This is a genomic window from Pseudomonas sp. RL_5y_Pfl2_73, assembly GCF_963970515.1.
In the GTDB taxonomy this organism is placed as follows: Bacteria; Pseudomonadota; Gammaproteobacteria; order Pseudomonadales; family Pseudomonadaceae; genus Aquipseudomonas.
In genome coordinates, this window is sequence record NZ_CAXAPD010000010.1 from 56,031 (window position 1) to 111,760 (window position 55,730).

Annotated in this window: 56 protein-coding genes and 2 pseudogenes (2 of these 58 cut by a window edge); 25 read left to right on the forward strand and 33 right to left on the reverse strand. The window is 61.1% G+C overall.

Features of this window, described 5'->3' with window-relative positions; genetic code table 11:
- On the forward strand, positions 1–1,282 hold the 3' portion of the coding sequence (glpT, locus tag AACY42_RS11995) for a glycerol-3-phosphate transporter (protein ID WP_339479528.1). Its footprint begins 68 nt before the window's first position; only the last 1,282 of its 1,350 coding nucleotides appear in the window; its start codon lies beyond the left edge, outside the window; the stop codon is at positions 1,280–1,282.
- Here the strand turns inward: glpT and AACY42_RS12000 are convergent.
- The 7 genes from AACY42_RS12000 to AACY42_RS12030 all read right to left on the reverse strand — a co-directional run bounded on the left by AACY42_RS12000 (position 1,258) and on the right by AACY42_RS12030 (position 9,512).
- Positions 1,258–1,926 carry a gamma-glutamylcyclotransferase gene (locus tag AACY42_RS12000; RefSeq protein WP_339479529.1) on the reverse strand — a complete coding sequence of 223 codons (669 nt, stop codon included), beginning with the start codon at positions 1,924–1,926 and terminating at the stop codon, positions 1,258–1,260. The two genes, glpT and AACY42_RS12000, sit on opposite strands and share 25 nt — an antisense overlap.
- 319 nt (positions 1,927–2,245) lie before the next feature.
- A complete protein-coding gene (locus AACY42_RS12005; RefSeq protein WP_339479530.1) occupies positions 2,246–3,214 on the reverse strand; it encodes a CDP-6-deoxy-delta-3,4-glucoseen reductase in 969 nt (322 codons plus the stop codon).
- On the reverse strand, positions 3,214–4,680 hold the full coding sequence (ubiD, locus tag AACY42_RS12010; RefSeq protein WP_339479531.1) for a 4-hydroxy-3-polyprenylbenzoate decarboxylase: 1,467 nt from the start codon (positions 4,678–4,680) through the stop codon (positions 3,214–3,216). Before ubiD ends, AACY42_RS12005 begins: the two co-directional genes overlap by 1 nt.
- Before the next feature lie 78 nt (positions 4,681–4,758).
- Complete coding sequence (locus tag AACY42_RS12015; protein WP_339479533.1) at positions 4,759–6,714, reverse strand: acyltransferase family protein; 1,956 nt, start codon at positions 6,712–6,714, stop codon at positions 4,759–4,761.
- 138 nt (positions 6,715–6,852) lie between these two features.
- Complete coding sequence (gene rho, locus AACY42_RS12020) at positions 6,853–8,112, reverse strand: transcription termination factor Rho (RefSeq protein ID WP_003206716.1); 1,260 nt, start codon at positions 8,110–8,112, stop codon at positions 6,853–6,855.
- 241 nt (positions 8,113–8,353) lie between these two features.
- The gene (trxA, locus tag AACY42_RS12025) at positions 8,354–8,683 is read right to left on the reverse strand and encodes a thioredoxin TrxA (RefSeq protein WP_339479534.1); all 330 of its coding nucleotides are present in this window, start codon (positions 8,681–8,683) and stop codon (positions 8,354–8,356) included.
- A 121-nt stretch (positions 8,684–8,804) separates the two neighbouring features.
- Positions 8,805–9,512 (reverse strand): FadR/GntR family transcriptional regulator, encoded by a 708-nt coding sequence (locus tag AACY42_RS12030; protein ID WP_339479535.1) that lies wholly within the window; start codon positions 9,510–9,512, stop codon positions 8,805–8,807.
- Positions 9,513–9,766: 254 nt separating this feature from the next.
- Between AACY42_RS12030 and AACY42_RS12035 the strand changes: the two genes are divergently transcribed.
- From AACY42_RS12035 to ppx, 5 genes are all read left to right on the forward strand, one after another.
- Positions 9,767–10,552, forward strand: a complete 786-nt coding sequence (locus AACY42_RS12035) for a transporter substrate-binding domain-containing protein (RefSeq protein WP_339479536.1) — start codon at positions 9,767–9,769, stop codon at positions 10,550–10,552.
- Positions 10,553–10,573: 21 nt separating this feature from the next.
- Positions 10,574–11,254: an amino acid ABC transporter permease gene (locus tag AACY42_RS12040; protein WP_339479538.1), complete on the forward strand. Its 681-nt coding sequence runs from the start codon at positions 10,574–10,576 to the stop codon at positions 11,252–11,254.
- Positions 11,251–11,901 carry an amino acid ABC transporter permease gene (locus AACY42_RS12045; protein ID WP_339479540.1) on the forward strand — a complete coding sequence of 217 codons (651 nt, stop codon included), beginning with the start codon at positions 11,251–11,253 and terminating at the stop codon, positions 11,899–11,901. Before AACY42_RS12040 ends, AACY42_RS12045 begins: the two co-directional genes overlap by 4 nt.
- A complete protein-coding gene (locus AACY42_RS12050) occupies positions 11,888–12,622 on the forward strand; it encodes an amino acid ABC transporter ATP-binding protein (protein WP_339479542.1) in 735 nt (244 codons plus the stop codon). The genes AACY42_RS12045 and AACY42_RS12050 overlap by 14 nt, the downstream gene beginning before the upstream one ends.
- Positions 12,623–12,909: 287 nt before the next feature.
- Entirely contained in the window at positions 12,910–14,412 is a 1,503-nt protein-coding gene (gene ppx / locus AACY42_RS12055) for an exopolyphosphatase (protein WP_339479544.1), read from the forward strand.
- A gap of 179 nt (positions 14,413–14,591) precedes the next feature.
- Here the strand turns inward: ppx and ppk1 are convergent, their stop codons facing one another.
- Positions 14,592–16,808: a polyphosphate kinase 1 gene (gene ppk1 / locus AACY42_RS12060; RefSeq protein ID WP_339479546.1), complete on the reverse strand. Its 2,217-nt coding sequence runs from the start codon at positions 16,806–16,808 to the stop codon at positions 14,592–14,594.
- Between the two features lie 17 nt (positions 16,809–16,825).
- A complete protein-coding gene (gene hemB, locus AACY42_RS12065; protein ID WP_339479547.1) occupies positions 16,826–17,839 on the reverse strand; it encodes a porphobilinogen synthase in 1,014 nt (337 codons plus the stop codon).
- Between the two features lie 206 nt (positions 17,840–18,045).
- Between hemB and AACY42_RS12070 the strand changes: the two genes are divergently transcribed.
- The gene (locus AACY42_RS12070) at positions 18,046–18,669 is read left to right on the forward strand and encodes a DedA family protein (RefSeq protein WP_339479549.1); all 624 of its coding nucleotides are present in this window, start codon (positions 18,046–18,048) and stop codon (positions 18,667–18,669) included.
- Here the strand turns inward: AACY42_RS12070 and AACY42_RS12075 are convergent.
- Positions 18,650–19,897, reverse strand: a complete 1,248-nt coding sequence (locus AACY42_RS12075) for a sterol desaturase family protein (RefSeq protein WP_339479551.1) — start codon at positions 19,895–19,897, stop codon at positions 18,650–18,652. The two genes, AACY42_RS12070 and AACY42_RS12075, sit on opposite strands and share 20 nt — an antisense overlap.
- Positions 19,898–20,020: 123 nt before the next feature.
- Between AACY42_RS12075 and elbB the strand changes: the two genes are divergently transcribed.
- Positions 20,021–20,689, forward strand: coding sequence for an isoprenoid biosynthesis glyoxalase ElbB (elbB, locus tag AACY42_RS12080; RefSeq protein ID WP_339479553.1), 669 nt, complete (start codon positions 20,021–20,023; stop codon positions 20,687–20,689).
- A gap of 126 nt (positions 20,690–20,815) precedes the next feature.
- On the opposite strand, the gene AACY42_RS12085 is transcribed toward elbB, so the two are convergent.
- Complete coding sequence (locus AACY42_RS12085) at positions 20,816–21,271, reverse strand: YaiI/YqxD family protein (RefSeq protein ID WP_339479554.1); 456 nt, start codon at positions 21,269–21,271, stop codon at positions 20,816–20,818.
- 126 nt (positions 21,272–21,397) lie between these two features.
- Positions 21,398–23,296: a cytochrome c/FTR1 family iron permease gene (locus tag AACY42_RS12090; RefSeq protein WP_339479555.1), complete on the reverse strand. Its 1,899-nt coding sequence runs from the start codon at positions 23,294–23,296 to the stop codon at positions 21,398–21,400.
- A 314-nt stretch (positions 23,297–23,610) separates the two neighbouring features.
- Here AACY42_RS12090 and AACY42_RS12095 point away from each other — a divergent pair, with 314 nt between their 5' ends.
- From AACY42_RS12095 to AACY42_RS12110, 4 genes are all read left to right on the forward strand, one after another.
- The gene (locus AACY42_RS12095) at positions 23,611–25,005 is read left to right on the forward strand and encodes a COG3014 family protein (protein ID WP_339479556.1); all 1,395 of its coding nucleotides are present in this window, start codon (positions 23,611–23,613) and stop codon (positions 25,003–25,005) included.
- 18 nt (positions 25,006–25,023) lie between these two features.
- Complete coding sequence (locus tag AACY42_RS12100; protein WP_339479557.1) at positions 25,024–25,395, forward strand: YcfL family protein; 372 nt, start codon at positions 25,024–25,026, stop codon at positions 25,393–25,395.
- A gap of 199 nt (positions 25,396–25,594) precedes the next feature.
- Positions 25,595–26,182, forward strand: coding sequence for a penicillin-binding protein activator LpoB (lpoB, locus tag AACY42_RS12105; RefSeq protein ID WP_339479559.1), 588 nt, complete (start codon positions 25,595–25,597; stop codon positions 26,180–26,182).
- A gap of 3 nt (positions 26,183–26,185) precedes the next feature.
- Positions 26,186–26,929, forward strand: coding sequence for a penicillin-binding protein activator LpoB (locus AACY42_RS12110; RefSeq protein ID WP_339479560.1), 744 nt, complete (start codon positions 26,186–26,188; stop codon positions 26,927–26,929).
- A 141-nt stretch (positions 26,930–27,070) separates the two neighbouring features.
- Here AACY42_RS12110 and AACY42_RS12115 read toward each other — a convergent pair whose 3' ends face one another.
- The 3 genes from AACY42_RS12115 to AACY42_RS12125 form a co-directional block, all read right to left on the reverse strand.
- On the reverse strand, positions 27,071–27,703 hold the full coding sequence (locus AACY42_RS12115; RefSeq protein ID WP_339479562.1) for a LysE family transporter: 633 nt from the start codon (positions 27,701–27,703) through the stop codon (positions 27,071–27,073).
- Between the two features lie 150 nt (positions 27,704–27,853).
- Complete coding sequence (locus tag AACY42_RS12120) at positions 27,854–28,435, reverse strand: mechanosensitive ion channel family protein (RefSeq protein ID WP_339479564.1); 582 nt, start codon at positions 28,433–28,435, stop codon at positions 27,854–27,856.
- Positions 28,435–30,345, reverse strand: a complete 1,911-nt coding sequence (locus tag AACY42_RS12125; protein ID WP_339479566.1) for an ATP-binding cassette domain-containing protein — start codon at positions 30,343–30,345, stop codon at positions 28,435–28,437. The genes AACY42_RS12120 and AACY42_RS12125 overlap by 1 nt, the downstream gene beginning before the upstream one ends.
- 50 nt (positions 30,346–30,395) lie before the next feature.
- Between AACY42_RS12125 and AACY42_RS12130 the strand changes: the two genes are divergently transcribed.
- Positions 30,396–30,860, forward strand: coding sequence for a TIGR02444 family protein (locus AACY42_RS12130; RefSeq protein WP_339479568.1), 465 nt, complete (start codon positions 30,396–30,398; stop codon positions 30,858–30,860).
- Here the strand turns inward: AACY42_RS12130 and AACY42_RS12135 are convergent.
- Positions 30,857–31,900, reverse strand: coding sequence for an AlgP family protein (locus tag AACY42_RS12135; RefSeq protein ID WP_339479569.1), 1,044 nt, complete (start codon positions 31,898–31,900; stop codon positions 30,857–30,859). The genes AACY42_RS12130 and AACY42_RS12135 overlap by 4 nt on opposite strands.
- A 191-nt stretch (positions 31,901–32,091) precedes the next feature.
- On the opposite strand from AACY42_RS12135, the gene AACY42_RS12140 reads away from it, so the two are divergent.
- A complete protein-coding gene (locus AACY42_RS12140) occupies positions 32,092–32,757 on the forward strand; it encodes an FKBP-type peptidyl-prolyl cis-trans isomerase (RefSeq protein ID WP_339479570.1) in 666 nt (221 codons plus the stop codon).
- 59 nt (positions 32,758–32,816) lie between these two features.
- Here the strand turns inward: AACY42_RS12140 and rsd are convergent, their stop codons facing one another.
- The 8 genes and pseudogenes from rsd to AACY42_RS28625 form a co-directional block, all read right to left on the reverse strand.
- On the reverse strand, positions 32,817–33,275 hold the full coding sequence (gene rsd / locus AACY42_RS12145) for a sigma D regulator (RefSeq protein WP_339479571.1): 459 nt from the start codon (positions 33,273–33,275) through the stop codon (positions 32,817–32,819).
- A gap of 174 nt (positions 33,276–33,449) precedes the next feature.
- Positions 33,450–33,992 (reverse strand): disulfide bond formation protein B, encoded by a 543-nt coding sequence (locus AACY42_RS12150; RefSeq protein WP_339479573.1) that lies wholly within the window; start codon positions 33,990–33,992, stop codon positions 33,450–33,452.
- A gap of 441 nt (positions 33,993–34,433) precedes the next feature.
- A complete protein-coding gene (locus AACY42_RS12155; protein WP_339479575.1) occupies positions 34,434–35,681 on the reverse strand; it encodes a heme biosynthesis protein HemY in 1,248 nt (415 codons plus the stop codon).
- Positions 35,678–36,811 (reverse strand): uroporphyrinogen-III C-methyltransferase, encoded by a 1,134-nt coding sequence (locus AACY42_RS12160; protein WP_339479719.1) that lies wholly within the window; start codon positions 36,809–36,811, stop codon positions 35,678–35,680. Before AACY42_RS12160 ends, AACY42_RS12155 begins: the two co-directional genes overlap by 4 nt.
- Before the next feature lie 36 nt (positions 36,812–36,847).
- Positions 36,848–37,594, reverse strand: a pseudogene (locus AACY42_RS12165) (uroporphyrinogen-III synthase); the annotation flags it as partial.
- Positions 37,591–38,532 (reverse strand): hydroxymethylbilane synthase, encoded by a 942-nt coding sequence (hemC, locus tag AACY42_RS12170; RefSeq protein ID WP_339479577.1) that lies wholly within the window; start codon positions 38,530–38,532, stop codon positions 37,591–37,593. The gene hemC and the pseudogene AACY42_RS12165, both read right to left, overlap by 4 nt.
- 137 nt (positions 38,533–38,669) lie before the next feature.
- Positions 38,670–39,416, reverse strand: a complete 747-nt coding sequence (locus AACY42_RS12175) for a LytR/AlgR family response regulator transcription factor (RefSeq protein WP_339479579.1) — start codon at positions 39,414–39,416, stop codon at positions 38,670–38,672.
- Positions 39,413–39,562: pseudogene (locus AACY42_RS28625) on the reverse strand (sensor histidine kinase); the annotation flags it as partial. The gene AACY42_RS12175 and the pseudogene AACY42_RS28625, both read right to left, overlap by 4 nt.
- 314 nt (positions 39,563–39,876) lie before the next feature.
- On the opposite strand from AACY42_RS28625, the gene argH reads away from it, so the two are divergent.
- Positions 39,877–41,271: an argininosuccinate lyase gene (argH, locus tag AACY42_RS12180; protein ID WP_134926354.1), complete on the forward strand. Its 1,395-nt coding sequence runs from the start codon at positions 39,877–39,879 to the stop codon at positions 41,269–41,271.
- A gap of 121 nt (positions 41,272–41,392) precedes the next feature.
- Here the strand turns inward: argH and AACY42_RS12185 are convergent, their stop codons facing one another.
- Complete coding sequence (locus AACY42_RS12185) at positions 41,393–42,052, reverse strand: glutathione S-transferase family protein (RefSeq protein ID WP_339479581.1); 660 nt, start codon at positions 42,050–42,052, stop codon at positions 41,393–41,395.
- 124 nt (positions 42,053–42,176) lie between these two features.
- On the opposite strand from AACY42_RS12185, the gene AACY42_RS12190 reads away from it, so the two are divergent.
- From AACY42_RS12190 to AACY42_RS12200, 3 genes are all read left to right on the forward strand, one after another.
- On the forward strand, positions 42,177–42,461 hold the full coding sequence (locus AACY42_RS12190; RefSeq protein ID WP_323154101.1) for a hypothetical protein: 285 nt from the start codon (positions 42,177–42,179) through the stop codon (positions 42,459–42,461).
- A gap of 267 nt (positions 42,462–42,728) precedes the next feature.
- Positions 42,729–42,974, forward strand: a complete 246-nt coding sequence (locus tag AACY42_RS12195) for a TIGR02647 family protein (RefSeq protein ID WP_003206789.1) — start codon at positions 42,729–42,731, stop codon at positions 42,972–42,974.
- Positions 42,975–43,141: 167 nt separating this feature from the next.
- Complete coding sequence (locus AACY42_RS12200; protein WP_339479585.1) at positions 43,142–45,985, forward strand: class I adenylate cyclase; 2,844 nt, start codon at positions 43,142–43,144, stop codon at positions 45,983–45,985.
- 12 nt (positions 45,986–45,997) lie between these two features.
- Here AACY42_RS12200 and rnk read toward each other — a convergent pair whose 3' ends face one another.
- The 3 genes from rnk to cyaY all read right to left on the reverse strand — a co-directional run bounded on the left by rnk (position 45,998) and on the right by cyaY (position 47,216).
- Positions 45,998–46,408 carry a nucleoside diphosphate kinase regulator gene (rnk, locus tag AACY42_RS12205; RefSeq protein WP_339479586.1) on the reverse strand — a complete coding sequence of 137 codons (411 nt, stop codon included), beginning with the start codon at positions 46,406–46,408 and terminating at the stop codon, positions 45,998–46,000.
- Between the two features lie 255 nt (positions 46,409–46,663).
- A complete protein-coding gene (locus tag AACY42_RS12210; RefSeq protein WP_339479587.1) occupies positions 46,664–46,879 on the reverse strand; it encodes a DUF1289 domain-containing protein in 216 nt (71 codons plus the stop codon).
- 4 nt (positions 46,880–46,883) lie between these two features.
- Positions 46,884–47,216, reverse strand: a complete 333-nt coding sequence (gene cyaY / locus AACY42_RS12215; protein ID WP_339479588.1) for an iron donor protein CyaY — start codon at positions 47,214–47,216, stop codon at positions 46,884–46,886.
- 185 nt (positions 47,217–47,401) lie between these two features.
- Here cyaY and lptM point away from each other — a divergent pair, with 185 nt between their 5' ends.
- From lptM to AACY42_RS12245, 6 genes are read left to right on the forward strand one after another with little or no spacing between them, the layout of a single operon-like run.
- Complete coding sequence (gene lptM, locus AACY42_RS12220) at positions 47,402–47,575, forward strand: LPS translocon maturation chaperone LptM (RefSeq protein ID WP_339479589.1); 174 nt, start codon at positions 47,402–47,404, stop codon at positions 47,573–47,575.
- A 9-nt stretch (positions 47,576–47,584) separates the two neighbouring features.
- The gene (gene lysA / locus AACY42_RS12225) at positions 47,585–48,832 is read left to right on the forward strand and encodes a diaminopimelate decarboxylase (protein ID WP_339479590.1); all 1,248 of its coding nucleotides are present in this window, start codon (positions 47,585–47,587) and stop codon (positions 48,830–48,832) included.
- Between the two features lie 4 nt (positions 48,833–48,836).
- A complete protein-coding gene (gene dapF, locus AACY42_RS12230) occupies positions 48,837–49,667 on the forward strand; it encodes a diaminopimelate epimerase (protein ID WP_339479591.1) in 831 nt (276 codons plus the stop codon).
- Positions 49,668–49,680: 13 nt separating this feature from the next.
- Positions 49,681–50,403, forward strand: a complete 723-nt coding sequence (locus AACY42_RS12235) for a DUF484 family protein (RefSeq protein WP_339479593.1) — start codon at positions 49,681–49,683, stop codon at positions 50,401–50,403.
- Between the two features lie 2 nt (positions 50,404–50,405).
- Entirely contained in the window at positions 50,406–51,305 is a 900-nt protein-coding gene (xerC, locus tag AACY42_RS12240) for a tyrosine recombinase XerC (protein ID WP_339479595.1), read from the forward strand.
- Positions 51,302–52,006, forward strand: coding sequence for an HAD family hydrolase (locus AACY42_RS12245; RefSeq protein ID WP_339479597.1), 705 nt, complete (start codon positions 51,302–51,304; stop codon positions 52,004–52,006). The genes xerC and AACY42_RS12245 overlap by 4 nt, the downstream gene beginning before the upstream one ends.
- 162 nt (positions 52,007–52,168) lie before the next feature.
- On the opposite strand, the gene sutA is transcribed toward AACY42_RS12245, so the two are convergent.
- From sutA to glnK, 4 genes are all read right to left on the reverse strand, one after another.
- On the reverse strand, positions 52,169–52,492 hold the full coding sequence (sutA, locus tag AACY42_RS12250; RefSeq protein WP_339479599.1) for a transcriptional regulator SutA: 324 nt from the start codon (positions 52,490–52,492) through the stop codon (positions 52,169–52,171).
- Positions 52,493–52,594: 102 nt separating this feature from the next.
- Entirely contained in the window at positions 52,595–53,020 is a 426-nt protein-coding gene (locus tag AACY42_RS12255) for a secondary thiamine-phosphate synthase enzyme YjbQ (protein WP_339479600.1), read from the reverse strand.
- A gap of 211 nt (positions 53,021–53,231) precedes the next feature.
- Positions 53,232–54,566: an ammonium transporter gene (locus tag AACY42_RS12260; RefSeq protein ID WP_339479601.1), complete on the reverse strand. Its 1,335-nt coding sequence runs from the start codon at positions 54,564–54,566 to the stop codon at positions 53,232–53,234.
- Positions 54,567–54,599: 33 nt separating this feature from the next.
- Entirely contained in the window at positions 54,600–54,938 is a 339-nt protein-coding gene (gene glnK / locus AACY42_RS12265; RefSeq protein WP_002555808.1) for a P-II family nitrogen regulator, read from the reverse strand.
- Positions 54,939–55,353: 415 nt separating this feature from the next.
- Between glnK and AACY42_RS12270 the strand changes: the two genes are divergently transcribed.
- The gene (locus AACY42_RS12270) at positions 55,354–55,614 is read left to right on the forward strand and encodes an accessory factor UbiK family protein (RefSeq protein ID WP_339479604.1); all 261 of its coding nucleotides are present in this window, start codon (positions 55,354–55,356) and stop codon (positions 55,612–55,614) included.
- Positions 55,615–55,677: 63 nt separating this feature from the next.
- Here AACY42_RS12270 and AACY42_RS12275 read toward each other — a convergent pair whose 3' ends face one another.
- A protein-coding gene (locus tag AACY42_RS12275; RefSeq protein ID WP_339479605.1) for a sensor histidine kinase crosses the window boundary here: on the reverse strand, positions 55,678–55,730 show its final stretch. 1,225 nt of this gene lie beyond the right edge of the window; the window shows 53 of its 1,278 coding nt (coding positions 1,226–1,278); its start codon lies off the right edge, out of view; it ends in the stop codon at positions 55,678–55,680.

Here is a 55,730-nt window from a genome sequence, read left to right on the forward strand (position 1 = left end):
CCGACGCCTTCGCTGGCAGATCTTCGCCGGGATCTTCATTGGCTACGCCGGCTATTACCTGCTGCGCAAGAACTTCTCCCTGGCCATGCCATATCTGATCGACGAGGGTTACACCCGTGGTCAGCTGGGCCTGGCCATGTCGGCCATCGCCATCGCCTATGGGCTGTCGAAGTTCCTGATGGGCCTGGTGTCCGACCGTTCCAACCCGCGCTACTTCCTGCCCTTTGGCTTGCTGGTCTCGGCGGGGGTGATGTTTGTGTTCGGTTTCGCGCCTTGGGCAACGTCCAGCGTGACCATGATGTTCATCCTGCTGTTTATCAACGGCTGGGCCCAGGGCATGGGCTGGCCGCCCAGCGGACGGACCATGGTGCATTGGTGGTCGCAGAAAGAGCGCGGCGGCGTGGTGTCGGTGTGGAACGTGGCGCACAACGTCGGCGGTGGCCTGATCGGCCCGTTGTTCCTATTGGGGATGGGCTGGTTCAATGACTGGCATGCGGCATTCTATGTGCCCGCTGCTCTAGCACTCGTCATTGCGGTGTTTGCCTTCGTGACCATGCGCGATACCCCGCAATCGGTGGGCCTGCCGCCGATCGAGAAATACAAGAACGACTACCCGGAAGGCTACGACGACAGCCACGAGAGCGAATTCAGCGCCAAGGAAATCTTCGTCAAATACGTGCTGCGCAACAAAATGCTCTGGTACATCGCCATGGCCAACGTGTTTGTTTATCTACTGCGCTACGGCGTGCTGGACTGGGCGCCGACCTACCTCAAGGAAGCCAAGGGCTTCACGGTGGACAAGAGTTCCTGGGCCTATTTCTTCTACGAGTGGGCGGGCATCCCCGGCACGCTGCTGTGTGGCTGGATGTCGGACAAGATCTTCCGTGGCAACCGTGGCCTGACCGGCATGGTGTTCATGGCCTTGGTGACCGTGGCAACGCTGGTGTACTGGCTGAACCCGGCCGGCAACCCGACCGTCGACATGATCGCCCTGGTTTCCATCGGCTTCCTGATCTACGGTCCGGTGATGCTGATCGGTTTGCAGGCACTGGAACTGGCGCCGAAGAAAGCCGCCGGTACCGCCGCCGGCTTTACCGGTTTGTTTGGTTACCTGGGTGGCTCGGTCGCGGCCAGTGCGGTCATGGGCTACACCGTGGACCATTTTGGCTGGGACGGTGGTTTTGTGCTGTTGGTCGGTGCCTGCCTGCTGGCGATGGCCTTCCTCGCGCCAACCCTGTGGCACAAGCAAATCGCCAGTCAGAGCCGCGAAGCGGTCGCCTGATCCAGCGCTGATTTGCAGCGCTTGAGCCGCGCCTCCAGATTCCGGTCTGGCATGGCGTGGCTGCGTAGGGCGTGGATGGTCTGCTCGACGTAATCGCGAGTGGTGCCGTAACGCCCACAGGCGCTTTCGAACACCTGGCTCAGCACATGGTCCGGCAGGTTGCCGGCATAGCTGGGCAGGTGTCGCTCCAGTACAAACCCCAAGGCTTGCACCCGGCTGCCATCCTCGAGACGGCAACTGAGCCAGTGCGGGCGATAGGACGGGACCGGCATCTCGCGCTGCCACAGGGCAAACAGCGAGTCTTCGAGATTGTCCTGCGGCAACCGATAGGCGAAACCGCTGCAGGAGCCGCCGCGATCCAGCCCAAACACCAGCCCCGGCAACTCCGGCGTACCACGATGTTCATGGGACCATAGGTACAAACCGCGATGATAACCATGGACCCGGCCGCGCATCCGCTCCACGGCCGTGCATTCCGGCCGCCAGATCAATGAACCGTACGCGAACAGCCAGACCGGACCGCCCTGGTGGAGACTCATGGTCAATTGCATCGAGGCGAGCAATTGCTCACGGGTCAGTTGCGGCCCCAGCTCGAGTCGTGGTGGGTACAAGGCACAGGTCATGGCGGATTCGATAGCGGTCATGGCCGGTAGCGGTTGGCTCCTCGCGGGTCAGAAGATGGATAGCGTCGTCATGACACTGACGCTGATCAGAATCAAGGCAAGTTGGATGCCATGAATGCCTGGAACTCCGGTATATACCTTACCGACATCCAGTGCATGGGCTAAATATCGAATCGATATATGCCAGGTATATAACCCTGTGGGGAGCAAGGCTTGCCCGCGATAAGAGCGATGCGGCCTTCCAAGATCGAGGTGCCTGTTTCACGAGCAAGTTTTGCTCCCACAAAGCGGAAACTCCCTCGTTACAAAAAACAGACCTCAATCAAGCTTCAAGAGTGGCTCAGGGCCGCGGCGCATACGCAAACACGTCGGCGCGCATTTGATGGGCATCCATTCCGGCTTCCACCAGCGCATCGAGCGTGGCGTAGATCATGGCCGGCGAGCCGCTGGCGTAAACGTGCACGCCAGAAAGATCGCTGATGTCCTCGCACACGGCTTCATGGAGCATCCCGCAGCGCCCTTCCCAGCCACACAAGTCGCTGACGACTTTATGCAGGAACAGGTTCGGCAGTTTCTTCCATTCCTCCCAATGCTCGACTTCATAGAAGTCTTCCGGCCGCCGCACGCCCCAATACAGGTGCACCGGGTGTTTGAAACCCGCCGCCCGGCAATGCTCGATCAGGCTGTGCATCTGCGCCATGCCGGTTCCGGCGGCGATCAACACCAACGGTCCGTCCGGCAGTTCGGATAAATGCGTGTCTCCAAAAGGCATCTCGATACGCACGCTGGGGTTGCGTCGCAGTTGCCCCAGCAGCGCCTGTGCACTGCTTTCGCGCACCAATACGTGCAATTGCAGCTCGCGCCCCGAATGCGGTGCCGAGGCCAGGGAGAACGCCGATTTTTCGCCGTTCTCCCGCTCGATCATCAGGTACTGCCCGGCGTGATAGCGCGGCGGCTTGCCGGCCGGCGCACGCAGGCGCACTCGCCAGACATCGCCCCCCACGTCGGCGCACTCGATCACCTGGCACGCCAGGTTGCGTACCGGTAGCTCACCCGGCGACAGCACGCCATCCCATAACACTATGCAATCCTCCAGCGGCTCGGCGATGCAGGTAAATATCTCACCGTGATCACGCACCTCGCCCGCCTGCTCCACGCGGCCTTCCACCAACAACGCGCCACAGACATGGCAGTTGCCGTTGCGGCAGCTTTGCGGGCATTCATAGCCCAGGCGCCGCGCGCCATCAAGAATCCGCTCGGCGGGCCGGATCTCCAGCACCGCCCCGGAAGGCTGCAAGGTTACACGCATCAATCTATTCCTAACTGATTCCAAATGGCATCGATCCGTTGGGTAACGGCCTCATCCTTGACGATAACCCGGCCCCACTCACGAGTGGTTTCACCGGGCCATTTATGCGTGGCATCGAGCCCCATCTTCGACCCCAGGCCAGACACCGGCGAGGCGAAATCAAGGTAGTCGATCGGCGTATTATCGATCATCACCGTGTCGCGCTTGGGGTCCATGCGCGTGGTGATGGCCCAGATCACGTCGTTCCAGTCCCGTGCGTTGATATCGTCGTCGGTGACGATAACGAACTTGGTGTACATGAACTGTCGCAAAAACGACCAGACCCCGAGCATCACCCGCTTGGCGTGCCCTGGATACGACTTCTTCATGGTCACCACGGCCATGCGATACGAACAGCCTTCCGGCGGTAAATAGAAATCGGTGATTTCCGGAAATTGCTTCTGCAGGATAGGCACGAACACTTCGTTCAGCGCCACGCCGAGAATGGCCGGCTCATCGGGCGGACGACCAGTGTAGGTGCTGTGGTAAATCGGCTTGATCCGATGGGTGATGCGCTCGACGGTGAACACCGGGAAGCTGTCGACTTCGTTGTAGTAGCCGGTATGGTCGCCATACGGACCTTCATCGGCCATTTCGCCAGGATGGATCACGCCTTCAAGGATGATCTCTGCGGTGGCCGGCACTTGCAGGTCATTGCCGCGGCATTTCACCAACTCGGTGCGGTTACCCCGCAACAGGCCGGCGAACGCATATTCGGAGAGGCTGTCGGGCACAGGCGTGACAGCACCAAGGATGGTCGCCGGGTCCGCACCCAGGGCCACCGACACCGGGAAGGGCTGGCCGGGGTATTTTTCACACCACTCACGGTAATCCAGCGCACCGCCCCGATGGCTCAGCCAGCGCATGATGACCTTGTTGCGGCCAATCACCTGCTGACGATAGATGCCCAGGTTCTGACGGTCCTTGTTCGGGCCTTTGGTGACAGTCAGGCCCCAGGTGATCAGTGGCCCTACGTCGCCCGGCCAGCAGGTCTGCACCGGGAGCATGGCCAGGTCGACATCGTCGCCCTCGATCACCACTTCCTGGCAGATCGCGTCCTTGACGACTTTCGGCGCCATGGCAATGATCTTGCGGAAAATCGGCAGCTTGGACCAAGCGTCCTTGAGACCTTTCGGCGGTTCGGGCTCCTTGAGAAACGCCAGCAGCTTGCCGATTTCGCGCAGCTCACTGACGGCTTCGGCGCCCATGCCCAGGGCCACGCGTTCCGGCGTGCCGAACAGGTTGCCCAAGACCGGAATGTCGTAGCCCGTCGGGTTTTCGAACAATAACGCCGGGCCTTTGGCCCGAAGTGTGCGGTCACAGACTTCCGTCATCTCCAACACCGGAGAGATGGGAACCTGGATGCGCTTCAACTCGCCGCGCTGCTCAAGCTGCTGCACGAAATCCCGAAGATCCTTGAATTTCATTGAGATGCCACCCCGAAAATAGGCGTACATCCTACCTGCTCTCACGTCCAAACAGCAGCCCGAGCATACGCGGCACGATCAATTTTCGGTTGCGCCCAACAGCACTGGAGCAAACAGAGGGCTCAGTCGGGTACTGCCTATATCAGACAGATGATCCTCATCCTTGTACTGTGAGTGACCATTGACCTCGATGCTGCAGATCTGTCCCGCACACATCAGTGGGGTCGGATCAATGACATGTACGCCTGGATCGACAGCACTCATCGAGTCGAACAAAGCGCTGAGAAAATGCTGGCGGGCCAAGTGTTCCTGAAGCGGGCGCCCCAATCCTTCTGCCGAACGTCCAACCCGGGCCAGGCTCGTCAATCGATTGATAGCGCCTTTGCGCTGCAGCGGCACCTCTTTGAACAACCACACTTGCACGCCCGCCGCCCTTAACATCGCCACCCGAGCCTTGAGTGCCGCAGTCATACGCGCCTCGGCCTCGGCCCTATTGTCACGGGGATGGAGCAACACTTTGTTGTCGCCGTCCTCACGACCGTAGACGTAAAGGCTCCAGTTGGAGGCCAAGACCACATCCGTGATCTGCAGGCGGCGAACCTGCTCCATGGTCCTTTCGTTGAAGTCCTTGCAACGCTGGCGCAGGTCGTCGCTCAGCACAGGCGGACAAGCGCTCATGCTGTAAAGCCATACCGGACGCCCCTCGCGGGTGGCATTGCTTTCGATCGCCGGCAACAACGCCGCGGCATGGCTGTCGCCCCAGAACAGTTGAGTCGCCTGGGCCTCTTTGTTCTCGCCAATCAGGCACGCCTTGTCCAGATGCTTGTCCGAAGTCACCAGCATGCATTTCATCTGCCCGGCATTCCAATCCCGCGCCTGTGCATACTCCAACGCCTTGCCGGTAAGGCGCTGGGGAAAACCCTCCGCCAAACGAACCACCGAACCTGTCACCGCCAGGGCAACCATGGCCAGCAAACCTCCCACCAGCACTGGTTTGCGCCCTGGCAGCACGCGCTTATCACGAAACGGAAGCTCGACGAAGCGCCAACTCAGCCAGGCAAGACTCAACGCCAACAGCATCCAGCCCACTGCCTCCAAATGCTCGATACCGTCGATGGAAACAGCATTGGCATAAACGTAGACAGGCCAATGCCACAGATAAAGGGAATAGGAAATCAAACCAATCCAGACGAGCACCTTGGTACCGAGCAGTTGAGCGACCCAGGTCGAACCCTGCGCCCCGGACCAAATCAGCGCGGTGGCGCCGAGAACAGGCAGCAAAGCAGCCCAGCCCGGGAACGTCGTGGTCCTGTCAAAGGTGAGAACAGCCACCAGCACTGCAGCCAAGCCGGCCACGCCCGCCGATTGATAGAGCCACGGTCTCATGCCATGCATGGACGTGGGCAATACCGCGAGCATCGCACCACACAACAGCTCCCAGGCGCGTGTCGGCAACGAAAAGAAAGCGACGTCAGGCTTGCTGTCGATGTAAGCGATGTTCAGCCCGAAGGAAACCAGCAAGACGGCAAACAGCATCCAGCGCCAATGACGCACATGACGCATCAACAACACCATCAGCAACGGAAAGAAAATGTAGTACTGCTCCTCGACAGCCAACGACCAGGTATGAAGCAGCGGCTTGAGGTCTGACGCCGGCTCAAAGTAGCCGTCCTCACGCATGAACAAGATGTTTGAAATGAACAACGACTGATAACGAACCGTCCGGCCAAGTTCCGAAAAGTCCTTGGCCGTCAGCAGCAACCAGCCCAGGGCCAACGTTACCAGCAGCACCAGACTCAGGGCCGGAAGGATGCGTCGCGCACGCCGGGCCCAGAAATCGACGAAGCTGAAACGCTGCGCGCTGATCTCTCGGAACAGGATGCTGGTTATCAGGAACCCGGAAATGACAAAGAAGACATCGACCCCGACAAAGCCGCCGCTGAACGTGCTGAAGCCGAAATGAAACAACACCACCGGGATAACGGCCAAGGCCCTCAAACCGTCGATATCACGTCGATTGCCAAATGTGTGCATAACGCTCCTTGTCTTGAAATATACAATGCCAACCGGAACGACACTGCCGGCCTTCAAAAGTGTCTATTTTGATACAAATTTCAGCAAAAAAAAGAGCGCCCCTGTTCAGGGCACTCTTTTTTGAAGCATGGCTTCGTGTTACTTGCGTTTCATCGACAGGAAGAACTCATCGTTGGTCTTGGTCGTCTTCAGCTTGTCGACCAGGAACTCGATGGCGGCGACTTCATCCATCGGATGCAGCAACTTGCGCAGGATCCACATGCGCTGCAACTCATCATCGGCGGTCAGCAACTCTTCGCGGCGCGTGCCGGAACGGTTGATGTTGATGGCCGGGAACACACGTTTCTCGGCGATACGGCGATCCAGGGGCAGCTCCATGTTGCCAGTGCCCTTGAATTCCTCGTAGATCACTTCGTCCATCTTCGAACCGGTTTCAACCAGCGCGGTGGCGATGATGGTCAGCGAACCGCCTTCCTCGATGTTCCGCGCAGCACCGAAGAAACGCTTCGGTTTTTCCAGCGCATGGGCATCGACACCACCGGTCAGCACCTTGCCGGAGCTCGGGATCACGGTGTTGTAGGCACGGGCCAGACGGGTGATGGAGTCCAGCAGGATCACCACGTCCTTCTTGTGCTCGACCAGGCGCTTGGCCTTCTCGATCACCATTTCGGCAACCTGCACGTGGCGGGTCGGCGGCTCGTCGAACGTCGAGGCGACCACTTCGCCGCGCACGGTGCGCTGCATCTCGGTCACTTCTTCCGGACGTTCGTCGATCAGCAGCACGATCAGGTGAACTTCAGGGTTGTTACGGGCGATGTTGGCCGCGATGTTCTGCAACATGATCGTCTTGCCCGCTTTCGGCGGTGCCACGATCAGGCCACGCTGACCTTTGCCGATGGGTGCGCACAGGTCGATGACACGACCGGTGAGGTCTTCGGTGGAACCGTTACCGGCTTCCATCTTCATGCGCACGGTCGGGAACAGCGGGGTCAGGTTCTCGAAGAGAATCTTGTTCTTGGCGTTTTCCGGACGATCGAAGTTGATCGTGTCGACCTTGAGCAGCGCGAAATAACGCTCGCCCTCCTTCGGAGGACGGATCTTGCCAACGATGGTGTCACCGGTGCGCAAGTTGAAGCGACGGATCTGGCTCGGCGAGACGTAGATATCGTCTGGGCCGGCGAGATAGGAAGCGTCTGCAGAGCGGAGAAAGCCGAAGCCGTCCTGGAGAATCTCCAGCACGCCATCACCGGAGATTTCCTCGCCGCTTTTCGCGTGCTTCTTGAGCAGGGAGAAAATCACGTCCTGCTTGCGCGAACGGGCCATATTTTCTATGCCCATCTGTTCGGCCAATTCGAGCAGTTCGGTAATCGGCTTTTGCTTGAGTTCAGTCAGATTCATATAGGAATGACGTAATCATTTATGGAGGGGGGAAATTAAGCTTTTGGCTTAATGAGGCCGCGCCGCGGAGAAGGCGACAGGATCGCGTACTTGTTCGAAAGGAGAGCGTCGGCGACGGCTTGCAGGGGGCAATGGAGAAACCAGTGCGGGGCCGAATGTACCACCTGGGTTTGCGAGCGTCTAGCCCTGAATAACGAAAAAGCCCCGCGATTCGCGGGGCTTTTTCAGTGGCATTCGGCGCTTAGATGTTGGCGTCGAGGAAAGCAGCCAGTTGCGACTTCGACAGCGCACCCACTTTGGTGGCTTCGACGTTGCCGTTCTTGAACAGCATCAGGGTCGGGATACCACGTACGCCGTGCTTGGCCGGAGTCTCCTGGTTTTCGTCGATGTTCAACTTGGCAACGGTCAGCTTGCCGGCGTAGGAGGTAGCGATTTCGTCCAGGACCGGGGCGATCATCTTGCAGGGACCGCACCACTCTGCCCAATAGTCGACCAGTACCGGGCCTTCGGCCTTGAGTACGTCGGCGTCGAAGCTAGCGTCGCTAACGTGTTTGATCAGATCGCTGCTCATGGAAGTCTCCGGGTTTGTCAGCAAAAAAACGTGGCCCATCATAGCGACCCTTCCCGGGTTCAGGAAGCCGCAGTTGATTGAGTCTCGCTATGACGATCGATGGCTTTGGGTATGGCTGGCCTCACGAAGCAGCGGGCGCGACGAAGGAAATCCCGGTACGCAGGGCCGCGTTACGTACATGTTCCTGCATGGCTTTTTGCGCGGCGCCCGAAGCGCGCCGGGCCAGGGCGCGAAGGATCTTGCGATGTTCCTGCCAGGTTTCCATCGCCCGCTCCGCCCGGATGAACGGTAGTTTCTGGCTTTCCAGGAAGATGTCGGCGCTGGCGGTGAGGATGCTCAGCATCGCCTGGTTGCCGCTGGCCAACAAGATGCGCCGATGGAATTCGAAATCCAACCGCGCGGCGGCGTCGAAATCGCTGATCTTCAATTCCCGGCGCATGGCTTCGACATTATCTTGCAGCCTGTCCAGCTCATCGGCGCTGAGCGTCACCGCCGCCAACCCCGCCGCGAAACCCTCCAGGGCGTAGCGCAATTGGAAGATATCCACTGGCGAGGCCTGGGCCGCGAACGGCCAGCCCGGCGTCGACTCGCTGCGTGGAGCCTCTACCGGTGCCTGCACGAATACCCCCTTGCCCGGCTGCACGCTGATCATGCCCAGGGCACTGAGAGATGACAGCGCTTCGCGCAGCGAGGCCCGACTCACCCCCAATTGCAGCGCCAGGTCCCGTTGCGACGGCAACGCATCGCCCGGGCCGAAGCCTTCATCGACGATCAGTTTGCGGATGGCTTGCAGGGCCACTTCAGGAACGGCGCGAGCGATGGAATTCATGATTTTTAAGACGAACCGGGCCAGTGAGCGACTAGTTGTAAAGCTATTCACCGCGCCCGGCAAGTCGTGCCCCAGCGGGGTTCGGCGACAAATAACGACGCCCGATAACGGTGCGAAAAACACCGTAACTGTTCAGACCAGTAAGACCGCCTCCCACCAGCAAAACCGTGGCTTGGGCCGGTGAAAGGTCGCCTTGGCATGGCCTGTGCTCTGTCCGAACGCAGAAATCACATCACCGATTGCGGAGATTCGCCATGATTCAGCGTTGCAGCGCCCTGCTCACAGCCCTGTTTGCCAGCCTGATGCTCTGTCAGCTACCCGCCCACGCCGATGGCCTGGAAGACGTGGTCAAGCGTGGCACCCTCAAGGTCGCCGTGCCTCAGGACTTCCCGCCATTCGGCTCGGTGGGCCCGGACATGAAGCCCCGTGGCCTGGACATCGACACCGCGAAACTGCTGGCCGACCAGCTCAAGGTCAAGCTTGAGCTGACGCCGGTCAACAGCACCAACCGCATCCCCTTCCTGACCACCGGCAAGGTCGACCTGGTGATTTCCAGCCTGGGCAAGAACCCGGAGCGGGAAAAAGTCATCGACTTTTCCAATGCCTATGCGCCGTTCTACCTGGCCGTGTTCGGCCCGCCTGACGCTGCCATCAACAACCTGGACGACCTCAAGGGTAAGACCATCAGCGTCACCCGTGGCGCCATCGAAGACATCGAGCTGAGTACGGTTGCCCCCGAAGGCACCATCATCAAGCGCTTCGAAGACAACAACTCGACCATCGCCGCCTACCTGGCCGGTCAGGTCGACCTGATCGCCAGCGGCAACGTGGTGATGGTCGCCATCAGCGAACGTAACCCCAAGCGTGTTCCGGCGCTGAAGGTAAAACTCAAGGATTCGCCGGTGTACGTGGGCGTGAACAAAAACGAGCCGGCGCTGTTGGACAAGGTCAACCAGATTCTCGCCACCGCCAAGACCGATGGCAGCCTGGAGAAAAATTCCCAGACCTGGCTCAAGCAGCCGTTGCCGGCCGATCTCTGACCGACGCTTGAGAGGCTGAGCATGGCTTATCAGTTCGATTTTCTGCCGGTGGTGCAAAACACCGAGCTGCTGTTGCGTGGCGCGCTGTTCACCCTGGAGCTGACGGCCATCGGCACGTTGCTCGGAGTCGGCCTGGGCATCGTCGGGGCCGTGGTGCGGGCGTGGAGCATTCGTCCGTTCGCGGCAATCTTCGGTGTGTACGTGGAGTTGATCCGCAACACGCCGTTCCTGGTGCAGCTGTTTTTCATCTTCTTCGGCTTGCCGTCCCTGGGCCTGCAGATTTCCGAATGGCAAGCCGCAGTGCTGGCGATGGTGATCAACCTCGGCGCTTATTCCACTGAGATCATCCGTGCCGGCATCCAGGCGATCCCGCGGGGACAACTGGAAGCCGCCGCGGCCCTGGCGATGACCCGCTTCGAGGCCTTGCGCCATGTGGTGCTGCTGCCGGCGCTGGGCAAAGTCTGGCCGGCCCTGAGTAGCCAGATCATCATCGTGATGCTCGGCTCGGCGGTCTGTTCGCAGATCGCCACCGAAGAGTTGAGCTTTGCCGCCAACTTCATCCAGTCACGTAACTTCCGCGCGTTCGAAACCTATGCGCTGACCACGCTCATTTACTTGTGCATGGCGCTGTTGATCCGCCAGCTCCTGAACTGGGTGGGTCGCCGCTGCCTCTACAAGAGCAGCAACGGGAGCGGCCGATGAGCGATTTCACTTTCTGGGACGTGGTGCGCAACCTGCTCACCGGCCTGCAATGGACCCTGGCGCTGTCGCTGGTGGCGTTTATCGGTGGCGGCGTGATCGGCTTGCTGATCATGGTGTTGCGCATCTCCAAGAGCGCCCTGCCCCGCAACATCGCCCGTACCTACATTGAGCTGTTCCAAGGCACACCGCTGTTGATGCAACTGTTCCTGGTGTTCTTCGGCGTGGCCCTGGCCGGGGTGGAGATTTCCCCCTGGATGGCGGCGGCGATTGCCTTGACGCTGTTTACCAGCGCCTACCTGGCGGAGATCTGGCGCGGTTGTGTCGACTCGATTTCCCACGGCCAGTGGGAAGCCTCGGCGAGCCTGGCCCTCAACCCGCTGGAGCAGTTGCGCTATGTGATCCTGCCCCAGGCCCTGCGCATCGCCGTGGCGCCGACCGTGGGCTTTTCGGTGCAAGTGGTCAAGGGCACGGCCGTGACCTCGATCATTGGCTTTACCGAACTGACCAAGACCGGCGGCATGCTCGCCAACGCCACGTTCGAGCCGTTCATGGTCTATGGCCTGGTCGCCTTCGGTTATTTCCTGCTCTGCTACCCCTTGTCCCTCAGTGCGCGCTACCTGGAAAGGAGACTGCATGCCTCTGCTTAGAATTACCGCCCTGCACAAATACTACGGCGATCACCACGTGCTCAAAGGCATCGACCTGAGTGTCGAGGAAGGCCAGGTGGTGGCGATCATCGGCCGCAGCGGCTCGGGCAAATCCACCTTGCTGCGCACCCTCAATGGCCTGGAATCGATCAACGACGGTGTGATCGAAGTCGACGGCGAATACCTCGATGCGGCTCGCGCCGACCTGCGCAGCCTGCGGCAGAAAGTCGGGATGGTGTTCCAGCAATTCAACCTGTTCCCGCACCTGACGGTCGGCGAGAACGTGATGCTGGCGCCGCAGGTTGTTCAAAAAGTACCCAAGACCAAGGCGGCCGAGCTGGCACGGCAGATGCTGGAACGGGTCGGGCTCGGCGAGAAATTCGATGCCTTCCCGGACCGCTTGTCCGGTGGCCAGCAGCAACGGGTCGCGATTGCCCGGGCGCTGGCGATGTCGCCGAAAGTGCTGCTGTGCGATGAAATCACCTCGGCCCTGGACCCGGAGCTGGTCAACGAAGTGCTCAGCGTGGTGCGGCAGTTGGCCAAGGAAGGCATGACGTTGATCATGGTCACCCATGAAATGCGTTTTGCCCGGGAAGTCGGCGACAAACTGGTGTTCATGCACCAGGGCAAGGTGCATGAGGTGGGCGATCCCAAGGTGTTGTTCGCCGATCCGCAGACAGCCGAACTGGCGAACTTCATCGGGATGGTCGAGCCAGCCTGATCTTTGCTGCCAAAGAACAGTCTGTGGCGAGCGAGCTTGCTCCCGCTCGGTTCTGTAGGAGCTGGCGAAGCCTGCGATCTTTTGATCTTTCACTTATGACTCAATGGGCAGCGGAAAGATCGCAGCCTCGTTGCACTCGACAGCTCCTACAGGCCCAGCGGGAGCAAGCTCCCTCGCCACAAAGGCACCCTGCAGGCTGCTCTGGCTCAAGGGTTTGGTTCAGGCGCGTTGGCGTAAGCGGTTGATCGTGGCAGGATGACGTGGTTATCGACCGAGACTTTTTGACCATGCCGCCATCCCAAGCCAAGAATCTGTCCCTGATCGCTGCCATCGACCTGGGCTCCAACAGCTTCCACATGGTCGTCGCCAAGGCGCAGAACGGGGAAATCCGCATTCTTGAGCGGCTCGGCGAGAAGGTCCAACTGGCCGCCGGTATCGACGAAGCACGAAAGCTGAGCGAGGAATCCATCCAGCGCGGGCTCGATTGCCTCAAGCGGTTTGCCCAACTGATCAACGGCATGCCCCTGGGTGCGGTGCGGATCGTGGGCACCAACGCCCTGCGCGAGGCGCGCAACCGGGGCGAGTTCATCCGCCGCGCCGAAGAAATCCTCGGACATCCGGTGGAAGTCATCTCCGGCCGTGAAGAAGCCCGCCTGATTTATCTGGGCGTTTCCCACACCTTGGCCGACACCCCGGGCAAGCGCCTGGTGGCGGACATCGGCGGCGGCAGTACCGAATTCATCATCGGACAGCGCTTCGAACCGCTGCTGCGCGAAAGCCTGCAGATGGGTTGCGTCAGCTACACCCAACGTTATTTCCGCGACGGCAAGATCACCCCGGCCCGCTATGCCCAGGCCTACACCGCGGCGCGCTTGGAAATCATGAGTATCGAACACGCCCTGCACCGCCTGGCCTGGGACGAAGCCATCGGTTCCTCAGGGACCATTCGGGCCATCGGCCTGGCCCTCAAGGCTGGCGGCCACGGCACTGGCGAGGTCAACGCCGAAGGGCTGGCCTGGCTCAAGCGCAGGGTGTTCAAGCTCGGCGACGCGGACAAGATCGATTTCGACGGCATCAAGCCCGATCGCCGGGCAATTTTCCCTGCAGGCCTGGCCATCCTCGAGGCGATTTTCGACGCCCTCGAACTGCAACGCATGGACCACTGTGACGGCGCCCTGCGCGAAGGTGTGCTGTATGACCTATTGGGGCGTCATCATCACGAAGACGTCCGGGAGCGTACCCTGGGCTCGCTCATGGAGCGTTATCACGTTGACCAAGAACAAGCCGCACGGGTCGAACGCAAGGCGCTGCACGCCTTCGACCAGGTGGCCGACGATTGGGACCTTAACGACGGCGTCTGGCGCGAGCTGCTGGGCTGGGCCGCCAAGGTCCATGAAGTGGGCCTGGACATTGCCCACTATCACTACCACAAGCATGGCGCCTACCTGATCGAGCATTCGGACCTGGCGGGGTTTTCCCGGGAAGACCAGCAAATGCTCGCGCTGTTGGTCCGCGGCCATCGGCGCAACATTCCCAAGGATAAATTTGCCGAGTTCGGCGATAACGGCAGCAAGCTGATTCGTTTGTGCGTGCTGCTGCGCTTTGCGATCCTGTTCCATCACATCCGTGGCACCCAGGAAATGCCCCAGGTGGTCCTGCACGCCAATGGCGATCAGTTGGATGTGCTGTTTCCCGAAGGTTGGCTGGAAGAGAATCAACTGACCCAGGCCGACTTCGCCCAGGAAGCCGACTGGTTGACCCGGGTCGGGATTGTGCTGAACATTCACTGATCGCTTGCCGGTGGCTCTACAATCCCGCCGGCTCCCGCTGGGCCTGTAGGAGCTGTCGAGTGCAACGAGGCTGCGATCTTTCCCCAGACACTTGAGTCTCAAGCGAAAGATCAAAAGATCGCCGCCTTCGGCAGCTCCTACAGTACAGCCCGCAGGAACAAACTCCCCCGCCGCAGACCTTAACGAACCGCCAACACCGGGCTACTCAAGCGCTCCAGCAAAGTCGCCTGGGCGCTGCGCGGGTTCTGATTACCGGTCGGCGTGTTGCGGATGTAACGGCCATCCGACTGCAAGCTCCAGCTGTGGGTGTTGTCGGTGAGGTAGCTTTCCAGCTCTTTCTTGACCCGCAGGATCAACTTCTTGCCCTCCACCGGGAAGCAGGTCTCGACCCGCTTGTCGAGGTTGCGCTCCATCCAGTCGGCGCTGGACAGGAACATCTGCTCCTCACCGCCGTTGAGGAAGTAGAACACCCGCGTATGTTCCAGGAAGCGCCCGATGATCGAGCGTACGTGGATGTTATGGGACACCCCCGCAATGCCCGGCCGCAGGCAGCACATGCCACGCACCACCAGGTCGATGCGCACACCCGACTGGCTGGCCTTGTACAACGCACGAATGATCTTCGGGTCGGTCAGCGAGTTGAACTTGGCAATGATGTGGGCCGGCTTGCCCTCCAGGGCGAACTGCGTCTCCCGGGCGATCATGTCGAGCATGCCCTTTTTCAGGGTGAACGGCGCGTGCAGCAGTTTTTTCATGCGCAGGGTCTTGCCCATGCCGATCAACTGGCTGAACAGCTTACCGACGTCTTCGCACAAGGCGTCGTCAGAGGTCAGCAGGCTGTAGTCGGTGTACAGCCGGGCGTTGGCGGCGTGGTAGTTGCCGGTGCCCAAGTGGGCGTAACGCACGATCTCACCGGCTTCACGGCGCAGGATGAGCATCATCTTGGCGTGAGTCTTGAAGCCGACCACGCCATAAATCACCACCGCACCGGCCGCTTGCAGGCGGCTGGCCAGTTGCAGGTTGGATTCTTCGTCGAAGCGCGCGCGCAATTCGATCACCGCCGTGACTTCCTTGCCGTTTCGCGCCGCGTCCACCAGGGCATCGACGATTTCCGAGTTGGCGCCGCTGCGGTACAGGGTCTGGCGCACCGCCAGGACGTGGGGGTCCTTGGCGGCCTGGCGCAGCAGATCGACCACCGGCGTAAACGATTCGAACGGGTGCAACAGCAGGATGTCCTGCTTGCTGATCACGCTGAAAATGTTCTCGCTGTTTTGCAGCAGTTTCGGGATCTGTGGCGTGAACGGCAGGTATTGCAGCTCCGGATGGCTGTCCAGGCCGGTGATGCTGAACAGTCGGGTCAGGTTGACCGGGCCGTTGACCTGATACAGCTCGGTCTCATGCAGGTTGAACTGCTTGAGTAGGTAATCGGACAGGTGTTTCGGGCAGGTATCGGCCACTTCCAGGCGCACCGCATCACCGTAGCGACGGGAGAACAGCTCGCCGCGCAGGGCGCGGGCCAGGTCTTCGACGTCCTCGGTGTCCACCGACAGATCGGCGTTGCGCGTCAGGCGGAACTGGTAGCAACCCTTCACCTTCATACCCTGGAACAGGTCATCGGCGTGGGCGTGGATCATCGACGACAGGAACACATAATTGTCGCCGGGACCGCCGACGTCTTCCGGTACGCGGATGATGCGCGGCAGCAGGCGTGGCGCCGGAATGATCGCCAGGCCGGAATCGCGGCCGAAGGCGTCGATGCCTTCCAGTTCAACGATGAAGTTCAGGCTCTTGTTGACCAGCAGCGGGAACGGGTGCGTCGGATCGAGGCCGATCGGCGTAATGATCGGCGCGATCTCGTCACGGAAATAGCGGCGCACCCAAGTCTTGATCTTAGTGTTCCAGTTGCGGCGACGGATGAAGCGCACCTGGTGCTTTTCCAGTTCCGGCAACAGGATGTCGTTAAGGATCGCGTACTGGCGGTCAACGTGACCGTGGACCAGCTCGCTGATGCGCGCCAGGGCCTGGTGCGGTTGCAAGCCGTCGGCGCCGGCCTGTTCACGGGCAAAGGTGATCTGCTTCTTCAGGCCGGCGACGCGGATCTCGAAAAACTCATCCAGGTTGCTGGAAAAGATCAGCAGGAATTTCAGCCGTTCCAGCAGCGGGTAGGACTCGTCCAGCGCCTGCTCCAGCACGCGGATGTTGAACTGCAGTTGCGACAGCTCGCGATGGATGTACAGACTGCTGTCATCCAGGCTGGGAATCACAATCGCCGGGGCCGGTGCGGGCTCGACGACAACTGGGGCTGCGGGCTCCATCGCTGGCGGTGTCTCGGCAACCTGCTCGACCACGGGTTGAGCGTCTTTTACGGCAACTTCGGAGAGTCCTTCGGTATTCATCGCAAGTTCCTGGGAGGCTATTTCTGCTCTCGTAACAATTGGGCGGCGCGCACGGCAAAGTAAGTCAGGATGCCATCAGCGCCTGCGCGTTTGAAAGCGGTCAAGGACTCCAGGATTACCCCTTCGCCCAACCAGCCGTTCTGGATCGCGGCCATGTGCATGGCGTACTCGCCGCTGACCTGATAAACAAAGGTCGGCACTTTGAATTCGTCTTTGACCCGGCAAAGAATGTCGAGGTAGGGCATGCCAGGCTTGACCATGACCATATCTGCCCCTTCTGACAAGTCAGCCGCCACTTCGTGCAAGGCTTCCTGACTGTTGGCCGGGTCCATCTGATAAGAAGCCTTGTTGGCCTTGCCCAGGTTCAGGGCCGAGCCGACCGCGTCGCGGAACGGGCCGTAATAGGCGCTCGCGTATTTGGCCGAGTAGGCCATGATTCGCACGTTGACGTGACCGGCCACCTCGAGGGCTTCGCGGATCGCCTGGATACGCCCGTCCATCATGTCCGACGGCGCCACTACCTGCGCCCCGGCCTCGGCGTGGGACAGGGCCTGCCGGACCAGTGCATCGACCGTAATGTCGTTCTGCACGTAACCTTCTTCATCGAGAATACCGTCCTGCCCGTGGGTGGTGAACGGGTCCAGTGCCACGTCGGTGATCACCCCCAACTCCGGGAAGCGCGCGCGCAGAGCGCGGGTCGCACGCTGGGCGATGCCCTCCGGGTTCCAGGCTTCGGCGGCGTCCAGAGACTTGAGTGTCGGCGGCGTGACCGGGAACAGCGCCAATGCCGGAATACCCAACTCGACCCAGTGAGTGGCTTCCTCAAGCAGCAGGTCGATCGTCAGGCGCTCCACCCCGGGCATCGACGCCACCGCTTCGCGACGGTTCTCACCGTCCAGAACGAATACCGGCAGGATCAGGTCATTGGTGGTCAGCACGTTTTCACGCACTAGCCGACGAGAGAACTCATCACGACGGTTGCGACGCAGGCGGGTAGCAGGGAACAGACGATTGGCGGGGGTAAAGCTCACGGCAGACTCCTGAGCCCGTGCTGGCGGGCGAGCGTGACAGTTATAAGCGCCCATTATGACGAAGACATTACAGTTTATGTGTGCCTGCGTCCTGTCGTCGCAGTTATTGTCATTGTAGGAATTGTTCACGTCGAGACACATTTCGATACTTTCCTGAATGTGCCTGAAGGGTTAGGCTGCGCGTTCATTTCGCCAGCACCCAGACAATGCTCCAACAATTTCTGCATGACTTCGGCTACTTGGCCCTGTTTATCGGCACGTTCTTCGAAGGCGAAACCATCCTCGTGCTCGCAGGTTTCCTGGCGTTCCGTGGCTACATGGACATCAACCTAGTCGTCGTCGTGGCGTTCTGCGGCAGCTACGCGGGCGATCAGCTGTGGTATTTCCTGGGACGCAAGCACGGTCGCAAGCTCCTGGCCCGCAAGCCACGCTGGCAGTTGATGGGGGATCGGGCGCTGGAGCATATTCGCCGGCATCCGGACATCTGGGTCCTGAGCTTCCGCTTCGTCTATGGCCTGCGCACGGTGATGCCGGTGGCGATCGGTCTGTCAGGCTATCCGCCGGGTCGCTACCTGTTGCTCAACGGCATCGGGGCGGCGATCTGGGCCACGGCGTTGGCCGCGGCCGCGTACCACTTTGGCGCGGTGCTCGAAGGCATACTGGGCAGCATCAAGAAGTATGAGTTGTGGGTCCTCGGCGCGCTGCTGGTGCTGGGCCTAGTCTTGTGGCTGCGCCGACGTATCAAGAATGCGCGCCTGGCCAGAAAAATCCTCGAAGCCGAGCGCCTGGAACAAGCCCGGTCCGGCGAACCTACGACGCCAACCGAGTAAACCGGGTACGAGAGCAATACAGCCCGATGCCGCTGAGCAGGCTGTAGCTGAGCAGCACGACCCAGGCCCCATGGCTCATCACAGCGCTGGCCGACCACAACCCGGCCAGGGGCGCCAGCCATACCAGCGGCAGGTTCGAGGCCAGCCGCAACAGCTCCAGCCTCAACGCCCACGGGCGATTCTCCAGGGCCACGCCCAACACGAACAGGCCGAACGCCACCGCGCCCCAACCCAGCACCAGGGCGGCGACCGGCAGGCTGGCTTCAAGGTTCATCAGATAACTGCCCAGGGCAATGTAGGCGCAGAACTGCAGCCCCACGTACCACTGCTGGCGAGCCTCCAACGGCACTTCGAATTTGCGGAACTGGCTCAAGTCCGGCTTGTTCAGCGGGTACCTGGCCGCGACATCCGCCGGACGCCAACCGGTGGGCATGAACCAGATCCGCAGCTTGTCCCACCAACGCCCGGCCCGACGAGCATCGGCCCCTAGCTGCGCATAGAACTGCAGGTTGGCCCACACCGGATTCCAACTGGCCAGCGGCGTGGTCACGCCGAAAATCACCGGTTCGTTGGCATCTTCTTCCTGGAAGGTGCCAAACAGACGGTCCCAAATAATGAACACCCCGCCGTAGTTGCGATCCATGTAGAGAGGGTTCTGTGCATGGTGGGCACGATGATTGGACGGCGTAACGAGGCACCACTCCAGCCAGCCGAGCTTGGGGATGTGCTGGGTGTGGACCCAGAACTGATACAGCAGATTCAACGCCGCGACGCTGACGAACACCTCCAGCGGCACGCCCACTACGGCGAGCGGGACGTAGAAGATCCAGCTCAGCAGGAACCCGGTGCTGGTCTGGCGCAATGCGGTGCAAAGGTTGTAGTCCTCGCTCTGGTGGTGCACCGAATGAGCGGCCCAGAGGATGTTGCGTTCATGGCCCATGCGGTGCAGCCAGTAATAGCAGAAGTCGTAGAGCACAAAGGCAAACACCCAAGTCCAGGCGCGGTCGGCAGGCAGCCCGATGACAGCCAGGTGTTTCAACGCAAAGGCGTAGGTCACCAGCCCCATGCCTTTAGTCAAAAGGCCCGTCGTGGTCGACAGTACGCCGGTGCTCAAGCTGTTGATCGCGTCTGCCACACGGTAGTGGCTCACGCCCCGCCAGCGATCAGCCAGCAACTCGACGGCGATCAGCACGAAGAAGAACGGCACGGCATACAGGATGAAGTTCATGACGCAACCCGGGCATGCAAGGCAGGGAGATAGTCGGCAGATTAGGTGTAGCTGCCCCATCCCCCTATGGCAACGAGTGACAAATTAGTAGACATTTAACGCCATGAATATGGAGAAAAAACCATGAGCAAAAAAATTGCGGTGATCCTTTCCGGCTGTGGCGTGTATGACGGCGCCGAGATCCACGAAAGCGTGATCACCTTGCTGCGTCTCGATCAGCGTGGAGCTCACGTCCAGTGCTTCGCCCCCAACATTGCCCAGTTGCATGTGATCAATCACCTGACCGGCGAGGAAATGCCCGAGAGCCGCAACGTGTTGGTGGAATCGGCACGGATCGCCCGGGGCAACGTGAAAGACCTGCGTGAAGCCAGGGTCGAGGACTTCGACGCCCTGATCGTCCCCGGCGGTTTTGGCTCGGCGAAAAACCTGTCCAACTTCGCCGTCGAAGGCGCCGGCTGCACGGTCCAGCCAGAGGTCCTGGCATTGGCCGAGGCCTTTGCCGAGGCCGGCAAACCAGTCGGGCTGATCTGCATCTCCCCGGCCATGGCGGCGAAAATCTACGGCCCGGGAGTGGTCTGCACCATCGGCAACGACGTCGACACGGCCGCCGCGGTGACCAAAATGGGGGGCACTCACGAAGAGTGCACCGTCACCGATATCGTCGAAGACCGCGCGCGCAAACTGGTCAGCACCCCGGCCTACATGCTGGCGCAGAACATCAGCGAAGCGGCTTCTGGCATCCACAAGCTGGTGGACCGGGTGTTGGAGTTGACACACGAAAACGACGCCTGACACCGCCGAATTCCCTCCTGTGGGAGCGGGCTTGCTCGCGAAAGCGGTGTGTCAGCCACTCGATGGGCCAACTGAACCGGCGCCTTCGCGAGCAAGCCCGCTCCCACAAGGGGATTGAGGCAAGGCTCAGGAAATTCGGGTCAGGCGCGTCAGGATCCGATCCAGCGCATTGGCAAACCCCTGCTTGTCCCGCTCGCTATACGCCGCCGGGCCGCCGCCCATGTGGCCCTGTTCACGTAAATCGGAGAACAGGTTGCGCACCGCCAGCCGATCGCCCATGTTCTGGGCATCGAACTCCTTGCCTCGTGGATCCAGGGCGGCAACGCCCTTCTTCACCAACCGGTCGGCCAAGGGCACGTCGCTGCAGATCACCAGCTCACCCGGCTCGGCGTACGCCACCAGGTAATCGTCCGCCGCGTCAGGGCCACTGGGCACCACGATCAGCTTCACACAAGCCAGGGCTGGCTTGATCTGCGGCTGACCGGCCACCATCACCACCTCGAACCGGCGCTTCAAGGCGAACTTGACCACCAGTTCTTTCGCCGCCTTGGGGCAGGCATCGGCGTCGATCCATACGCGCATTGAGTGGTTTCCTCTAGGTTAAAAGCATCGCGGGCAAGCTTGCTCCCACACAAGCCTTGCCCCAACAGGGGAGTGTTGACTGTGGGAGCAAGGCTTGCCCGTGATTATGAGCGCAGCGAATGCTTTTCAGGAAACCTGGACCCTACGTTTCTCCACCACCCAACTGCGCCCATACAGCACCACGATCGCCAGGATCGCCACCACTTGAGCGGCCAGCGAATAGGCATCGGCATGAATGCCCAGCCAGTCAAAGTCGAAGAACGCCACCGGATGGGTGCCGAAGATCCCGGCTTCCTGCAATGCCTTCACGCCGTGACCGGCGAATACCACCGACAGCGCGCACAGTAACCCAGCGTTGATGCTGAAGAACAACGCCAGCGGCAGTTTCGCCGAGCCGCGCAGGATCACCCAGGCCAGCCCCATCAACAACACCAGCGCCGTCACGCCACCGGCCAGTACTGCGTTGTGCCCGGCGGGGCCCGCTTGCAACCACAGGGTTTCGTAGAACAGGATCACCTCGAACAGTTCGCGATAGACCGAGAAGAACGCCAGGATCGCAAAACCAAAACGACCACCGCCGCCCACCAGGCTGCTCTTGATGTAGTCCTGCCAGGCCGCTGCGTGGCGACGGTCGTGCATCCAGACCCCCAGCCACAGCACCATCACACTGGCGAACAAGGCCGTCGCGCCTTCGAGCAACTCACGCTGGGCACCGCTGACGTCAATCACATACGCCGCCACCCCCCAGGTCGCCAGGCCGGCCAACAGTGCCAGGCCCCAACCGACGTTAACGCTGCGCACGGCCGACTGCTGACCGGTGTTGCGCAGGAACGCCAGGATCGCCGCCAGCACCAGGATCGCCTCCAGCCCTTCGCGCAGCAGAATCAGCAACCCGGAGATGTAGCTCAGCGACCAGCTCAAGCCATCGCCGCCCAGCAGGTCGGCTGACGCCTTCAACTTGGCCTTGGCCGCGTCCAGGCGCTGTACCGTCTGCTCGATCGGCAAACCGTCCTGCAAAGACTGACGGTAGGCCATCAGGGACTTTTCGGTGTCCTTGCGCACGTTGGCGTCGACGTTATCCAGCGAGCTTTCTACCAGCTCGAAACCTTCCAGGTAAGCGGCTACCGACAGATCGTAGGCCTGGTCGTGGTCACCGGCACGATACGCCGCGATGCTTTTATCCAGGGTGGCCGCCGTGTAGTCGAGCAACTGCGCCGGGCCACGTTGCACCTGCGGCGGCTGGGCACGCTGGGCACGGAACGTCGCCGCCACTGCCGTGCCTTGCGCGGCGAGGACTTCGGCCGGGGTCTGGCGCGCCAGGTCAGCGAGGTTGAAGACCTGTTCACTTTTGGCGGCCGCCGGGTCGGCGCTGAAACTGGCGATGTAGGTCGCTAGGTCCCAGCGCTGACGGTCGTCGAGCTGATCGGCGAAGGCCGGCATGTCGGTGCCGTCGATGCCCATGCCGACGGTGTTGTAGATCGCATAAAGACTCAGGCGATCCAGCCGCTGGGCGTCCCGCATGTTGGCGGGCGGCGGTTCCAGGCCGACACCGGCAGGACCGTCGCCAGCACCGTTGGCACCGTGGCACACCGAGCAATTCTGGGCATACAGCGGTGCGCCGCGGGAAGGATCGGGGGTGATGACCGGCGCCTGGCTGACTTCATACGCCACTGCCAACCGAGCCCCCAGTTGCCGCGTCAGGCGGGCGACATCGCCGCCGTCCTGGCGCTGGGTGATTGCATTGCGCAGGGTGTCGATGCCGTGGACCAGCTCAGTCTTTTCCGGCTTGGCCGGCAGCCCGGCGATCAACCCTTCCAACACCTGGGTGAATTCCAGCTGCTCGCGGTATTCCCCCTCCTCGATGACCTTGCCTGCCTCGACCGTCGCTGGGTAATCCGCGCCGATGTAATCCAGCAAATGCAGCGCCTGGGGGGCGCCCTCGACGGTGTCGGCCAGCAGCGGGGGGCTGCACAGCGCAAGCAATGGCAGTACAAGCCAGGCCAGGAAACGGAACGGCGCAGTCATGAATGACTCTCGGTTGGTAATAAGAAGTAACACATTGTTCACTTCCAATGACTTTGGCTCAAGAGCCGATGTGCTTTGGCGGCACATTTTCATCGGATATTCGTACTTTGAAGGTGATGTCACAAAAAAGGCATTTCGAGATCGAAAAGCCATTACATAGCCAAGCGCCATGTTTATAATCGCGCCGCCTTCTTATTGTTGGATGGCATAAAAGCTCCTCTTTTTATGAGGAACCGGCAGCGTCTCGACGCTTGTCCGTGGGATCGATCCAGCCCGACCCGCAAACTCGGCTGTTACTCAGGGAAGAAATGTTCATGGCATCCCGTGTCGCTTTTCCGGTCGCCCTCGGTGCGATCACCTTGTTGTCCGGCTGTTCGGCCCTTCGCAACTACGACAGTGAATTGGCCCAGACCAACCAGCAACTGGCTTCCGGCAACGTCGACGCCGCATTGACACTGCTGGAAAAGAACAACACCAGCCAGGACAAGGACCTGCTGTACTACTTCGAGAAAGGTGAGTTGCTGCGCGCCAAGGGTGATTTGTCCGGCAGCCAGACGGCCTGGACCAGCGCCGACCAACAGGTTGGTCAATGGGAAGACGCGGTCAAACTCGACACGGCCAAGTACCTGGCCCAGTTCGGCAGCTTCCTGGTCAACGATAAAGTCCGCCGCTACGAAGGCTACGATTACGAAAAGGTCATGCTGACCACGCAGATGGCCCTGAACCTGCTGGCGGTGAATGACTTCGATGGCGCGCGAACCCAGATCAAGAAGACCCACGAACGCGAAGCGGTGATCGCCGACCTGCGGGACAAGGAATACCTCAAGCGCGAGGAAGACGCCGAGAAGCAAGGGGTCAAGACCGAATACAAGGACCTCAAGGGTTATCCGGTGGCCAGCCTCGACGCCCCGGAAGTGGTCAGCCTGAAAAACAGTTATCAGAGCGCGTTCAGCCATTACCTGGCCGGCTTCGTCTACGAAGCCCTGGGTGAAAAAGACCTGGCCGCACCGGGCTACCGCAAGGCCGCCGAACTGCGCCCCAACACGCCGCTGCTGGAACAGGCCCTGCTCAACCTCGACAAGCCTGCCGCCAAGAACGATGACAGCGACATCCTGATCGTGGTGCAGAGTGGCCTGGCACCGTCCCGGGACTCGATCCGTATTCCCCTGCCCTTGCCGATCAGCGGCAACCTGGTCATCACGCCGTTGTCGTTCCCGCTGATCAAGCCTGACACCTCCACGGCCACCTTCAGCCAAATCGGTGTCGACGGCCGTCAGTTGGAGCTGACCCAACTCAACAGCACCACCGCCATGTCCCGCCGCGCCCTGCGCGACGACATGCCAGGCATCATCCTGCGCACCACCGTGCGCGCCATCACCCGTGGCGTGGCGCAAAAGCAGATCAACGACACCAACCCACTGGCCGGCCTCGCCGTCGGCCTCACCTCGGCCGTACTCGAAGGCGCCGACACCCGGACCTGGCGCACCCTGCCTGACTACACCCAAGTGGTGCGCCTGCGCCTGAAGAAAGGCGAGCACCAGGTCACCTTGCCAAGCTCGGTGGGCGGCTCGGTGGTCCAGGTCACCGTCGACCAACGCTACCAGGTCATCAGCCTGCGGGCGGTGGGTAACCAGGTGTACGCCGGTGGCCTGGCTGCCCAGGTGATACCAAACGCCAACCCGAGCGCCATCGCCCTCAAGCAACCTTAAGAACGGAGTCTTGCTCACATGCGTTTAAAACTGATCGCCGTCGGCGCCCTGGCCTTGCTGGCCGGTTGCGCCACCCCGCCGCCACCGGAACCGGGCAGCGCCGCCAGCAAGGTCGTGTCGATGGGCAAGACCAAGAACATCGTGGTCGGCGCCATGCGCGTAGCCCGGGAAAACGGTTACATGACCGTCAATGTCCAGTTGAGCAACACCAGCTACAACAACAAGACGATGTATTACCGATTTGCCTGGCTGGGGCCGGAAGGCTTTCCGATCGCCGAGGAAGAAACCTGGAAAAGCCTGACGCTGTACGGCGAACAGACCAGTTTCCTGCCGGCCATCGCACCGACACCCAAGGCGGTGGATTTCCGTTTGGAAATCAATACCCCTTGAGCCCGTGTCATAAGCGCTGCGTAGGAGCTGACGAGTGCAACGAGGCTGCGATCTTTCCCCAGACACTTGAGTCTCAAGCGAAAGATCAAAAGATCGCAGCCTTTGGCCGCTCCTACAGTGCGCAGCCAGCGGGGCGGTGAGGCGTTTCGCCAAATCTCCTCGCCACAAAACCTTTTATACAGTTATTGAGAGCACCCACATGTTCGTACGCATTTCCTCCCTCGCCCTCGCCGCCTTGCTGGTCAGCGGCTGTGCCAACAACTCGCCGGTCCTGGGTAACAAGAACATCAGCTACGGCGATACCAAGGCCGTGGAAACCGTGACCAACGAGTTCGGCTCCACCGACCTGCAAATGATCGCCGAGTCCATGACCCGCTCCCTGGCCCAGTCCGGCATCCTGCAAGGTCGCCCGGTAGTCCAGGTCTATGACGTGAAGAACAAGACCAGCGAATACATCGACACCCGCGAAATCACCACCAGCATCAAGACTCAGCTGATGAAGACCGGCGCGGCCCGTTTCGCCAGCGACAATACCGCCATGGGCAGCCAGGTTGATCAGCTCAAGCTGCAGAACCAAAGCGGCCTGTACAAGAAAAGCACCGTGGCCAAGACCGGCAACATGATCGCTGCCAAGTACCGTCTTGAAGGCTCCATCAGCTCGATCGTCAAGCGCAGCAGCGACTACAAGGACGTCTTCTACAAATTCAGCCTGCAATTGATCGACGTCGAAAGCGGTCTGGCCGAGTGGATGGACGAAAAAGAAATCCGCAAGACCACGGAGCGTTAAGCCATGCGCACATGGATAGGCATCATGGCCCTGGCCTGCGCATTTGGTGCGCAGGCGGCCCCAAAAGTTGCGGTGACCGACCTTGCGTACCAGGAACGGGTGCAGGAATACATCCACACCGTTTCAGCGCAGAGCAACTTCCAGGCGAACCCTTACAGCGCCAGCGCTTCCTCGAGCTACGACGAGATGGAAGCCACCAGCAGCTACATCGAGCAGGGCGAACTGCGCAAGTTCACCGGCGACATCAAGGGCGAGATTCTGCGCAGCGGGATGTTCCAGCTGACCCAGGGCACACCCTACACGGCGGCGTCCAAGGGCGACATCTATGACGTGATCAAACGCATCAAGGCCGGGAACTTCAAAGGTGCCGATTACGTGCTGTTCGGCACGGTGTCGGACATCGACTTCACCCGCGACATCAACGAGCTGGCCAATACCGCCAGCTACTCGGCCGTGCTGGCGCTGACCCTGGTGGCAGACTTCAGCTTGATCAACACCAAGACCTACGAAATCACCTCGGCCTTTACGGCCATGGGCGAAGGCCAGGACACCAAGCTGTTGAACCACCGGGACGTCCACATCAGCCTCAACCGTCCACGGGTGGTGCGCGAAGTGTCCAAGGCCCTGGGGGAAGATGTGGCGCGGCAACTGAGCGAACAGCTCGGCGGCCCGAGCTATCAACAACCGGGCGAGCCGATGCAGCGCAACAATCTGCCACGGGATACGGCGCCGGTGATCCTGCGCTGACCTCGTAGGCGCTGCCGAGCGAAGCGAGGCTGCGATCTTTTCATCTTTCGCTTGAGATTCAAGTGTCAGGGGAAAGATCGCAGCCTCGCTTCGCTCGGCAGCGCCTACGTAGTGCTTACCCTGCTCCACTCACGCTCGGTTTTACACCGCAGCCTTGCGAATCGTCGCGAGCAAACCCGCCGCACCAATGAACATACCCGCGAAGGCACGGTTCATCCGCCGCTGCTGTTTCGGGGTATGCAACAGGCGCAGGACTTTGGATGCCAGTCCGGTGTACCCTGCCATGACGATGAGGTCGACAACGATCATGGTGACCCCAAGGATCAGGTATTGCTGGATCAACGGTGCATGGGGATTGATGAACTGCGGCAACACCGCCAGCATGAACACCAACGCCTTGGGGTTGCTGATGTTGACCAGGAAGCCGCGAAACACCAGTGCCAGGGGCTTGCCGATGGGCCGCGGGCCCGCATCGTCAGTCATTTCACTGGGGATGGCTCGCCACTGTTTGACACCCAGATAGACCAGGTAGCCCACGCCGAACCATTTGATTGCATAGAACGCCGTGGCCGACGCCGTAAGAATCGCGCCAACACCGGCGGCGACGATCACGATTTGCAACGCCAGGCCCAACTGCAGGCCCAAGGCATTCCAGTAACCACGCCAGAAGCCGTACCGCAGCCCGCTGGACATCGATGCAATAGCGCCGGCACCCGGCGAAAGACTGATCAACCAGCACGCAGCGAAAAACGCCAGCCATGTTTCCAGCACCATTGCACTCCCCGGCTCGAATTTGTCGAAACGACTAAGCTAATGCGCCGTCAGGTCGTTGACCACCGTTTTTTTGCACACGCCTGCGGTATTCACTTAAAAGCACCATGGCGAGGGCGCTCGCTCCCGCTGGGCCGCGTAGCAGCCCTCGTATTACTCGACGAAACCACCCACCGGAAACGCCTCGCTGCCGCGCCAGCGCCGCACCGAACGCTGGAAGAACAGGCTGTTGGGCACTTGCACCATGGCGCTGCCGGTGCCGATTTCCTCGGGCTCGATCAACGTGGTGTACAGCAGGTTGATCGCCACGACACGCCCCTTGATGCCGGGCTTGTCGGTGGTGTCCACCAACTCGACCACATCGCCCAGGCGAAACGGTCCGACGGTGTAGATCAAAACGGCGCAAAACAGGTTCGACAGCACGCTCCAGATGGCAAAGAACGCCACCGCGGCCACCGCAACGAAGCCCGACAGTGCCGTCCACAGCACCGTGGCCGAGACGCCCAAGCGTTCGAGCACCACCAGCACCGCAGCGCCCATGATCAGCCAGCGCAACACTCCCCGCAGGATAATGACCAGTTGGGGTGGAAACGGGTAACGCTCACCCAGACCTGTAAGGGTCCGCGCCACGACACGCTGCGCGACATAACCGGCCAGCAGGATCAGCAGGATTTGCACACCCAGCCAGATCGGCTCGATCCACATGATGGGTACAGGCAACGCCAACGCGTCCATCAGGACAATGCCTCCAGCTCCGCTTGCAGGTTTTCCAGCAGTTCCAGCGCTTGCATCCACGCCTCCTCGAGCTCCGCTTCCCGAACCTTCAGCTTGGCCTGCTCGGCCAGCAGGTCGCGCAACTCATCTTTGCGCGCGGCCTCGTAGAGACCACTGTCGCCAAGGCTGGTTTCGATCGTTTGCAGCTTTGCATGCAGCTTGCCCAACTCGACTTCGAGCTTGTCGGACTCACGCTTGTGCGGTGCCAGTTGCTGGCGCAATGCCGCGGCGGCCTGGCGCTGGGCTTTCTTGTCGGTCTTGTCCGGGTTGACCGGCGTGTTGCTGACCGGCGCGTTGCGCTGACGGTATTCCACCAGCCAACGGGCGTAGTCTTCCAGGTCGCCGTCGAACTCCTCGACCTTGCCGTCGGCCACCAGGAAGAAATTATCCGTGGTGCTCTTGAGCAAATGCCGATCGTGGGACACCACCAGCACCGCACCACTGAATTCCTGCAAAGCCATGGTCAGGGCCAGGCGCATCTCCAGGTCCAGGTGGTTGGTCGGTTCGTCGAGCAGCAACAAGTTCGGCCGGCCCCAGGCGATCAACGCCAGCGCCAGGCGCGCCTTTTCGCCACCGGAGAAATTCAGCACCGGTTCGTCGATGCGCGCCCCGCGGAAATCGAAACCGCCGAGGAAATCGCGCAAGACCTGCTCACGCTCGGTCGGAGCCAGGCGTTGCAGGTGCAACAGCGGGCTGGCCTTGGAATCCAGGGAATCGAGCTGATGCTGGGCGAAGTAGCCGACCACCGTGTTCTCGCCCCGGGTCAGGCGCCCAGCCAGAGGCTCGAGTTCACCGGACAGGTTCTTGATCAGGGTCGACTTACCGGCACCGTTGGGCCCCAGCAGACCGATCCGCGCACCCGGGGTCAGTTGCAGCTTGACCTTCTCCAGCACGGTCTTGTCGCCGTAACCCAGGCGCGCGTCGGACAGGTCGATCAAAGGGCTGGAAATCTTGGTCGATTCGCGGAAGACAAAATCGAACGGTGAATCGACGTGGGCCGCCGACAACTCTTCCATCCGCTCCAGCGCCTTGATCCGGCTCTGGGCCTGACGGGCCTTGGTGGCCTGGGCCTTGAAGCGGGCGATGTAGCTTTCCATGTGCGCACGTTGCGCCTGTTGCTTCTCGTAGGCCTGCTGCTGCTGGGCCAGGCGTTCGGCACGCGCGCGCTCGAAGGCGCTATAGCCGCCGCGGTACAAGGTGAGCTTGCGCTGATCGACGTGGGCCACGTGATCCACCACCGCGTCGAGGAAATCACGGTCGTGGGAAATCAGCAGCAGCGTGCCCGGGTAACTCTTGAGCCAGTCTTCGAGCCAGATGATGGCGTCGAGGTCCAAGTGGTTGGTCGGTTCATCGAGCAACAGCAGATCCGAAGGACACATCAAGGCCTGGGCCAAGTTCAGGCGCATCCGCCAGCCACCGGAGAAGTCCCCGACCTGGCGATCCATCTGCTCATTGGTAAAGCCCAGGCCGGCGAGCAATTTGCGCGCACGGGCATCGGCGGTGTAGCCATCGGCACTGTCGAGTTCCGCGTGCAGGCGGGCCTGTGCGGCGCCGTCGTGGGCCGCTTCGGCCGCAGCCAGGTCACGTTGCACCTGGCGCAGGCGCAGGTCGCCATCGAGCACGTAGTCCACCGCCAGGCGCTCGAGGGTGTCGACCTCCTGGCGCATGTGGGCGATGCGCCAATCGGCCGGCAACAGGCAATCACCCGAGTCCGGGTGCAGCTCGCCTCGCAGCAAGGCGAACAGGCTCGATTTGCCGGCGCCGTTGGCACCGATGAGGCCAGCTTTGTGGCCGGCGTGCAGGGTCAGCTCGGCGTCTTCTAGCAGACGTTGCGGGCCACGCTGTAAAGTCAGGTTCTGAAGTCGGATCATAATGGCGGCGGAGTCTACCAGCTTCGCTCACAACTGGCGCGAGTAGCACGATGCCCCCTGACCTGTGGAATTTTTCCCTCGAGCTCTATGCCAAGCCTGGCGTAGAGCCTGCCTGCCTGGCGTCACAAGACGCCGGCGCCAACGTCTGCCTGCTGCTGTGTGGCCTGTGGCTGGCGCAGCGCGGCGTGGCCTGCAATGAACACAGGCTGCAGCAGCTTCGACGATTGGCCGAGCCATGGGATGTCGAGGTGGTACGGCCACTGCGCACGCTTCGCCGCCAATGGAAAACCAGTGCCCTCCAGGACACGGCACTCAATAGCCTGCGCGAGCAAGTCAAGCAACTGGAGTTGGCAGCCGAACGGCAATTGCTGGAGCGATTGGAAGCGCTGACCAAGGATTGGCCCGGGGCACAACAGAACGATTCAGCGCAATGGCTGCAGGGGCTGGCGGCGAATGCCGGGGCAGCGAGCCGCGACGCGTTGCATCAGCTGCGCGTCGCGGTGTCCGGTACTTAGGAAGCGCTGGTTGGGGTGCTGCTGGTGCTTGGCGCAGCGGCGGCAGATGGGCTGGTCGCCGCAACCGGAGTGCTGGCGGTTGGAGCCGGCGTCGCTGGCTTGGCTGCTGGCGCAGTCGAAGGTTTTGCAGCGGCTGGCTTTTTCACGGCAGGCTTAGCGACAGGTTTTGCTGCGGCCGGCTTCGCGGCAGCCGGTTTGGCAGCGGGTTTGGCCGCAACTTTGGCGGGTGCTTTGGCAGCGACTGGCTTGGCAGCCGTTTTCGCAGCAGGCTTGGCCGCCGCCGTTTTGGTTGCCGCAGGCTTGGCAGCGGCAGATTTTGCAGTGGATTTTACCGCCGCTTTGGCAGCAGGTTTAGCGGCAGCGGTTTTCGTCGCGGCAGGTTTTGCAGCGGTGGTTTTAACGGCAGCTTTTACAGCAGGTTTAGCGGCCGACGTTTTTGCGGCGGGCTTGGCCGCAGCTTTGACGACTGGTTTTTTTACCGCAGGCTTGGCAGCACTGGCAGCGACCGATTTGGCAGCTGGCTTGCGGGCAGCTTGGGCCGGTGCTTTTGCCGCAGGCTTGGCAGCGACTTTGGCCGGTGCTTTTGCCGCAACGGGTTTAGCCGTCGGCTTCTTGGCCGATACAGCGGCAGGCTTGGCAGCACGAAGCGTCAGCGCCTTGCCTGCGGCTTCCTGCACGCGACCGACACCCTGGGCCAGTTTCAGGCTTTCCTGGGCATCACGTTTGAGTTGCAGAATGTAGGTGCGGGTCTCGGACTGACGATCCTTCAAGGCATCGAGCAGGTCTTCGAGTTCTTTCACGACACCTTTGGCCTTGGCTTGTGCCTTGGCCTTGCCAGCGGTGGCTGCGTCTTGCAATTTGGTGCGCGACTTGTGCAGTTTTTCCTGCGCTTTACCGCGTTGTTTTTCAAGTTTGGCGAGCAGTTTTTCAGCATCAGCCAGGGCTTGGGAGCAGGCATTTTCCAGATGTTCGAGCAGGCTGCCCGAGAGTTGTTGGAGCAAGTGCAACGGAGTGTTTACTGGCTTCTTGGTGGCCGACATGGTTTACCTCCTGACTGACGTGAGTGCGGCTCATACTAGACCTCTGCTGCAACCGCCGCTAGGGCATGTTGACAGTACACAAGACGTTGCGTTGCAAGGGACGAAAAATCTTCTGCGCCAGTGCCTTGGCAATCCACCTCTACAGATATCGACACTGGCATAATTCCTCGATTCGAGGCCGGAGAGCACACATGTCGCGTCACTTGTTTTTATTCCTGTGCATGGTTTGCTCTACGGTCCAGGCCGTTGAAAAGACCAGCGCAAACGATGCCCACGATTTGGCTTACAGCCTGGGCGCCAGCCTCGGCGAACGCCTGCGCCAGGACGTGCCGGACCTGCAGATCAAAGCCCTGGTCGAAGGCTTGCAACGGGCCTACCTGGGCAAGCCGCTGGCCCTCAAGGATGAACGCATCGAACAGATCCTGGCCGAGCACCAGGCACAACTGAATTGGCAGTCGACAACACCGCAGATCGAAGCCGCGCTGATCACGGAGCAGAAATTTCTCAACGAAGAAAAGAACCGGTCCGGCGTCCAGCAACTCGCAGACGGCATCCTGCTGACCGAAATCAAGCCAGGCCACGGCGCGAAGGCAGGCCCTCACGGCAAGGTCCAGGTGCTGTATACCGGTCGCTTGCCCGACGGCACCGTATTCGACTCAAACCGCCAGGCGCAGTGGTTCAACCTCGACAGCGTGATTGACGGCTGGCGCAGTGCATTGCCGCAAATGCCGGTAGGCGCAAAATGGCGGCTGGTGATTCCGTCACCCCAGGCCTATGGCGCCGAAGGGGCGGGAGATGTGATCCCGCCGTTCACGCCACTGGTGTTTGAAATCGAGTTGCTGGGCGCGACGACCTGACGCCGGCCCAATAAAAAACGGTGCGCAATGCGCACCGTTTTTTATTGACTGCGAAACCCTCAGGCCTGGACCTCGGCTTCTTCCTTGTGAGCGTTGTGCAGCACTTCGATCAGGCAGTCTTCCAGTTCGAAACGTTCATGCAACAAGCCGCCCAGCTCTTTGAATTTTTCCACCACACACTTGCCTTCATCGCACAGGTCGTTGAACGCCAGCAGCTTTTCGGTGATGACGTCGATGCGCGGGTAGATCGTCTCGGCGAGCTCCAGGCCGCGCTTGTCGTTGAAGGCCTTGGCCTCGCCCGTCAATTGTTCGTAGATCTCGAAATGACCGGCAGACACATAGTCGACCAGCACACCGCAAAACTCCTGCAAGGGTTTGCGGCTTTCGCTCAGCGCTTCAGGTTTATCGCCGAGGGCATCATAGGCCCGAACCAGTTCGTGACGCTCCTGCAACCAGCGATCGATCAGCAGATGCACCCCACCCCAGCGTTCCTGAGCATTCTGACAACTTTCGAGCATGGTGATTTTTCCCTTGTGGGTCATGCCCCTCGCAGCCTGTGCCAAGCCTGATAAACAGGGACAAGCCAGACACAACATGATCGAGCGGCACAATTCCAATAACACGTGCGAGCCAGATTATGCCCGCACGACAATGGCTTCAAGGTACGCAGGAGATAATGTTCATACAAGTGTTTAATCCACGACCCGGACCAGTTGCGACGTATCGCCGCTGAGCGGTCGTACCAGAGCACTCCAAGCAAGGCGCAGCAGCAGATAGGTCATCGCGCTGGACACCGCGAGAAAAAACAACAGGCCCCATTCGGGGATACTCAGGTCAAACAGCGTCCAGGTGATATTCGCGCAATCGACGGCACCGTCGAGGACGCGATGCAACGCACACCACCAGGAATCCGCGTGCTTGAGCTGCGCAATACAATCAGGCAACGGCTCGAACGAACGGCTTTGTATCAGCACCTGACGCCAAGCCAGGGTCATCCCACCCGCCGCAAAAACCAACCCTATCGCCCCATACAAGAGACTGCCTCTTTGCCCTGGACCGTGCACGCATGCCACGAGGCTGTTCACCAGGAACAGCATCAGGCACAACCGCTGCAAGACACACAGGCTGCAAGGCGTCAGGCCGACCGAATATTCCAGATAAGTGGCGATGCCCAAAGCCAGGGCTGCGGCGATGGAAGCCATGAAAAACAAGAAGCGTGAGCTGGCCAAAGACATGGCGGTTCCGTAACAGAAGAGACAAGCAGTTACGGTAGAGGAAAGCCCTCGAGCCTTTCAAGGCAGGCCCACGCAGACACTTCACCAGGGATGTAGGGAATTCCCGACAAGCCAAAGAGGATTCAGCGCGATGGGCTGTAGGACTTTACTGACGCCATTGCCAAAGCCCCAAAAACGGGGCGGTATTCGCAACCGCGCCTTTAAGGCTCACCAACCCTGCCGAGGGTGCTTAACCCCGCTCCGCTGAGCTGCATGTTGGCGCTGCGTAAGCGCCACGCAGGAGCTGCGTAGGAGCTGTCGAGTGCAACGAGGCTGCGATCTTTCCCCAGACACTTGAATCTCAAGCGAAAGATCAAAAGACCAAAAGACCGCAGCCTTCGGCAGCTCCTACAGGGCATCAGCCGAGCGGGAGCAAGCGCCCTCTCCACAATTATGCCCCTCTCAGGTGGACAACACCTGAGCCGGGGTCGGCAACGGCGCGGCCAGCAAGCGCTCATCCAACAACCCCAACCCTTCCTGGAACAACTGGTTGCTGCGCTCGGCATCCCCCAGTTGCGCCAGCAATCGCGCCAGTTCAGCACAGGCTTCGGGATTGCGCTGGACGCGCAAACTGCTTTCCAGATAATCCCGCGCCTTGCCCCACAAACTGTTCTGCAGGCATAGGCGCCCCAGGGTCAGCAGCAGGCTTGGATCGGCCGGGTGGCCCTTGAGCCAGCCTTCGGCCATTTGCAACTGGCGGATCGGATCATGGCCACAAACCAACCCGTACAGGCGCGCCAGATGGCTGTCATAGTGACGTTTGAGCGCACCTCGCAGTACCTCTTCGGCCTCGACCTGGGCCCCCAACTGGCGCAACTGCTCGGCATAGGCCAGCACCAGCGCCGACTCCTGACGTTGCGCAGAGGTCAGTTGTTGCCAGGCGCGATTGAGCGACTGCAAACCGACGCTGCCGTCCTCCTCACGGTGAGCTGCCAGGGTGAGGTTCTCGCCCCAGGCGCGACGTTCCAGTTCAGCCAGTTCAGCCGGCGGCAGGACCTTGTCCTTGCGCAGCTCCGGCAACAGCCGGATCACCGCTGACCAGTCGCCGCGCTGCTGATGCAGTCGTTGCAGTTGGCGCAGGACCTGGACGTTATGGGGGTGACGCTCATGCATGGCCTGCAGCGTGGTCAATGCGCCGTCCGTGTCACCTCGGTCTGTCTGCAGTTGTGCGTGCGTCAGGGCAATGGCCAGTTCCGCTTGGGGCTGACGCTCCAGGGCGCGTTCCAGCAAACTGTCGCTCTGTTCGTAAAGACCTTGTTCATTGGCCGCACGGGCGGCACCGAGGTAATACAGCAGCGGCTGGCGCTCGGCTTCGGCGGCACGATGCAGGTGTCGTTGGGCACTGGCCCAGCGACCTTCCGCCAGGTCCAACTGGCCGTGCTCGATCGCCACTTGCACGCGACGGCTGCGGTTGCGCCGCGACCATGGGTTGACCACGCCGCTGGACGTAGTCACCAGCCCGATCAGCGCCCTCAGGCCTCGCCACAACAGCCAGAGCACCGCCACCAGCGCCAGGGTGACCCACAGGCCAGCTTCATAACGGAAGTTCTTGTACGCCACCAGCACGTAACCCGAATGCTCGGCAATCGCCACGCCCAGCGAAGCGGCGGCAGCGATGACCACGAACAGAATCACGTAGAGACGCTTCATGGCGTGGCCTCCTGCGCACCGGACGCAGGCAGCGGCTTGACCGATTCCTGGGCATTGAGATTGCGGCGCTCAAGGTAAGCCTGGACGCTGCTCAGCGTGCCCGTCAGGTCCGGGGTGACCACCGTCACCGGTTGCTTGGACAGCTCACCCACGCGTTCGAGCATGATCTTGCTTTGCGGGTTGTCCTGGTTGAAGTTGTTCTTCAACACGTCCCGAGCCTCGGTCAGCGCCTGGGTGTACACCGGCGCCTGACCATTGAGCGCGGCCCATTGCGCCTGCTCCAGCGCCAGGCTCAAGGCCAGGCGCACTTGCACAAGGCTTTGCCCGGCCAGCAGCGGACGAACATTTTCATCCGCATTGAAGTCGATACGGATATAGCGCGAGATCTGATCCCACCACTGCGCCCAACGACTGGCGCCATCGCCGTCGGCGGTCAGGCCCAGCAGCGACTCTCCACGGTCTTTGTACTCGGGCGCCAGTTCGGTCAGCTCCAGGACCTGGTCACGCAAGGCCCCCAGTTGCAGGAACAGCCCGGTGCGATCCGGTTGCTCGGTGCTGCGCAACGCGGCGAGGGTCTTGGCCAATTGCTCGCGGGCGGCGAACGAGCCAGGGTCGTTCTGCTCGCGCAGGATTTCGTCAGCCCCCTGGACCAGTGCCTGGGCACTGTTGATGTCTTGCAGGGCGGAAAGACGCAGGCTGGCCAGGCGCAACAAGTGCTCGGCCTCCGCCAGGCGCCAATCCTTGCGGCTGGCACCGAGCACGGTTTCCAGGCGCTGGTTCAGATGCTGCTGGTCACTTTGCAACTGGGCCACCAGGCGTCGCCGTTCCTCCAACTCTTCGGCCGGGGGTAATTGCGTCAGGCGCTCGCTCAGGCGTTGCTCGTTGAGCTTGAGAGCCTGGGCCTGGTCATTCAGCGCCTGGACCTGGGCGAACTGCTGCTGGTTGTTGGTTTGCAGGTGGCGCACCTGCCACACGCCCCAACCGCCCACCGCCACGCCAGCGGCCCCGAGCAGCAACGCAACAATGGCCAACCCGTTGCCGCGACGCGGCGCCATCGGGGGCGGAGTTTCAACCGGCGCATCGATCGCTGGCTGGTCTAGATCTTCTTTTGGCAAGGCTGTTTCGCTCACGTATCCATCCTTTGCATTAGAAAACGGCTCGGAGTGTTCCCGTAACGCCGCCAGCAAAGCCGCGGCATTGGCGCCACGACAATCCACAACTGTTCGGGCCCCGGCGGCACGCGCCATCTCGGCAACCCTTGGGCTTGGAACAAACAACGGTAACCGCGCCAGGGCCGGCCACGCATCGCCGGCCAGCCGCTGCAGATGCTCGAAGCCCTGCCCACTGCTGACCACCAGTGCGTTCAAGCGTTCCGCTTCGACCTTCGCCGGTAACACCCCTTCGCCGTAATGGGGCAAGTGGCGGCGGTACAATTCCAGATAATCGACACTAGCACCTTGCTCGCGCAAACGCTCTGCCAGCAAGCCACGCCCGCCTTCGCCCCGCACGATCAACACCCAGGGGTCGGGTCGCGCAACAGCCTGGCGCAAGACCACGTGTTCCAGCAAGGCTTCGCTGTCATCGCCGTTATCGGGATAGAACACCGTGAGGCCGGCATCGACGAGAATTTGCCCGGTGGCCGCGCCCACGCTGAACCATGGTTGGTCTGGAGGTTCGGGCCAGTATTGGTGCAGCAGCTCGACACACAGGCGTGCGGCAGGTTTGCTGACAACGATCACGGCAGAGTATTGGTCCAGCGCCTGGAATATCGCCCGCCCGGCATCGGACAGCGGGACCGGCTCGATAGCCAGCAAGGGCAGGCTGCTGCTGTAGACCCCCGCTTCGGCCAGGACAGCCGCCAGCGCCGAGGACTCTTCCGCCGGCCGGGTGAGCAGCAGCCGCCAGCCCGTCACGTGTGGCCGGCCTCGCCGTAGACCGCCTTGAGGATGTCCGCGGCGCCCTGGCTCAGCAGGTCTTCGGCCACCCGCACGCCCAACGCCTCGGCATCGTGGCGCGGCGCCCGGGCTTCGGCGCTGAGCAGCCGGCCACCGCCGGGATCCCCCACCAGGCCGCGTAACCAGACCTGTTCGCCTTCCAGCACGGCGTAACAGGCGATTGGCACCTGGCAACCACCATTGAGATGTTTATTGAGGGCGCGCTCGGCGGATACCCGCGTAGCGGTGTCGTCATGGTGCAGCGACGCGAGCAAGGCGTGGATTTCGCTGTCGGCACTGCGGCACTCGATGCCCACCGCACCTTGTCCACCAGCCGGCAGGCTGTCGTCGACGCTGATGGCCGAGGTGATGCGATCTTCAAAACCCAGGCGGATCAGGCCGGCGGCGGCGAGGATGATCGCGTCGTACTCACCGGCATCGAGCTTGGCCAGGCGCGTATTGACGTTACCGCGCAGGAAACGGATTTGCAGGTCCGGGCGGCGAGTCAGCAACTGTGCCTGGCGACGCAGGCTGGAAGTGCCAACCACGCTCCCGGCCGGCAGTGCTTCAAGACTGGAAAACGTGTTGGAGACGAACGCATCGCGTGGGTCTTCCCGCTCGCAGATGCAAAACAGGCCCAGGCCTTCGGGGAAGTCCATGGGCACGTCTTTCATCGAATGCACGGCGATGTCAGCTTCGTTGTCCAGCAACGCGGTTTCCAGCTCCTTGACGAACAGGCCCTTGCCGCCGATCTTCGACAGCGGCGAATCCAGCAGCTTGTCACCGCGACTGACCATGGGCACCAGGGTCACGATCAGGCCGGGATGGGCCGCTTCCAGGCGGGCTTTAACGTATTCGGCCTGCCAGAGGGCCAAGGCACTTTTACGGGTGGCAATGCGGATCTCGCGAGGGGACATGGATCAATCCGTACTTAAAAGATACGGCAGATAATAACAGCTCAGCCAAAACCGCTTTGATTTGAATCACGACCCCAAGGCCTCCCTGGCCGCCAAATCCGCGAAGTGAAACGCATCGAGCGCCTTGAACCGCCGCATTAAAGCTGCTGCATCATCTTGCGCACGCCGGCTACGTGCCGTCGGCTGACAATCAGCGCGTCGCCATTGAGCCCTTTGAGGAACAGTTGGAAATGCCCAAGAGGGGTGCGTTGCAAACGCTCGATACGCTCGCGGGCCACAAGGGCGTTGCGGTGGATGCGTACGAAACGTTCGCCGAACTCGTCTTCGAGGGCCTTGAGCGGCTCATCCAACAACACCTCGCCACTCTCATGACGCAAGGTCACGTATTTGTGGTCGGCAATGAAATAGACCACCTGGTTCAACGGGATCAGCTCAATGCCTTTGCGGGTGCGCGCACTGATATGGCTGCGCGGGCCGCTACCACTTTCGGCGGCCGGCCGGGTCAGCGCTGCCAGTTGCACGCGGTTGGGCCGCTCGGCCTTGCGCAAGGCTTCAAGCAACGCCTCGGCCGCCACTGGCTTGACCAGGTAGCCCACGGCACCGGCCTGCAACACCTCGGGGGGGAAGTCGTCCCGGGCAGTACAGAACACCACGGCAGGTGGCGACTCTCGTTCGCACAACTTCGCCGCGACCTGCAGGCCATCCAAGCCAGGCATGCGAATGTCGAGCAGCACGATATCCGGCTTGTGGCTGTCAATAAGGGCCAATGCCTCTTCGCCATTGGTGGCGCTCGGCTCCAGGACACTGTAACCCTCGAGCTCGCCAACCATTCGGCTCAGGCGCTCGCGGGCCAGTGGTTCGTCATCAACGATCAGGACATTCATATTGCGCTGGATTCCTGCGTGAGTCTCGCACAAGGATAGCGTAGACAGGGGAAGTGACATCCGTCACCGCGATCCACGCTAAGACTCATTCGAGGGCCAAAAAGTGCCGCGAGGCGGTTGCCTATCTTTACCAGCGCTTGCCGACCGATGCCCGAGGCCCGTTGTCGCACGGCGTCGCCGTAGGGATTGTTAACTGTCGATCTGACCAATATGAGCCCCCCTTCTTATCCATATCCGCTGCGCCATGGGTGGAAAAAGCAAAAGTCCTACAGTCCACTGTAGACGGTTGCCGCGACGATATTGCTCAATCGGAAAATATCGTTGCGGGAAAACCCAGTTGGATCCCAGGCTTGCATCGAAAAACCTACCGACCAGTGCCAGCGCCAGTCCCGGCAACCCTGCTATCATCCGCCGCAGCCTTTAACCGCTAATTTTTCCACAGCCGATCACGAGCGAATTCATGAGCACTGACAAGACCAATCAGTCCTGGGGCGGCCGCTTCAGTGAACCCGTCGACGCCTTCGTCGCCCGCTTCACCGCCTCCGTCAACTTTGACCAGCGCCTGTATCGCCACGACATCATGGGCTCGATCGCCCACGCCACCATGCTGGCCAAGGTCGGCGTGCTGACCGATGCCGAGCGCGACAGCATCATCGACGGCCTGAAGACCATCCAGGCTGAAATCGAGGCCGGCCAGTTCGACTGGCGCGTCGATCTTGAAGACGTGCACATGAACATCGAAGCGCGCCTGACCGACCGCATCGGCGTGACCGGCAAGAAACTGCACACCGGCCGCAGCCGCAACGACCAGGTCGCCACCGACATCCGCCTGTGGCTGCGCGATGAGATCGACCTGATCCTGGCCGAAATCACGCGCCTGCAAAAAGGCCTGCTAGAGCAAGCCGAGCGCGAGGCCGAGAGCATCATGCCGGGCTTCACGCACCTGCAAACCGCCCAACCTGTAACGTTTGGGCATCACATGCTGGCCTGGTTCGAAATGCTCAGCCGCGACTACGAGCGCCTGGTGGACTGCCGCAAGCGCACCAACCGCATGCCCTTGGGCAGCGCCGCGCTGGCCGGCACCACGTACCCGATCGATCGTGAATATACCGCGCAGCTGCTGGGCTTCGACGCCGTGGGCGGCAACTCGCTGGACAACGTCTCGGACCGCGATTTCGCCATCGAATTCTGTGCCGCCGCAAGCATCGCGATGATGCACCTGTCGCGCTTCTCCGAAGAGCTGGTGCTGTGGACCAGTGCGCAATTCCAGTTCATTGACCTGCCGGACCGCTTCTGCACCGGCAGCTCGATCATGCCGCAAAAGAAAAACCCTGACGTGCCGGAACTGGTACGGGGCAAGAGTGGCCGAGTGTTCGGCGCATTGATGGGCCTGCTGACCCTGATGAAAGGCCAGCCGCTGGCCTACAACAAGGACAACCAGGAAGACAAGGAGCCGCTGTTCGACGCTGCCGATACCCTGCGCGACTCGCTACGGGCCTTCGCCGACATGATCCCGGCCATCAAGCCCAAGCACGCAGTGATGCGCGAAGCGGCCCTGCGCGGTTTCTCCACCGCCACGGACCTGGCCGATTATCTGGTGCGCCGTGGTCTACCGTTCCGCGACTGCCATGAGATCGTCGGCCATGCCGTGAAGTACGGCGTGGACAGTGGCAAAGACCTGGCGGAAATGAGCCTGGACGAACTGCGCCAGTTCAGCGACCAGATCGAACAGGACGTGTTTGCCGTGCTGACCCTCGAAGGCTCGGTCAATGCCCGCGACCACATCGGCGGCACCGCACCGGCGCAGGTCAAGGCAGCGGTGGTACGCGGCCAAGCGTTGCTCGCCAGCCGCTAAAAGCATCGCGAGCAAGCTCGCTCCCACAGTAGATCTTCAGTGAACTCAAATCTTGTGAGTATGGAGATCCAATGTGGGAGCGAACCTGCTCGCGAAGGCGTCCTTCAAGGCGCCAGAAAATTCACTTCTTGGCAGCGATCATCGCCAAAAACGCTGGCATCGCCGCCTCTCTATCCACCGCAATCCGCTGCACATGCGGATTCTGCTCCAAGCGCTCCATCAGCGCTTTGGCCGCCGGCAGGTCTGCCAGCAGGTCGATATCGAACAACTTCCTGCCCACTTGGCAGGCCGGCGAGACGCTGTAGAAGAAATACAGATCAGCAATGGTCAGACTCTCGCCCGCCACGAAGGGCGCAAATTTGCTGTGCCGGCCGAGCGAGGCGAACCCCTGCTGCAACTCATCTTTGCTCTTTTCCTTGATGGCATCAGGCACCGACATGCCAAAAAATGCCTCGGCAAAGCAAGCCCTTGCCGGCAGTTCGATGTACAACTCAATCTCCCTGCACAAGGCCATTACCTGGGCCCGATCGAACGGATCACTGGGCAGCAGGGCTTTGCCTGGTTGGGTTTGCTCGATGTACTCGAGGATCACGCTGGTTTCGTTGACGAACCCCTGCTCGGTTTTCAACACCGGCACCTTCCCGCGAGGACTGACGGCCCACGCCTCGGGGGTCTGATTGGGGTAGAACGGCACTTCTTCGAAGGGCAGGCCCTTCTCCAACAGCGCCAGTTTGACCATGTTGTAATAGTTACTGACGGGGAAACCATAAAGCTCGAGCATTACAAAGCCTCCAGGCCGTGGGGGGTTGGCAGCCTTGCTTTATAGACCGTCAGGGCATTTCTTGCCAGGCGCATCACGTCGCTGAATGCAGGTAAACTGACAGCCTTTCTCCCAGGAGCCTGCCATGAGCGAGCCAACCGACATCGACAACGACGAAGAAGAATTCGTCGAGAACACGCTGATCCAGGCCATCGAAAACCAGATCGAAAGTGACAATCCGCCCGCAGCCAAGGCCACTTTCAATAAGTTGACCCTGGTGGGTTATGAGCGCGAAGAGATTCTCAACCTGATGGCCCATGTGCTAGCGGTGGAAATCGACGCGATCCTCGAAGAAGATCGCCCGTTCAACACCGAGTGGTACGAAGCCGCCTTGCGCGCCTTGCCTGAGTTGCCGCCGGAAAAGAACTGAACCGCTCTTGCTCCCGCCCGGCTGCGCCCTGTAGGAGCTGCCGAAGGCTGCGATCTTTTGATCTTGATCTTGATCTTTCGCTCTCGACTCAATTGTCTGGGACAAGATCGCAGCCTCGTTGCACTCGTCAGCTCCTACGCTGCTTCTGCGGGGCCACAGAAAATCGCTTTAAACAAAAAAAGCATGACAGTGAGACTGGACAGCTCGACCGAGTGCGCTCACCTTAGTGACGCTGTCGACCAAATTCCTAGAAAGTCTGGAGTCCTTATGTCGCTTACCCCTGAGCTGGTTGCCGAACTGGAAATCCTCGCACTCTTCAACCTGGACAGTTCCCAGGAAGGCCTGAAAATCCATCAGACCGCTGCCCCTAAAGCGATTGCCGCTGCCCAACGCCTGTTCGAAAAAGAACTGATCACCCAGCCCGACGGTGGTTACCTGACAAGCCTGGGGCGAGATGCTGCCCAAAACGTACAAACCGTCCTGACGATACTCAGCGTGCAAGAAGCCGCCTGATCCCCCTGTCGCCCACGGAAATCTTCTTTACGGGATTTCCGCAGGCGTATGGGTGCCCTGCGTAAAAAACCGGCATCCGAATCCTGCTTTCAGCTTAAGTATTCCCAAGATCGGGCGCTAACCTGCCATCACCCCACGTTCGACGCTGCGAGCCGGTTTGAGCTGACATGACCCGCAATCACGAAATACGCCCCGATCTGGACGAGGGAATCGACCGCAAGGTCTTGAGCCAGTTGCGCGCACGTTTTCTCAAGCTCAACACCGTGCGAATGGAGCGCGCCCTCGAAGGCCTGTCACCGCGCCAGCAAGGTGTGCTGACGTTGTTGCCGCTGTTTTTCCACGTCAACCATCCGCTGCTGCCCGGCTACGTTTCCGGCAGCACGCCTGCCGGGCTGTCGAACTACGAGCCTGACGCCAATATCCTTGCCGAAGCCCAACGACTGACCCGTTCGTTTTCCTACAAACCCCGGCACGGCAGCAATCCACCACGACCGATCCTTGGTCTGTTCCTGATGGGCAGCCTCGGCACCCTGGCCCAGGCCGACCAGAGCGATATGGACGTTTGGGTGTGCCACGGGCCGGACCTGAGCGACGATGAACTGGCCGAGCTCCGCAAAAAGTGCCAGTTGCTGGAGATCTGGGCCGCGACCCAGGGCGCCGAAGCCCACTTCTTCCTGATCGACCCGGCACGTTTCGTACGGGGAGACCGGGACAACCAGCTCAGTTCCGACGACTGCGGTACGACCCAGCATTACCTGTTGCTGGACGAGTTCTACCGCACCGCGATCTGGCTGGCCGGACGCACGCCGATCTGGTGGCTGGTGCCGGTCTATGAAGAAGAGAACTATGAGCAGTACACCCATACGCTGATCTCCAAGCGCTTCATTCGCGCCGATGAAACCCTGAACCTGGGGCACCTGGCTTATATTCCGCCGGGCGAATTCGTCGGTGCCGGGCTCTGGCAGCTGTTCAAAGGTATCGAGTCACCCTACAAGTCCGTGCTCAAGCTGCTGCTGACCGAGGTCTATGCCAGCGAACACCCGAATGTCCGCTGCCTGAGCCTGCGCTTCAAACAGGCCGTGTTTGCCAATCGCTTGGACCTCGAAGAGCTGGACCCATACATGCTGGTCTACCGCCGCATCGAGGAATACCTCAATGCCCGCGGCGAATCCGAACGCCTGGAGTTAATCCGCCGCGCGCTATACCTGAAGGTCAATCGCAAGCTCACCGGCCAGGCGCGTAGCAGCGGCTGGCAACGGGTACTGCTCGAGCGACTGGCCCAGGAATGGGGCTGGGACCCGCGTCAACTGGTGTTGCTGGACAGCCGTAGCCAATGGAAAGTCCGCCAGGTCAGCCACGAGCGGCGGGCCCTGGTCAACGAACTCACCCATAGCTACCGCTTCCTGACTCAGTTCGCCCGCACCGAGAAAACCGTCAGCTTGATCAACAAGCGCGATCTCAACGTGCTTGGCCGGCGGTTGTACGCAGCCTTCGAGCGCAAGGCTGACAAGGTCGAGTTCATCAACCCTGGCATTGCGCCGGACCTGGCCGAAGACACCTTGACGCTGGTCCAGTCACCCAACAAGAAAGAACCGGGGCAGCACCAGTGGGGGCTGTACAACGGTAGCCTCAAAGCCCTGGAGTGGGAGAACTTCGCGCCGGTCAAGCGCTGCCGCGAGTTGCTGGAACTGCTGACCTGGTGCCATCGCAACGGCGTGATCGACAGTAGCACGCGCCTGGCACTGCACCCAGGTAGCAGCGATCTGAGCGAGTTCGAACTGTTCAACCTGCTGGGCAGCCTGCAACAGTCCATCGCCCTGCCCTTGACCACGGTGGATGAAGCACAGTTGCTGCGCGCCAGCGTGCCCAGCGAAGTACTGATCCTGGTGAACGTCGGCGTCGACCCGCTCAAGCACCACCGCGACCTGAATATCCTGATGACCACCGAGCGCACCGACTCCCTGAGCTATGCCGGGGTCCGGGAGAACCTGGTGCTGACCCTCGACCAGGTCACGCTCAACAGTTGGAATGAGGTGCTGGTCAACCGTTTTGACGGCGAACACGCCCTGCTCGACTGTCTGCGCGATTACCTCAACGACTTGCCAGTCACCCAGCGCCAGCCGCGCTTGCAGGTGCGCTGCTTCTGCCACAACCGCGCCCAATTCATTGCGCGGCGCGTCGAAGAAGTCATCGAAACGGCGCAGACCCTGCTGCTGAGCAGGCTCAACCACCGCTACCTGCTTCAGGTCCAGCAGCACTATCACGTTCTGGAGCTGGTGCCCGGCCAGGTCAACCACGTGGCGCTGGGCAGCCTGTCGGCGCTGATGGATTACCTGGGCGAGGAACTGAAGGCCTACAGCCCCTTGCACCTGGACCCAATGGCCCTGGAGGAGCAAGACCTGGCGCTGATCCTGCCCATGGGCCAGCCCGAGTGCATCCAGGTGTTCTATCGCGTCGACGAAGACGAGGCCGATCTGTACGTGCTCGATGAGTTCAACGCACTGTGGCAACAACATGTGCCTTATCACGACGAACAAAGCTTGCTGGTGCCGCTGCAACGCTTTTTGCAATCGGTGCTGTACCGTCGCGACGCCCTGCTGCCGCTGGACGCCGCCCAGCCGCTGCCCCTGGAAACCCTGTACTACCAGTTATTGCCCTCAGGCAGCGGCCGAGCGCGACGGATCGAAGCACGGCAAGCCCCGCAGACGCTGGTCAACAAGCCGTTCTATGACGTGCAGGCGATCATCGGCAAAGCGGCACACGGGCAGGTGCACGTTACCCTGTACTGCGATCAGCAGGAGTTTTCCGAACTGGAACATGGCGACCAACTGTTCCGCGTGGTCGCCAGGGAAATCGTCGAACAGCGCCGCGGAGCCCAGCGCTATCGCTGCTACATCACCGACCTGGACCTCTCGGGCCTGGTGGGCGACGGCGCCTGTTCAAGCAATTTGTACCTGCGCTACAAGGCCGACCTGGAACGCGCCCTGAACGAGGCACTGGCCCTGGCCTGAAGCCCCAGACACTCAGAGGTGGAAATCACCGCCCGCTTCAGGCTGGTATTCGACAGCCAGCAACGTCAGCTTCAGCGTCTTGCCACCCGGGGCCGGCCAGTCGATGTGCTGGCCAACCTTCAGACCCAGCAACGCACTGCCCACTGGGGCCAGGATCGAGATCCGGCCTTCGTCGGCATTTGCGTCCTGTGGATAAACCAGCGTCAGGTGATAGTCCTTGCCGCTGCTTTCTTCGCGACAGTGCACGCGCGAGTTCATGGTCACGACATCGGCAGGCACTTCTTCGTGGCCCACCACGTTCTCGGCGCGATCCAGTTCGGTTTGCAGCGCAATCACGCCCGGCAGCGTTTCATCAATGCTGTCGATCAAGCGCTCCAGACGCTGTACGTCCAGACGGGTAAGGGTGATGGAAGGTGCGGTCATGATCCTGGCAGACTCCTTTCTTCTGCACAAAAAAGCAAAACCCCGCCACAAAAAGGCGGGGTTTTCACGGGCCTCGATGGATTGAGGCGTAACCAGACACTATCAGTAGGAGCTGACGAGTGCAACGAGGCTGCGATCTTGCCCCGGGCTGTAGGAGCTGACGAGCGCAGCGAGGCTGCGATCTTGACTCGGGCAATTGGGTCTTAAGCGAAAGCCCCAAGATCAAGATCAAAAGATCGCAGCCTTTGGCAGCGCCTACAGGGATCTGCGCTTTAGCGCCTGGGCGCAGATGACCCGCCGACGCTCGTCGTCGGCCGAGCGCCATTCGCGGATATCTTCCACGTGGCGCAAACATCCGAGGCAGACCTTCTGTTCATCCAGCTTGCACACGCCGGTACACGGCGACGGCACGGCCGGGCTGACGTTGCTGTAGAGCGGCTTGGGTGGCCGTTGCGCGGCGGTCTGGCTCACGCCGTCACAGGCCTTCGAAATCGAGTTCCACGCCAGCCTGCTGCTTGACGATGCGCTCGAGCATTTCGCCCAGTTGCTCTTCGCTCTTGTCGCACATCCAACGTTCGCTTTCTACGTCGTAGTCGAAGTGAAAGCCACCGGAGACCGCCGCCAGCCACAATTGCCGCAACGGCTCCTGGCGACTGAAAATCAACTGGCTGGCATTTTCGAACTTGACGGTGAGTACACCGGCGGAGATTTCCAGGTCAATGTCCAGGCCACTGTCATCGAACACATCCTCCAGCGTTTGCTGGGTCGCATCGACCAGATCGTGGAAACGGGCTTCAGTCAAACTCATTGCGGCAACCTCGAAAATGTCTACTCATGCTCAAGCGCCGCAAGATACGGACGCTTCCCGGCGATTGCAAAGGATATACCCAGTGACGACCACCAGCGCCGCCGGACGGGCGCCCCGTTGCATAGGCAAGCTGACGGGTGGCCGGTATACTCCGGCGCAATTAAAGCATTTTCAAGGATTTCGCCATGAAGCGCCTGATCTCTTCCCTTGCTGCGCTCGTCGCGGTTGCCTGCCTCGTGACAGCCTGTGGTCAAAAAGGTCCGCTGTACCTGCCTGATGACAGCAAGTCCCCTGAAGAACAGGCCAAGTCGTCGCAAGCCAAATCCCACTCGCACGACACCCCCACCACCACTTACTAAGGGAACGCCATGGACGCTTTTAACTACCGTGGCGGGGAGCTGTTCGCGGAAGGGGTTGCCCTGTCCGCGATCGCCGAACGTTTCGGCACGCCGACCTACGTCTATTCCCGCGCCCACATCGAAGCCCAGTACCGGACGTTCGCCGATGCCCTCGAAGGCATGCCGCACCTGGTGTGTTTCGCCGTCAAGGCCAACTCCAACCTGGGCGTACTCAACGTCCTGGCGCGCCTGGGCGCCGGTTTCGACATCGTCTCCGGTGGCGAGCTCGAACGTGTGCTGGCCGCTGGCGGCAGCGCCGACAAGATCGTCTTCTCCGGCGTCGGCAAGACCCGTGAAGACATGCGCCGCGCACTGGAAGTTGGCGTGCACTGCTTCAACATCGAATCCACCGACGAGCTGGAACGCCTGCAAATCGTCGCCGCCGAGCTCGGTGTCCGCGCGCCGATCTCCCTGCGCGTGAACCCGGACGTCGATGCTGGCACCCACCCGTACATTTCCACCGGCCTGAAGGAAAACAAGTTCGGCATCGCCATTGCCGACGCCGAAGACGTGTACGTGCGCGCCGCCCAGTTACCGAACCTGGAAGTGCTGGGCGTCGATTGCCACATCGGCTCGCAACTGACCACCCTGGAACCGTTCATCGATGCCCTCGACCGCCTGCTGGCACTGGTCGATCGCCTCGGCGATTGCGGCATCTACCTGCACCACATCGACCTCGGTGGCGGTGTCGGCGTGCGCTATCGCGATGAAGAGCCGCCACTGGTGGCCGACTACATCAAGGCCGTGCGCGAGCGCCTCGACGGCCGTGACCTGGCACTGATGTTCGAACCGGGCCGCTACATCGTCGCCAACGCCGGCGTGCTGCTGACCCAGGTCGAGTACCTCAAGCACACCGAGCACAAGGATTTCGCCATCGTCGACGCGGCGATGAACGACCTGATCCGCCCGGCGCTGTACCAGGCGTGGATGGACGTTACCGCCGTACGCCCTCGCGACACTGCGGCCCGCGACTACGACATCGTCGGGCCGATCTGCGAAACCGGTGACTTCCTGGCCAAGGGTCGGGAGCTGGCGCTGGCAGAAGGCGATCTGCTGGCCGTGCATTCGGCCGGTGCCTACGGATTTGTCATGAGTTCCAACTACAACACCCGCGGCCGTTGCGCCGAGGTGCTGGTGGATGGTGATCAGGCATTCGAAGTGCGTCGCCGCGAGACGGTAGCCGAGTTGTTTGCCGGCGAAAGCCTGCTGCCGGAGTAAAACCATGCTGCTGCGTTTTACCAAGATGCACGGCCTGGGCAATGATTTCATGGTCCTCGACCTGGTCAGCCAGCACGCGCACATCCTGCCCAAGCATGCCAAGCAATGGGGGGATCGGCACACCGGTATCGGTTTTGACCAATTGCTGATCGTCGAGGCGCCCAACAATCCGGACGTGGATTTCCGTTATCGGATCTTCAACGCCGACGGTTCGGAAGTTGAGCAATGCGGAAATGGCGCGCGCTGCTTCGCCCGCTTCGTGCTGGACAAGCGCCTGACCGCCAAGCGGCAGATTCGCGTCGAGACCAAGAGCGGCATTATCGAGCTGGATGTGCGCAGCGACGGCCAGATCGGTGTCAATATGGGCGCTCCGCGCCTGGTACCGGCGGACATTCCGTTCGAAGCGCCGGCCCAGGCCCTGAGCTATCCGTTGGAAGTCGATGGCAATACGGTAGAACTGGCAGCGGTGTCCATGGGCAACCCCCATGCCGTGCTGCGGGTCACCGACGTCAACAGCGCGCCGGTGCATGAATTGGGGCCGAAAATCGAACACCATCCGCGCTTCCCGGCACGGGTGAACGTCGGTTTTCTGCAAGTCATCGACCGCCACCGCGCACAATTGCGCGTCTGGGAACGCGGCGCTGGGGAAACCCAGGCCTGCGGTACCGGCGCCTGTGCGGCTGCAGTCGCTGCGATCAGCCAGGGGTGGATGGATTCGCCGTTGTTGATCGACCTGCCCGGCGGGCGTCTGTCCATCGAATGGGCAGGCCCTGGCCAACCGGTGATGATGACCGGCCCGGCAGTGCGCGTATACGAAGGACAAGTTCGTCTTTGAGTGAGCCAAACCCATGACCGACCAGCCACAGGTTCCAGCCCCACAGCCCGACGAATCCTCCAGCCTGCCAGAAGCCGCAGCCGTGGCGGCTTATCTGGAGGCGCATCCGGACTTTTTCGTCGAGCATGAAGAACTGCTTGCGACGATGCGCATCCCCCACCGGCGTGGCGATACCGTGTCGCTGGTGGAACACCAGATGAAAATCCTGCGCGAGCGCAACATCGAAATGCGCCATCGTCTTTCGCACCTGATGGACGTGGCCCGGGACAACGACCGACTGTTCGACAAGACCCGTCGGCTGATCCTCGCCCTGATGGACGCCAGCACCCTCGAAGACCTGGTCATGAGCGTCGAAGACAGCCTGCGTCAGGATTTCCAGGTGCCCTTTGTCAGCCTGATCCTGTTCGGTGACAACGCCATGCCGGTGGGTCGCTGGGTGACCCACGCCGAAGCGCAGACGGCCATCGGCGGCCTGCTCACGGAAGACAAAAGCGTCAGCGGCAGCCTGCGCGAGCATGAGCTGGACTTCCTGTTCGGCGAAGAACAGCGCAAGCAGATCGGCTCCACCGCCGTCGTTGCCATCGCCCACCAGGGCGTGCACGGCGTGCTGGCCATCGCCAGCCGCGATCCGCAGCACTACAAGAGCTCGGTGGGCACGCTGTTTTTGAGCTACATCGCCGAAGTCACCGGTCGGGTGTTGCCACGGGTCGCCGGTTCGCTGCGCTCGGTACGCTGAGGATGGAACGACAACTGGACGCCTACTGCGAACACCTGCGCAGTGAGCGCCAGGTGTCGCCCCACACGTTATCGGCCTATCGCCGCGACCTGGCAAAAGTACTGGGCTGGTGCCAAAAGCAGGGCATCGGCAGTTGGTCGACCTTGGACATCCAGCGCTTGCGCAGCCTGATCGCCCGCCTACATCAACAGGGGCAATCCTCCCGCAGTCTGGCGCGCCTGTTGTCGGCAGTACGCGGCCTGTATCACTACCTCAATCGCGAAGGCCTGTGCGATCACGACCCGGCCGCCGGCCTGGCACCGCCCAAGGGCGAACGCCGATTACCGAAAACCCTCGACACCGACCGCGCCCTGCAACTGCTCGAAGGCGCCGTCGAGGATGACTTCCTGGCCCGGCGCGACCAGGCGATTCTTGAGCTGTTCTATTCTTCCGGCCTGCGCCTTTCAGAGCTGACGGGGCTTAACCTGGATCAACTGGACCTGGCCGATGGCATGGTCCAGGTGCTCGGCAAGGGCAGCAAGACACGCCTGCTGCCCGTCGGCCGCAAGGCCCGTGAAGCCCTGGAACAATGGCTGGCGCTGCGGGCGCTGACCAACCCCGCCGACGACGCGGTCTTCGTCAGCCAACAGGGGCGGCGCCTCGGCCCGCGAGCGATTCAATTGCGGGTCAAGGCTGCCGGCGAACGAGAGCTGGGACAGAACCTGCACCCGCACATGCTCCGGCACTCCTTCGCCAGCCATCTGCTGGAGTCCTCTCAGGACCTGCGCGCCGTTCAAGAGCTGCTGGGGCACTCGGACATCAAGACCACCCAGATCTACACCCACCTGGATTTCCAGCACCTGGCGACGGTCTATGACAGTGCCCACCCCAGGGCCAAACGCATCAAGGGCGACGAAGCATGACCATCGAGCTGATCACTTTCGACCTGGACGACACCCTGTGGGACACCGCCCCGGTGATCGCCAGCGCCGAAGCCATACTCCGCCAATGGCTGACCGACAACGCACCGAACCTGGGCGGCCTGCCGGTGGAGCACCTTTTTTCGATTCGCGAACAAGTGCTGCGCGAGGAGCCTGGGCTGAAGCACCGCATCAGCGCGCTGCGCCGGCGCGTGTTGTTCCGTGCCTTGCAGGAAGCCGGCTACGACCAGTGGCAAGCCTCTGAGCTGGCGGACCAAGCCTTCGAGACGTTCCTGCACGCCCGCCATCAACTGGAGATTTTTCCCGAGGTGCAGCCCACCCTGGAGATCCTGGCCAATCATTTCGCCCTCGGAGTGGTCACCAATGGCAACGCCGATGTGCGGCGCCTGGGATTGGCGGACTATTTCAAGTTCGCCTTGTGCGCTGAAGACATCGGCATCGCCAAGCCTGACGCCCGACTGTTCCACGAAGCCCTGCAACGCGGCGGCACCACGGCGAAAACCGCCGTGCACATTGGCGATCATCCAGGCGACGACATCGCCGGCGCCCAACAGGCCGGCCTGCGCGCGGTGTGGTTCAACCCGGCAGGCAAACCCTGGAATGCCGACCACGCGCCGGATGCAGAAATCCGCAGCCTGACCGAACTGCCCGGCTTATTGGCAGGGTGGCATCGCCAGCGCTGATCCCCTGCCCAGCAGCCACTACAGCCCTGGATCTGCTGTGTCGCGTGGTTCAGCTCCAGGCACAAAACCCTTTGGGAGCGGGGCCCGACCTGGGGATGGAATCGCCCCCATGAAAAAGCCCGCAGCGACGGCGGGCTTTTTCAGCAAGCAAGAAGCAGAAACTCAGATAGGGCGGCTGCCGTACTTGTTATCCGGCTTCTTGGGCGGATCCGCAACCACGTTGGCCTCCACTTCCTGCACCTTACCGCCCCTGGCCAGGAATTCCTCCATGGCCTTGGCAAGCGCATCACGCTCCTTGTTCTTGGCCTCTACGCTCGGCAACTCGTCGACCGACACGGCCGCCTTGGCCTTGCCTTTGGCGGCAGGTGCCGGAACATCGGCACCATCGTCGTCGGCAACGTCTTCCGCCGCCGCTTCAAGGCCTTCTTCGGTCTCGTCTTCGTCACCTACTTCGAGGTCGTCGTTTTCCAGATCATCGTCGCTCATGTTCTACCTCATGACTTGCGAAAAGCAGATTAGTTATAGCCCAGCTTCGCCATCTGTTCGAAGGCTGCCAGAAAAAATTCAACATCCGCCGGCAATCAGCGGTTATGCCCCTTCACCGTACAAGGTGGCGAGGACTTTACGAGCACCGCCATGGTCGCGATGCTCGCCCAGATAAACACCTTGCCAGGTACCCAATGCCAGCCGTCCTGCCGTGACCGGCAGGCTGATCTGACAGCCGAGCACACTGGCCTTGAAGTGCGCCGGAAGGTCGTCCAGGCCTTCGTCGTTGTGCTCATAGTCGGCGGCTCCTTGTGGGATCAGCCGATTGAAAAATCGTTCGAAGTCTCGACGTACCGCCGGATCGGCGTTCTCGTTGATGGTCAACGAAGCCGAGGTATGCTGCAGCCACAGATGCAACAGACCGACACGACACGCCTGGAGTTCAGGCAGGCCGGCAAGCAACTCGTCCGTCACCAGATGAAAGCCCCGAGGCCTTGCCCGCAGGGTTATCAGCGTCTGTTGCCACATACAGATCTCCGCACGTTCGGCGCGCATTCTAGCGCGCTCTGGGAAAAAACAAAGGGCCTAATATTCTTGCTTCGGTGTAAGCCTTTGGCGGTATAAAAACCCATGTCGCATCCACAACAAAAGGCGTCGGAAAACCGCTGCACCTTGTGAGCAATGACAAACTCCAGACAAAAAAATGCCCGGCGAACCGGGCATTTTTTATCGCGTGCGCTTACAGGTTGTAGCCACGTTCGTTGTGCTGGGCCAGGTCCAGGCCCACGGCTTCTTCTTCCTCGGAGACACGCAGCCCCATGACGGCGTCCAGGACCTTGAGGATGACGAAGGTGACGATCGCGGTATAGACCACCGTGAAAGCCACACCCTTGAATTGAATCCACACTTGCGCGCCGATATCGGTCACGGTACCGAAGCCCCCCAGGGCTGGTGCTGCAAACACCCCGGTCAGGATCGCGCCGAGGATACCGCCGATGCCGTGCACGCCAAAGGCGTCCAAGGAGTCGTCATAGCCGAGTTTGCGCTTGAGGGTAGTGGCGCAGAAGAAGCACACCACGCCCGCTGCTAGGCCGATGACCAGGGCGCCCATCGGGCCCACGGTGCCAGCAGCCGGGGTGATAGCAACCAGACCCGCCACCACGCCCGAGGCGATGCCCAGTGCGCTTGGCTTGCCATGGGTGATCCACTCGGCAAACATCCAGCCCAGCGCCGCCGCAGCGGTCGCGATCTGGGTCACCAGCATCGCCATGCCGGCGGTGCCGTTGGCGGCGACAGCAGAGCCGGCGTTGAAGCCGAACCAGCCGACCCACAGCATGGCCGCGCCCATCAGGGTGTAACCCAGGTTATGCGGCGCCATCGGCGTGGTCGGGAAGCCTTTGCGCTTGCCCAGTACCAGGCACGCCACCAGGCCTGCGATACCGGCGTTGATGTGCACTACGGTGCCGCCGGCGAAGTCCAGCACGCCCCAGTCCCACAGCAGGCCGCCATCACCGGACCAGACCATGTGGGCAATCGGTGCGTACACCAGGGTGAACCACACGCCCATGAAGATCAGCATGGCGGAAAATTTCATCCGCTCGGCAAAGGCACCGACGATCAGGGCCGGGGTAATGATCGCGAAGGTCATCTGGAAGGTGATGAACACCGCTTCAGGGAACAGCGCCGCCGGGCCGGTCAGGCTGTCCGGCGTAACGCCCGCCAGGAACGCCTTGCCCAGGCCACCGACAAAAGAGTTGAAGTTGACGACGCCCTGCTCCATGCCCGTGGTGTCGAACGCGATGCTGTAGCCATAAATGACCCACAGAACGCTGATCAGACCGGTAATGGCGAAGCATTGCATCATCACGGAAAGAAGGTTTTTCGACCGAACCATGCCGCCGTAGAACAGCGCCAGGCCAGGAATAGTCATGAACAGTACAAGAATCGTGGCCGTGAGCATCCAGGCGGTATCGCCGGAGTTCAGGACTGGGGCTGCCGCTTCTTCTGCCATGGCCAAGCCAGGCATTGCGAAGGACAACAGGGCTCCTAGCCCTGCGAATTTACGCAGAGTCATATTGTTTTCTCCTGGGGCGTTGGGTTTGGCGGCTTAGATGGCGTCGGTATCGGTTTCGCCGGTACGGATGCGGATAGCCTGTTCCAGATTGACCACAAAGATCTTCCCGTCACCGATCTTGCCGGTGTTGGCGGCCTTGGTGATTGCCTCGATCACCCGATCAAGATCCTTGTCGTCAATGGCGACATCGATCTTCACCTTGGGCAGGAAATCGACCACGTATTCCGCGCCGCGATACAGCTCGGTGTGACCTTTCTGCCGACCGAAGCCTTTGACCTCAGTAACGGTAATGCCCTGCACGCCGATCTCGGACAACGACTCGCGCACGTCGTCCAACTTGAACGGCTTGATGATGGCAGTGACTAGCTTCATGAAACTTTCTCCCGAATTGGTGGACTTGCCCCAGGAAAACAAACCCGACTCAAGTCTAAGCGCAGTGCCTGGCTTTGTAACGCGTCGTCGGCCCAAGTTGCCCGACAGGTGCCAGTTAACCGATCCTGACGAAACTCCCCGTTCCGCCTGCTGCACTGCATTCGTCACAGCGACTGCATCAGTGCATGGGTCATCAGCCTCTAAGCAGAAACCTTGCCATCTGCACCCAAACCCTCTGATATCAGTCTCTTGGCCACCTGCTCAACGTGCATTGCGCCATGAACCGCTGCGATACGCACAACAACAGTGCAGCGGCGCCCGCCCCCATGCGCGAAAAGCGTGCATCCCTTGCTTGCGAATTGACTATAGACACTGCGTGATACACTGCCCGCCATTGTTTTCAGGACACCTGCACATGCTCGCGCCCAAAGATCTCCTCGACGCCCTGAGCGGCCACGCCTCCCGCATCTTGAGTGGCGACACGCCGCTGCCCAAAAGCGAAATCGAAAACCAGTTCAAGGCCCTGCTGCAAAGCGGCTTCAGCAAACTGGACCTGGTCAGCCGGGAAGAATTCGACAGCCAGATGGTAGTGCTGGCCCGGACCCGGGCACGACTCGAAAGCCTGGAGGCCAAGGTTGCGGAGTTGGAAGCGCGACTGGCTCCGCCCCAGGAATAGCCTCAACCTGGCAGCCTGAGCCCCACGTCATGGGGCTCACGCGATAAAGCCAAGGCAGGCCGCTCAACCATCCGCCACCCGCCGAGAGGGGTCCGGGGTCAGTACGAGCGGCAGCT

Bases quoted from the DNA above. Each gene is read 5' to 3' on its own strand.
- ppx (WP_339479544.1), top strand. From the start codon at position 12,910: ATGCCGCCATCCCAAGCCAAGAATCTGTCCCTGATCGCTGCCATCGAC.
- glnK (WP_002555808.1), bottom strand. From the start codon at position 54,938: ATGAAGCTAGTCACTGCCATCATCAAGCCGTTCAAGTTGGACGACGTG.
- AACY42_RS12040 (WP_339479538.1), top strand. From the start codon at position 10,574: ATGGCTTATCAGTTCGATTTTCTGCCGGTGGTGCAAAACACCGAGCTG.
- AACY42_RS12125 (WP_339479566.1), bottom strand. From the start codon at position 30,345: ATGATCCGACTTCAGAACCTGACTTTACAGCGTGGCCCGCAACGTCTG.
- AACY42_RS12045 (WP_339479540.1), top strand. From the start codon at position 11,251: ATGAGCGATTTCACTTTCTGGGACGTGGTGCGCAACCTGCTCACCGGC.
- hemC (WP_339479577.1), bottom strand. From the start codon at position 38,532: ATGTCCCCTCGCGAGATCCGCATTGCCACCCGTAAAAGTGCCTTGGCC.
- AACY42_RS12190 (WP_323154101.1), top strand. From the start codon at position 42,177: ATGAGCGAGCCAACCGACATCGACAACGACGAAGAAGAATTCGTCGAG.
- AACY42_RS12050 (WP_339479542.1), top strand. From the start codon at position 11,888: ATGCCTCTGCTTAGAATTACCGCCCTGCACAAATACTACGGCGATCAC.
- lpoB (WP_339479559.1), top strand. From the start codon at position 25,595: ATGTTCGTACGCATTTCCTCCCTCGCCCTCGCCGCCTTGCTGGTCAGC.
- elbB (WP_339479553.1), top strand. From the start codon at position 20,021: ATGAGCAAAAAAATTGCGGTGATCCTTTCCGGCTGTGGCGTGTATGAC.
- AACY42_RS12245 (WP_339479597.1), top strand. From the start codon at position 51,302: ATGACCATCGAGCTGATCACTTTCGACCTGGACGACACCCTGTGGGAC.
- AACY42_RS12235 (WP_339479593.1), top strand. From the start codon at position 49,681: ATGACCGACCAGCCACAGGTTCCAGCCCCACAGCCCGACGAATCCTCC.
- AACY42_RS12090 (WP_339479555.1), bottom strand. From the start codon at position 23,296: ATGACTGCGCCGTTCCGTTTCCTGGCCTGGCTTGTACTGCCATTGCTT.
- AACY42_RS12270 (WP_339479604.1), top strand. From the start codon at position 55,354: ATGCTCGCGCCCAAAGATCTCCTCGACGCCCTGAGCGGCCACGCCTCC.
- AACY42_RS12135 (WP_339479569.1), bottom strand. From the start codon at position 31,900: ATGTCGGCCACCAAGAAGCCAGTAAACACTCCGTTGCACTTGCTCCAA.
- sutA (WP_339479599.1), bottom strand. From the start codon at position 52,492: ATGAGCGACGATGATCTGGAAAACGACGACCTCGAAGTAGGTGACGAA.
- rsd (WP_339479571.1), bottom strand. From the start codon at position 33,275: ATGCTCGAAAGTTGTCAGAATGCTCAGGAACGCTGGGGTGGGGTGCAT.
- AACY42_RS12150 (WP_339479573.1), bottom strand. From the start codon at position 33,992: ATGTCTTTGGCCAGCTCACGCTTCTTGTTTTTCATGGCTTCCATCGCC.
- AACY42_RS12195 (WP_003206789.1), top strand. From the start codon at position 42,729: ATGTCGCTTACCCCTGAGCTGGTTGCCGAACTGGAAATCCTCGCACTC.
- AACY42_RS12140 (WP_339479570.1), top strand. From the start codon at position 32,092: ATGTCGCGTCACTTGTTTTTATTCCTGTGCATGGTTTGCTCTACGGTC.
- AACY42_RS12175 (WP_339479579.1), bottom strand. From the start codon at position 39,416: ATGAATGTCCTGATCGTTGATGACGAACCACTGGCCCGCGAGCGCCTG.
- AACY42_RS12000 (WP_339479529.1), bottom strand. From the start codon at position 1,926: ATGACCGCTATCGAATCCGCCATGACCTGTGCCTTGTACCCACCACGA.
- AACY42_RS12110 (WP_339479560.1), top strand. From the start codon at position 26,186: ATGCGCACATGGATAGGCATCATGGCCCTGGCCTGCGCATTTGGTGCG.
- dapF (WP_339479591.1), top strand. From the start codon at position 48,837: ATGCTGCTGCGTTTTACCAAGATGCACGGCCTGGGCAATGATTTCATG.
- trxA (WP_339479534.1), bottom strand. From the start codon at position 8,683: ATGAGCAGCGATCTGATCAAACACGTTAGCGACGCTAGCTTCGACGCC.
- AACY42_RS12255 (WP_339479600.1), bottom strand. From the start codon at position 53,020: ATGTGGCAACAGACGCTGATAACCCTGCGGGCAAGGCCTCGGGGCTTT.
- AACY42_RS12015 (WP_339479533.1), bottom strand. From the start codon at position 6,714: ATGCACACATTTGGCAATCGACGTGATATCGACGGTTTGAGGGCCTTG.
- ppk1 (WP_339479546.1), bottom strand. From the start codon at position 16,808: ATGAATACCGAAGGACTCTCCGAAGTTGCCGTAAAAGACGCTCAACCC.
- AACY42_RS12085 (WP_339479554.1), bottom strand. From the start codon at position 21,271: ATGCGCGTATGGATCGACGCCGATGCCTGCCCCAAGGCGGCGAAAGAA.
- rnk (WP_339479586.1), bottom strand. From the start codon at position 46,408: ATGACCGCACCTTCCATCACCCTTACCCGTCTGGACGTACAGCGTCTG.
- AACY42_RS12005 (WP_339479530.1), bottom strand. From the start codon at position 3,214: ATGCGTGTAACCTTGCAGCCTTCCGGGGCGGTGCTGGAGATCCGGCCC.
- xerC (WP_339479595.1), top strand. From the start codon at position 50,406: ATGGAACGACAACTGGACGCCTACTGCGAACACCTGCGCAGTGAGCGC.
- AACY42_RS12030 (WP_339479535.1), bottom strand. From the start codon at position 9,512: ATGAATTCCATCGCTCGCGCCGTTCCTGAAGTGGCCCTGCAAGCCATC.
- AACY42_RS12115 (WP_339479562.1), bottom strand. From the start codon at position 27,703: ATGGTGCTGGAAACATGGCTGGCGTTTTTCGCTGCGTGCTGGTTGATC.
- AACY42_RS12100 (WP_339479557.1), top strand. From the start codon at position 25,024: ATGCGTTTAAAACTGATCGCCGTCGGCGCCCTGGCCTTGCTGGCCGGT.
- AACY42_RS12155 (WP_339479575.1), bottom strand. From the start codon at position 35,681: ATGAAGCGTCTCTACGTGATTCTGTTCGTGGTCATCGCTGCCGCCGCT.
- AACY42_RS12075 (WP_339479551.1), bottom strand. From the start codon at position 19,897: ATGAACTTCATCCTGTATGCCGTGCCGTTCTTCTTCGTGCTGATCGCC.
- AACY42_RS12200 (WP_339479585.1), top strand. From the start codon at position 43,142: ATGACCCGCAATCACGAAATACGCCCCGATCTGGACGAGGGAATCGAC.
- AACY42_RS12035 (WP_339479536.1), top strand. From the start codon at position 9,767: ATGATTCAGCGTTGCAGCGCCCTGCTCACAGCCCTGTTTGCCAGCCTG.
- lptM (WP_339479589.1), top strand. From the start codon at position 47,402: ATGAAGCGCCTGATCTCTTCCCTTGCTGCGCTCGTCGCGGTTGCCTGC.
- AACY42_RS12120 (WP_339479564.1), bottom strand. From the start codon at position 28,435: ATGGACGCGTTGGCGTTGCCTGTACCCATCATGTGGATCGAGCCGATC.
- lysA (WP_339479590.1), top strand. From the start codon at position 47,585: ATGGACGCTTTTAACTACCGTGGCGGGGAGCTGTTCGCGGAAGGGGTT.
- AACY42_RS12185 (WP_339479581.1), bottom strand. From the start codon at position 42,052: ATGCTCGAGCTTTATGGTTTCCCCGTCAGTAACTATTACAACATGGTC.
- AACY42_RS12095 (WP_339479556.1), top strand. From the start codon at position 23,611: ATGGCATCCCGTGTCGCTTTTCCGGTCGCCCTCGGTGCGATCACCTTG.
- AACY42_RS12130 (WP_339479568.1), top strand. From the start codon at position 30,396: ATGCCCCCTGACCTGTGGAATTTTTCCCTCGAGCTCTATGCCAAGCCT.
- AACY42_RS12260 (WP_339479601.1), bottom strand. From the start codon at position 54,566: ATGACTCTGCGTAAATTCGCAGGGCTAGGAGCCCTGTTGTCCTTCGCA.
- cyaY (WP_339479588.1), bottom strand. From the start codon at position 47,216: ATGAGTTTGACTGAAGCCCGTTTCCACGATCTGGTCGATGCGACCCAG.
- rho (WP_003206716.1), bottom strand. From the start codon at position 8,112: ATGAATCTGACTGAACTCAAGCAAAAGCCGATTACCGAACTGCTCGAA.
- AACY42_RS12070 (WP_339479549.1), top strand. From the start codon at position 18,046: ATGCTCCAACAATTTCTGCATGACTTCGGCTACTTGGCCCTGTTTATC.
- ubiD (WP_339479531.1), bottom strand. From the start codon at position 4,680: ATGAAATTCAAGGATCTTCGGGATTTCGTGCAGCAGCTTGAGCAGCGC.
- argH (WP_134926354.1), top strand. From the start codon at position 39,877: ATGAGCACTGACAAGACCAATCAGTCCTGGGGCGGCCGCTTCAGTGAA.